This is a genomic window from Devosia sp. P1_H9 (genome assembly GCF_056405135.1).
This window is the reverse complement of record NZ_JBFUCQ010000006.1, coordinates 387,863-445,533: the sequence shown is the minus strand read 5'-3', so window position 1 is coordinate 445,533 and position 57,671 is coordinate 387,863. Positions and strand designations below refer to the sequence as shown.

Below are 57,671 nucleotides of genomic sequence, written 5' to 3'. Positions count from 1 at the left end.
AAGTTCAAGATCGACAACTACACGCAGGAAGCCGGCGAGGCCGCGCTGAACCCGGCCTGGGACATCCTCAAGGACCTCTCCGGCTCGCTGTTCGACAACGGCGCCTACACCTCGGGCAACACCCAGTCGATCCAGTTGCTCGGCCAGTCGGCGGTCACCATGATCCCGGCCTGGTCGGACCAGGCGATCCAGGCGATCAACACCGGCGTGCTGCCCGAGACCACCGGCCTCGTTCAGTTGCAGGACCTGGCGCTGCCGGGCGGCTTCTCGCGCTCGGTCGTCCTCTCGAACGGCATCAACAAGGATGCCGCGCTGAAGCTCGCCGACTTCATCCTCACCGAGGAAGTGCAGTCGGCCGTGCTCAGCGAGCTCGGCGGCTTCCCGGGCGTGGCGTGGGACTACGTCAGCCAGGACCTGCGCGAGAAGTACAAGGACGTCATCCCGACCACCATCCCGACCTTCCCGGGTGGTGACTGGGAAAAGGCGATCAACGACGGCTGGTACCGCAACGTTGCCCCGAACGTGGATCGCAGCGCGTGACGATCACGCCGGCGAACGACATCGTCGGAACGAAAAAGAGCGGGAGGCCAGTTGGCCTCCTGCTCGTCGCTGCTCCGGTGTTGCTGGTGTGCTGGATGGTGATCTGGCCGATCATTTCGGCGATTACCCGCACCGTGTGGCTGCCCAATGAGGGCAGCGGGCGGAGCTTCTCGCTCGACACCTACAAGTTCTTCTTTTCCGATCAGTACAGCCTGAACAACCTGAATGTGACGCTGTGGACGACAACGGTCACGGCGCTGCTGCTGCTGCTCGTCTGCCTGCCCATCGCGCTGTACCTGCGCTTTGCCAAAGGGCGGCTTGCCGCCTATGTGCAGGGGCTGGCGATCTTTCCGATGTTCGTGCCGTCGATCATCCTGAGCTACGCGATCATCCGTGTGCTGGGCCCGAACGGCACGGTGGACCTGCTGTTCAATGCCGTCGGGCTGCCGCATATCCGCTCACCCTACCTGACCCCCTGGGGGCCCGTGATCGGGCTGGTGTGGGACAACATTCCGCTGACCGTGCTGATCCTGCTCTCGGGCCTAGGGAACGTTTCCAACCAGTCGATCGAGGCGGCGCGCGATGTCGGCGCGGGACGGTTCGCGCTCTTGTGGCACATCATTCTGCCGCGCATTTCGAATTCCATTCTCGTGGCGGTGAGCTTCACCGTTCTCGGAATATTTTCAGCCTTCACCCTGCCTTATGTGCTGGGACCGGCCGCGCCGGAGATGATGGGGCCGTTCATGCAGCGGACGTTCCGCGACCTGAACGATCCGACCAACGCCATCACCCAGGCAGTGATCGCCTTCTGCTTCTGCCTCGTATTCGGGCTGTTCTACGTCCGATCCGTCGCCAAGAACCGGGCCCCCTGAGATGGCGCGCGCACTCGTTGAACGGCGGACCGACTGGACCGGCATCTTCTTTGCGGTGGTGCTGACTGTGGTCATCGTGTTTCCGTTGCTGGTGGTGGGCACCTGGGCGTTCACCAATGTGTGGCGCTACCCCTCGGTGATCCCGCAGGAGTTCGGGCTGAAGTTCTGGCAACAGACGCTGGCCCGCGCCGACGTGTGGAGCGCCATCACCACGAGCCTCAGCCTCGCGACGATGGTGACGCTGCTCTCGGCGATCATCTGCCTGCCGGCGGCCTATGCCTTCGCGCGGCTCGATTTTCCTGGACGGAACATTCTTTTCTTCTCGTTCCTCGCCGGGCACGCGTTTCCGAAGTTCGGGCTGCTGGTGGCGATCGCCGGTATCTTCCTCAGTCTCAACCTGATCGGGACGTTCTGGGGCGTGGTGCTGATCCAACTGGTGGGCACGCTGCTGTTCATGATCTGGATACCCGTGGCTGCCTTCCAGTCGGTGGACCGGCGGATGGAAGAGGCGGCGCGCGACGTGGGCGCGGGACCCTTTCGGGTGTTCTGGTCGATCACCTTGCCGCAGGCCGGGCCGACGATCGCAGCAGCGGTGCTGCTGAGCTTTGTCGGCACATTCTACGAGACCGAGGGCGCCTGGCTGATCGGCGCCCCGCAGATCCGCACCCTGCCGGTGCTAATGATCAGCTTCATCAACAACCAGCCGGTGATCCAGTATGGCGCGGTGCTATCCGTGCTGCTCTGGGTGCCGAGCTTCATCGCGCTGCTGTTTGCGCGCCGCGTCATCAGCTCGGGCAGCTTTGCCCGCGGCTTTGGCGCCTAGGGATACCGCCGCATGTCCGTGCTCGAGATCAAGAACGTCACCAAGAGCTTCTCGACCACCAAGGCGGTGGACGATTTCACGCTGACCGTGGGCGATGGCGAACTGGTCTGCCTGCTCGGCCCTTCCGGCTCGGGCAAGTCGACGCTGCTGCGGATGATCGGCGGGTTCGAAACGCCGACCACTGGGCTGATCACCATCGACGGCGAAGACGTGACGCGCGTGCCGCCCGAGAAGCGGCCGACCGGCATGGTGTTCCAGAGCCATGCGCTGTGGACGCATATGAACGTGTTCAAGAACCTGGCGTTCGGGCTGAAGCTGCGGCGGCTGCCGGAGGCCGAGATCAAGCGCAAGGTCGATGCCGTTCTGGAGTTGGTGGGCCTTGGTGGTTATGGCCACCGGGCGACGACGCAGCTTTCGGGCGGGCAGCAGCAGCGCGTGGCCTTAGCGCGCTCGCTGGTGCTGGAGCCGAAGATCCTGCTGCTCGACGAGCCTTTTGCGAGTCTCGACCAGCACCTACGGGAGCGTCTTCGCGAAGAGGTTCGGGACATCCAGCAGCGGCTGAAGATCACTACGCTGTTCGTGACGCACGGGCAGGACGAGGCACTGGCGCTGGCCGACCGGATCGTGGTGATGCGTGATGGGCGCACTGAGCAGGCCGCGGCGCCTGACGTGGTCTACCGCGAACCGGCGACGCCGTTCGTCGCGGGGTTTATCGGGACGATGAACCTGGTGGAGGGGACGGTATCCAACGGCACGTTCACCCATTCGGGCTTCACGGTGCCGCTGCCGGTGGGCGATGGGGCGGCGACGCTGGCGGTGCGGCCGGAGGCGCTTGAGATCGTGCCGGCGAATGGTGCCGGGATGGCGAAGATCCACCGCGTTACCGACTATGGCACGCACGCCATCGTCGACATCGAGCTGCCGGACGGGGCGCGGCTGAAGTCGATGACCAGCGAGGCGCGGGACTGGTCGCATGGCCAATCGATCGACCTGAAGCCCAAGGCCTTTGCGGCCTATCGCGACAACGCGGCGATCCACCGGAGCAACTAAGACTATGGCCGACGCGATTTCGGTGACCCGCGAGGGTCATCGCACGTTCTTCAAGTGGCACCGCGGACGGCGGATGGCGACCGATCCGGTGTTCACCGGGCGACGGATCATCGAGGGGATGAAGCTGGGCGCCAGCGTCGAGGTGGACCTGGTGATCCACGCCGATGACGGCATGGCGGTGCTGCACAACCTGTCGCTGGAGCGCGAGACGACTGGGACCGGGCTGGTGCGGAAGACTTCGGCCGAGGTACTGCGCGGGCTGCACCTGCGCGACAATGCCGGGCAGCCGATCGGCGACAAGGTGATGCTGCTGGAGGACCTCGCGGCGCTGATCGCGCGGGACGGGGCGCACCCGGAGGGGCTGCTGCAGCTCGACTACAAGGAGGATGCGGCAGCGCTCAATCCGCGGGTGATCGAGAATTTCGCCGAGGCATTGGGGCCGGTGGCACGGCACTTCATCCTGTCGTCGGGGGACGCGGAGTCGGTGCGGCTGCTAAGTGAGAAGGTGCCGGGGCTGCGGATCGGGTACGATCCCTGCCACAAGGGGGCGATGGAGCGGCTGATGGAGACGCGCGACTACGCCGCGTTCGTCGACGATGCGGTGGCCGCCTCACCGACGTCGGAACTGGATTATCTCGAGTATCGGCTGGTGCTCGAGGCGGACCGGGATGAGTTCGACATCATCGCAGCGTTCCATGCGCATGGGCGGCGGATCGATGCGTATACGGTGAGGCGGGCGGACGATGACGGCATGGCCGTGATCGAGCGACTGCTGGAACTGCGGGTGGACCAGATTACGACGGATGATCCGGAGGGCGTGGCGGCGGCGCTGGGGTGAGCCCTGATCTCTCCGTCATCTCTCCCTTGCGGGGGAGAAAGCGACTTCTTGGGCTTAGCCCTTCGCCAAGAGAGGGGATATTGGTGGGCACAATGGCTCCGCACCCCCTCTCTTGCGAAAACTAAGGACTTAGCTGCGCTAAGCCCAAGTTTTCGCTTTCTCCCCCGCCAAGGGAGAGATGCCGCTGTGGCGGCACTGTGCCCTCTCACGCACCCTTGGGGTGCTTGGTCTCCTTCTTCGGCACGTCCTTCAGCTTCTCGATCAGGTACGCATGGGTGGCCTTGTTGGCGACGATCATGGCGCCGGTCTGCTCGTAGTATTCTGGGCCCCTGCCCCACCAGTCGGTGACGATGCCGCCAGCTTCCTGGACGAAGAGGATGCCCGCGGCGGTGTCGACGAAGCCGGTTTCCTCGAAATAGCCAGTGAGGCGACCCATCGCGACATAGGCGCAGGAATTGGCGGCGCTGCCGACGATGCGAACAGCCCCGACGGGCGCGCGGATGGCGTCGAGGCGTTCGTAGGCGCCGGGGTAGAGGGAGAGGCCGGGTGTGGGGAGGCCGGTGCCGATGTTCATGAGGCCGATATCGGTCTGCTCGGAGACCTGCAACTGCTCGCCGTTCATGAAGCTGCCCTGCCCGGCGATGGCGGTGAACATCTCATCGGCCGGCGGGTTGTAGAGCACACCCACGACCGTCTCGTTGCCGCGGCGGAGCGCGATCGAGATGGTGTAGTGCATGCCGTTGATGAAATTGGTGGTGCCGTCGATCGGATCGACCAGCCAGCGGTATTCCTGATCAGCCTTGTCGACGGGCGGGAATTCCTCGCCGGTGAAGCTCCAGTCCGGATAGCGCTCGAACAAGAACTTGCGGATCAGGAGTTCGGACTCCTTGTCGGCGTCGGAGACGAAATCGGCCGGTCCCTTGATGCCGATCTCGATGTCGCGGAATCGCTTGAAATAGCCTTGGGTCAGGGCGCCGGCCTGCCGCGCCACGCTGACCATGTCGGCAAGAACGGCGTCGTAGGAAATGCTCATCTGAATCACTCGCTTATGGATATGGAACCATAGCGCGGCACGCCCGCGGATGCAGGTGCAATCGGCTCTCCTCGGGCACCCGATGCAGCCTTTGCGAGGCGTGGAAGTTAAGCCTGGCAATCAAAACAATTTGCTTGTGATGCGCCTAAGTGCCTAATCAACAGACGTAGTTCCGACATCGACTGGCAGTGACGCATGGCTGGTGGTTCTGGTACAAGAAAAACCATACTAGTTCTCTCGCTTGCACTGCTCGCCGCGGGAGGATGGGTGGGACTGCGAGAGGCCTCGCCGTACTTTACTGGCGGCATCGAAGATGCAGAGCGCTTCGCGTCGCTCGCGGCGAAAAACCCCTCGCCCGGCCCTTCGATTGCATCGGAGCGGCTGGTGCTCGACAATTGCGTACGCACCATTTCGTCGCTGTACGGACGCTTGCAGCCGACTGACCGGAAGGCGCAGGTCAGCGAGAACTGCCTCGAGGCCGCCGACGCCATCGTGCGGCAGAACCCGAGTTCCTCCTATGCCTGGTATGTTGGGGCGCTGACGTCGGAACTGACCGGCGACACGGCCGGCATGAACGAGCGGCTGCTGAAATCGCAGCAGACGGGGGCCGCCGAACAATGGATCGCAGAGCTGCGGGTCCCGCTGGCCGAGGATCATCTCGCCGAGCTCGCGCCGGAAGTGCGCGCCAACCACGATCGCGATCTCAAGATGCTGGTCGCCAGCATTCGGGGGATTTCCAGCATCGCCAAACGATATGTCCAACAGGCCGATTTCCGCGAGCGGATAACGGCCATTGTCGAGACGATGCCGGAGGCAGACCAGCGCCGTTTCGTGTCGAACGTCGGCTCGGCGGCACGACAGGCAGTCGGGAGTTAGCATGTCGCAGATCGAGATCACCACGACCCGGCCCGAACATGGGCGCCGCATGGCGCGGCCGGCGCTGTGGAGCCGACAGTCGCAGCTGAACGATACGGTGGCGCGGTTGCTGATGCTCGTCGTGGCGCTCGCTCCTGTGCCGCTCGGCAGCAACCGGGGGTTCTTCTGGGCGGTCACAGCGGTAGTGGTGGGCCTTATCGGCACGTTCTACACAATTCGGCTGGGCCGGCTGAACGAGGCTGCCCGCTACGGCTTTCAGTACATGCGGCTGTCGGTTTTCCTGGCCTTGTTGCTGGGCCTTTTCCTGATCTTGCAGACGGTGCCGTTTAGCCTGTTGGGGCCGTGGGCAGACCAGGTGAGGCAGTACCTGTCGATCGTCACGCCTGATGGCGCAGTGCTGACCCCGAACACCATCAGCCTCGCGCCGCAGTCGACGTGGCTGATGCTGATGCGAATGGTGACCTACGCGGTGTTCTACCTGCTGATGCTGCAGGTCACGACCAATCACCGGCGCAAGTCGTTCGTGTTGAATGCGGCGCTGATCATCGTCACGCTCTACGCGATCTACGGCTTCGTCTCGCTGGTGCAGCTCGGCGACACGATACTCGGCCTGCCGAAATGGGCTTATGCCGGCTCCGCGACAGCGACCTTCGTCAATCGCAACTCCTTTGCGACTTTCCTGGCGTTCGGCGGCGTCGTGGCGATGGCGCTGGCGGCCGGCAAGCTGGTGCATGGCGAGGACGAGGATGGCGTGCCCATAGTGCGGCGGTTCGATCCGATGATCCTGCTCTATCTGCTCGCCTATGCGATCATCGTCGCGGCGCTGTTTGCAACGCAATCGCGCATGGGCTTCGCCGCCGCCATTGCGGGAAGCCTGGTGATCATCGTCGTTAGCGTTGCGCACTCCGGCCGGCAGGGAAGGCTGTTCGCGCTGCTGCCGATCTTCGCACTGGCGATCGTCCTCGGCTTCTTCACCTACGGACAGGGGCTGCTGGAGCGCCTTGGTTCGGTCGAGAGCGCATCGGATGTCCGCCTCGACCTCTACGCGCAGGTGGTGCAGATGATTCTCGCCCGGCCTTTCGTGGGCTATGGGGGCGGAGCCTTCGAGCTGGCTTACCCGCTGTTCCACCAGGCACCAGTGAGTGCCGACATGGTCTGGGACAGGACCCACAACAGCTACCTGGCGCTGTGGGTCGAGCTTGGACTGGTCGCCGGTTCGATCCCGATCGTGCTGCTGCTGGCCGCGGGAGTGCGCATCATTGGAGGGCTCAGCAAGGTGAGGGCGGACTGGACTGCGAAGCTTGCCGGGCTCGGCGTGCTGGTGGTGGGGGCGACGCACTCGCTGGTCGATTTCAGCCTCGAGATTCAGGCCAACACGCTGTTCTTTCTCGCCATCGTCGCGACGGGGGTTGCCGGAGTGGCGCGCAGCGGTCACCATCCATCGCGCTGATGCTCGATACTCTTCGCTCGCTGTTCGGCCGGAGACGGCCCGTTTCCTCCCCCGTCGAGGCTCGGGCAAGGCTGACTGCGAGCGAGTGGCCGGCGGTCATTTACGCGATCGGCGACATTCACGGCTGCCTCGACGAGCTGCTGCAGCTCGAGCGGATGATCGTCGAGGATGCGGCCGACGTCGGCGAGGGCGAGCGCTGGCTGGTGACCCTGGGCGACTACGTCGATCGTGGCCCCCACTCGGCGCAAGTCATCGGACACCTGATGTCGGCGCCCCCGGCGGGCTTCCGGCGCATTGCGCTGGTGGGCAACCACGAACAATTGCTGCTCGACTTCCTGGCCGATCCGGTTGCCAATGCGCAATGGATGGATTTCGGCGGGCTCGAAACTGCTCGATCGTATGGAATGCGGGACCGACCGGTCGCAGCGGGGGGGCGCGGCGCTCGCGCCATTGCCGCCGACCTCAACAGCCTGATCCCCGAGTCCCATCTCGACTTCCTGCGATCGCTGCCGATCGGCCTTGCCGTGCCCGGGCACCAATTCGTGCATGCCGGCATTCGCCCGGGGGTGCCGATCGACCAGCAGACCGACGAGGACCTGATCTGGATTCGCGACCCATTCCTCGAGGAGGCCGGCGACGGCGATGTGATTGTGGTTCACGGCCACACGCCGGCCAGCGAGCCCGAAATCAGGGGGTGGCGTATCGGCATCGATACTGGAGCATTCGCCAACGGCAGGCTGACCGCGGTGCGCCTCGAGAAAGGCCGGGCGCCGACGTTTCTGAGGACGGGACGTTGACCATGGCCGGCCGCGCCCGCCTTAAGCGTATTCGAAGAAGTGTATTGCCGCCCAAGACTATGTTGGGCATTTGTTGTGGGAAGGCGGCGCCGGCCGTTTGTCCGTTCTGCTATGCGCGGTACTATGGAAGACGCTGACTTCGAACTGCGAAATCTAGTCGGGCTCCTGCGCCGCCAACTGCGGTTGATTGTGATCGTCCTGGTCGTGGCAGTGGGGCTCGCCGCGCTTGTCGTTTTCTCGCTGACGCCCAGATACTCCGCATCGGTGCTACTGCTCGTCGACACCAGCCAGAAAAACCTGCTCGACCCAGGCTACCAGGGCGGCAACGCCGAGATCGACAATGCACGGGTCGACAGCGAAGTCGAAATCCTGCAGTCGACCAGCATCCTGATGAACGTCATCAAGGATATGAACCTGGTCCGCGATGCGGAATTCGGGGTGAAGCTGGGACTGGTCGACCGGGTGATGGCGTTCCTCCAGCTGGGTCGCCCTACCCTGCCGACCGGCGACGCGGCGCTGGGGCGCGTGCTGTTGACGCTGAGGAACTCCATCGAGGTCAGCCGCCGCAACAAGACCAATCTCGTCGACATCACAGCAACGGCCGAGGACCCGAAGCTCGCCGCCGACATCGCCAATGTCTGGGCCGCTGCGTACATCCAGGACCAGGTGTCTGCCAAGGTGAACAGCAGCCTAATGTCGCGCGACGCGCTGCAGGCCCGCATGACGCAGGCGCGCGAAGCCATCGTCACCTCGGAAGGGGCGTTCGACAACTTCATCAACACGAGCCTGTCGCAGATCGTAACGGAGACCGGGCGCTCGGACATCGCAGGCATGCGCGACAAACTGGCGGGCCTGACCTCGACTCGCGCCGCCGACAGCGAGCGGGCGGAGCTGGCGCAACTCAGCCTGAACCAGCGCAATTGGTCGACATTGGCCAAGACGTTGCAGTCGGAGGCGCTGGACGAACTCGACCGGCAGCAACGGGAACTGAGCGCACGAATCCAGGTCGCCTCGGCAGACCAGACCATCGACCTGCGCGCCGAACTGGCCAAGGTCGAACAGCGCTTGGTCGATGCCGCGGCAGGAGAGCTCACCAGCTTGCGGCGGAGCGTCTCCGAGGCGCAGTCGCAGGAAGGCGAGGTTCGCCAGCAGCTTCGTACGGCAGTGCTGAGCAGCTCGCTGTCGCCCGACATTCTCGCCAAGATCTATGAGCTGCAGCAGAATTCCGAGCTGGCACGGGCTCAGTACCAGACGCTGCTCACGCGCATACGGGACATGGAAGCCCAAGCTTCGCTGCAGGTGGCGGACAGCCGCGTGGTTTCGGCGGCGCTGGTTCCGGGCCGACCCTCGTTCCCCAATATCAACCTCACTCTTGCACTGGCCGGGCTCGCCGGGCTGGGTCTCGGGGTGGTGCTGGCGTTCCTGCGGGAGAACATCCTGGGTGGGATCCTGACAGAGGAGCAAGCCGCGGCGGTGCTGCGGATACCGATTGCGGCGGCGTTGCCGCGCGAGAAGGGCGCGTCGCGTGATGCCGGCAATATGGGCGGGCTGGCCGACCTGATGGTGACGGCGGCAATGTCCTCGTTCCCCGAGGGTATCCGGCGCGTCAAAGTCGCGATCGATCAGGCGACGCACAGGAAGGCATTGAAGGGCGGGACGGCGCGGGAGAGCGGCAAGGCCGTGGTCATCATGATCACGTCGTCCACCGCCAACGAGGGCAAGAGCACGGTGGCGCTGTCGCTTGCCCGAGCCTATGCGCTGGCGCGCCGTAGCGTGGTTATCGTCGACTGTGACCTGCGCAAGCCAACGGTTCACAAGATGGTCGGGCTCAACCCATCGACGTCGCTGATCGACTACCTCAGGGACGATCACGCCGAGTTGGACCTGTCAGCGATCACCGAGAAGGACAACGCCAGCGAGGCGCGGGTCATCGTGGGCGCGCGCCCAAGCGATGTGCCCACCGATCAGTTGATCACCGGCCGCGCGTTCGCAAGGATGCTGGAAACGATCCGGGATACATACGACGTCGTCATCCTCGATACCCCGCCCGTGGGGCCCGTGGTCGATGGCCTGTACCTGGCGCAAAGCGCGGACTTCATCCTCTTCGTGCTTCGGTCGGGCACGACCTCGCAGGCTGAAGCCAAGATGGCGCTCGCGAGCCTAAAGGATGCCAAGGCACCGGAGGCCGAGCTGCAGGGGGTGCTGAACCAGCAGGATCGCGCCAGCGCTTCGTACAAAGGCAAGTACGAGAGCTACTACTACAGCGATACGACCTGATCAGCCGCTGATCCACTCGCCGAAGCTCGGGCCGGCCGCTTCCGGTTTCCGGGCTGGGCCGAGCACCCGCTTGGCGACACGCCTTGCCCCCCGCATGACGACGTGACCCGCAGCGAAGAGCGGCACGAGGATCGCCTCCAGCGGCCCGCGCACCTGGTGCTTCAGTTCGGCCAGAGCCGGACGGACGCCCTCGTCGTAGAACAGCCAGGTGACGAGCAGGCCGCAGCCATCGAAGAGTGCGCGATGGTAGGCGAGCCTGCCGGTGACGCCGGGGAGCTCGGCCATCGCCCTGATCACCCGCACGCGGGAGCGCAGCATGCGGGCTTCGTTCGCCGACATGTTGTCCGGGGTCCGGCGATAGCCGGTAAGAACTTGCGGCACGCTAACGAAGTCGAACCCGTGGGCGAGCCGGAGCTGCAGGAACAGATCCTCGCAGCCCTGCAGCCCCTCATCGCGCAGGAATACGGGATAGCCACCCATCGCCAGCGCTGCAGACCGGCGCATGGTCATGCTGCTGCCGTTCCCGACGAGATTTGAGCGCAGGTGAAAATCGAAGACGCGGCCACTCTGGTGGTAGACCGGCGAACGGCGGAAGACCCTGTCGTCGGCATCGATGAGGACGAACGGGGAATATGCGACGGCGGCCCCCTCCCCCGCCGCCTCCAGTGCCTTCACATGCTCGGCGACATGGGCGGGGTGCCAGAGGTCATCGGCGTCGAGCGGCGCAACGTACTCTCCGCGGCCTTCGGCCATCCCCCTGTTACGCGCAGCAGCCACGCCCGCATTTGCGGTCGTGATGCAGCGGATGTTGTGGTGAGTTTCGGCGTATTCGGCGACGAGTTGGGCTGTCGCATCGGTCGAGCCGTCGTTGACCACGAGTATCTCGATGGGCTGGTAGGTTTGAGCAAGTGCAGACTCCAGTGTGGCGCGCAGCGTGGCCTCGGCGTTGAAGGCCGGGATGACCACCGATACGAGCGGCGCGGCTGCCGGCTTCGTCATGGCTGGCTCTTGCCCGTGGCGGCCTGGACAATGGCCCGGTCGACGGCCGCGAGGCAGACCTCGAGGGAGAAATCCGCGAGTGCGTGGGCTCGCCCCGCCGCCGCAAGACGGCTCCGCAACGCGGGATCGGCCGCGAGCGCGCCGAGCGCATCGGCAAGAGCGCCGGCGTCGCCGGGTGGCACGAGGATACCGTGCACACCGCTCTCGATGATCTCCGAGACACCGCCGGCCTCCGTCGCTATGACCGGCCGCTCGGCCAGCATGCCTTCGACGACCACTCGTCCGAACGGCTCCGGCGCAACGGAGCAATGGACGATGATGTCGACGCCCTTCATCAGCGAAGCGACATCCGAGCGAAAGCCGAGAAAGTGGACCCGGTCGGCAACACCGCAAGCCTGGGCCTGTCGCCGCAGTTCCTGCTCGTAGGCCTCTTCGCCGAATAGCGGGGCGCCGACCAGCAAGAGGTCGACTTCCGGCAGGCCCTTCAGTGCTTCGATGGCGACGTGCTGCCCCTTCCAGTGCACGAGGCGGCCGAAGACCCCGACGAGCATGTTTCGGCCGGTGGCAAGCTCCCGGCGCAAGGTGCTGGATGCAGTTTCGGCGTCGATCACGTCGAACCGTTCCGACGCAACGCCCTGGTGAATGACCGTTGTCGCGACCTTGCCACCGGACGCGCGGAAGGACTCGGCCGTCGCTCGGGAGTTGGTGAGCACTATGCTGGCCCGAAAATTGGCCACGCGGACGGCCACCTTGCGCAGGGTCGAACTGAAATGCTCGGAGCTAAGAATGTCGCGGAGGTGCCAGATCAGCGGTCGGCGCGCCAGGAGCGAGGCAAGTGCGCCGACCACGAGGGCCTTCTGCGAATTGGCATAGATCACTGCATAGGGCCTGGCCTGCCTCGCGACAGCGACAGCGGTTCGGACCACCGAGACGGCGCTGCCAAGCGCGGTCCATAGCCCGCTGTCACGGCGGACCTGGATGCCGCCATCGACTACCCTTACGTCGACATCCGCTGCCTCGAGCAGCTCGCGGTATGGACCGTCGGCCAGGAGAATCATGCGGGCCGAGCCGGATCGCGATTTCAGTGTGTCGAGCAGCGACAGTTCGGCGCCGCCCAAGGCACCGGTCTGGCCGATGAAGAGCACAGGCAATTCGGTTGCGGGATTAGAGGAGCCGGGCATAGGCATCCCTCACGTCTGCCGCCACCTTTGGCCACCCGAAATGCGATGCCGCATAGGTGCTGCAGGCCTCGGCGTCCGGCAGCCGGATCCGGCCGGAAAGGGCCGCATCCAGTCCCGCCGCAATCTGCTCGGGGCTGCCGCCCTCGAGCACGAGTTCGGGCTCCAGTGCGGTCACCACCTCGGGCAATCCGCCAACCGGGGTGACAAGGACCGGTGTGCCGGCAGCGAGCGACTCCGCGGCGATCAGGCCAAAGCCCTCGAGGCTGGCGGTCGGCACGAGGCTGAGGTCCGCCGCCCGATAGGCCAGCGGCAAATCGGCTTCTGCGACGAAGCCGATGAGCCTCGCATGTTCCCCCAATTGGCCGTCCTCGATCGCCTTGGCCAGTTCGGCCTGCAGCGGGCCTCGCCCGCCGATGATCAGCAGTACATCCGGGTGCGTGGTTTTGATCCGCGCGATCGCGGCAATCGCCGACTCCAGCCCCATGCGCCGCACCAGCCGCCGTACAGCGAAGACAATTCGGCGATCGGCGGGCCAGCCGAGCCGCTGCCGGGCCTCGGCGCGGCTGACCGGCTGACGGAAGCGCTCGGCGTCGAGGCCGCCGGGGATCACCTGGATACGGTCTGGTGCGACGCCGTATGACTCGCTCAGCACCCGACCGAATGCGGCCGATAGGACAACACACAAGTCGGCCCGGCGATAAGTGCTCGCCTCTATCCACTGACGCATGACCGACGGCCGCTCCCGGCGCTCCGTCGCCACCTCCAGCGCCCACGGCCCGTGAAAATGGGCAACCAGCGGGCGGTCGATCCGATCGAGGGCCGCTCGGGTGTAAAGCGCGAAATGCGAGCCAACGACCTGCGGGTCGAAGCTGGAAAGAGCCCCGCCGATGGCCGCGCGAGCGGCCAGCAACCGCTGAGGCATGGGAGCAGTACTCGCGGCAAAAGCGGTGACCTTGCCGTCGGTGGAGGCGGCGATATTGGCAGAGCCGGTCACGAGGCCGCGGACATCAAGACCGACGGAAGGGGCCGCCGCGACCAGTTCGTAGAAGTAGCGCGACAAACCGCCGGCGCGCTCGGGGAACCAATCCAGACCAATCTGGAGGGTCCTCAATTGCGCGATCCGACACGGGTCTGTCGCCGGGTCAACAGCCTCGCATAGAGGGCCACATATTGATCGGCCATCCTCCCCCACGACATGGGCTGCACGATCTCGCGCGCCCGCAGGCCTGCCGCCGCGCGTAACGCGGCGTCGGACGCGACCTGACGGATGACCGCTGCCAGCACATGCACGTCGTCTGGATCATCGAGAACGAAGCCCGCGTCCTCAGCGACGATTTCGCTAGCTCCGGTCGACCGCGTGGTGATCACCGGCAAACCGGCAGCCATGGCCTCGGGCACGACCATGCCCCACGGTTCATATCGCGACGGGAAGACGAGGAAATCCACCGAGCGCAACAGCAGTGGCATATCCTTGACCATGCCGACGAAATGAACCCGGTCGGCGATGCCGAGCCGCTTGGCCAGGGCGGGAAAGCGGCTGCCATCAGAAGTTCCGGCGACCACCAGATGGAGATCGGGCACACCCGCTACCGCGCTCAACACGGTGTCGAGGTTCTTGCGCTCGGTCATCAAGTCACCAACGAAGACCGCCATGACACCTGCGGCAGGCAGGCCAAACCGGGCCCGATCGCCCACCCCTGGTGAAAACTCGGCTGCGTCGATGCCGTTCTGCACAACCTCTATGCGACCAGGCTCGATGCTGAGATCGGCAATTTCCCTGGCCAGATGGGGCGACACTGCGACGATCTGCGTGGCATCGAGAAAGGAACGTCGCTCGGCGAGAGCATTGAACCAGCCGAACAGGCCTTGGTAGGTGCCCCGCCAGCCCGGCGAGTTGGAGAAGTGGTCGGATTGGCGCCAGCCACTGTGAACGAAGTGAACGGAGTTCAGATCACCGCGAGCCCAGGTGATTGCGCCGTTCACGTGCACGATGTCCAGCCAGGAGCGGTTGGCGCGAAGCCAAAGCCAGCTTCGAAAGGCAAAGACCTGATAGCGGATCAGGCTGCTCGGCATGACACCGTACGAGATCTTCACCCAGCGCACATGGGGGTATTTGAGCAGTTCGGGCGCCACATATGCGGAGACAAGGTAGAGTTCGTGACCTAGCTCGGCGGAGCGCAAAGCGGTTTCGTAGTTGACGCGGCCCTGGCCGTCGTTTCGCGCGAACCGGTGTGTAACGATCGCGATCTTCACCGCATCAGCTCCTCCGGTGGACGTTCGCGCGTCTGTTCCGAGTTGCTTTCACCCAGCACGATGGCAAGGGCGAAGAAGGGTAGGATGAGCATGCCCGGGCCCTGAAGCAACATATTCGTGAAGGGCAGCAGCGACAGCGTCGCGATGGCGACAGAGGCTGCCGCACTGCCCTCGATGCTGCGCCTGCCGTTGCGAACAGCGCGATTGAAAATCATCACCAGCGCCGCGATCACGACGAAACTACCCCAGCCAAAAGTGAAGAAGATATCCAGCACGCCGCTGTCGAAGATGCCGTATTCCCCCAGGTTGCCGGACTGGTTGGTCAGCCGCGTGCCGGCACCTGTCGCGCCCATCCCACGGCCGATCGGGTTCGTGAAGGTGGCGTTCAGCAGGCCATCGATGAAGTCCGCACGGACTCTCAAGCTCGTGTCGTCTTCAAGGCTGGCGAAAGTCTCAAAACGCCCCGCTACTGTGTCGGAAAACGGCAGGATGGCCAGCACCGGGACAACAACGACACCGGCCAACAGGATGGAAAGCAGCCAACGCGCTTTCAAACGAGGCGGCCCCATCAGCAGCATGGCGACCAGCCCGACCACCAGGCCGCCCCACCCAGCGCGGACCAGCGAAAGCACCAGCGTGCCTGCTGCAGGCACAGCCGCCACCCAGCGCAGCACGCCGCTGTTCGCCGCCAGGACGATGAGCGATGCCGCCATGAAGATGGCCAGAGGGCCGGGGGAATTCAGGGTGGCAAAAACGCGTATCTCGCCCGGTTTCGGATAGCCGACCGACAACATGTCGGCGTTGATCATCCAGAATGTGTCCCATTCGGGAGCGAAGTAATATTGGTAGAGCCCGTAGGCGCCCACAAACAACCCGGCAAACGCGAGGGATCCGAACATGGCCCTGCCGAAATCCGCGGCGCGGGCAGGCTGCGACAGGATATAAAAGGCGACCGAAAGGGGCGCCAGCCAGGCCATGAAGCTGTATCCCGCAGCGAATGGTCCCGATGCCATGATGCCGACGAGCAAGGCGAATATCATCATCAGCAGGAAGAGGCTGAAGGGGTAGTAGCGATTCTCGTGCAGGTGGCGGGAAATCCGGATCACCGTCAGGAATGACATGCTGCTCACCAGCAGCGGGGCGAGCAATACCGGATTGAGGGTGCTGTACTCCGTCTGCCAGTCCACCAGGCGTCGAACGAAGGGCGCCAGCATCCAAAGCCACATCGTGAAATGGACGTAGTGCGCCGGATAGCGCTGGAACAGGACGAAGCCGGCCATCAGGCACATTGGCGTGAAAGCATAGTAGAGGAGCCGCGCCTGCCCTGTTAGCAGTGCGGCGAGGCAGATCAGCAGAACCCCAATCTGCAGTAGCGTCGGCGGGGTGATGACGTCCCCGAGGCTGCGTCGCTGTGAGGGGATATCGGTCATCGCCGCAACCATGTTCGGATGCCGGCCAGCGTGCCGCGCAGCGAGGCCCAATAGATGCTGCCGACGCGGTGTTCGCCGTTGAGCTTGAGACGGATCACCTGCGCAATGCCGGGGACCTCCCGGGAGCCAATCGCCACGGTCCAGGCTAGGTAGACAGGCACCTGCCAGAGCGAAAGGTAGTCCAGCAGCGCAAGCGCCTGATTGTGGGAGGCGTTGGTCTGGGCGGCGGGAGTCCGGTATGTGCGCTTGTCGTCGTCGTGCCGCACCGCCAGATAGTGGTCGACCGCAACGTTGGGGTCGTAGACGAGCGTCCAACCCTGCTTTCTCACCTCGAGCGCAAGCTTGAGGTCGTTGGCGACCTGGGCCCCATCGCCGCGAAGCCGCCGATCGAAGCCGTTTGAGATGGCGCCGCGGCGGAAGCTCATGTTGGCTCCCTTGAGAATCTCGACGTTTCTCGGCTCACCGACACCCTCGTGGTGGAATCCAATGCACCGGCCGAACCACTGCACCCGGCCAACGACGGGGTGGCTACCCTTGCGATGAACGCCGTCCCAATAGTCGCGCCCCCCTACCCCACCCAATCGGCCGTCGGCCTTGAAATGCTGCTCGATCCGCAAGAGCCAGTCGAGAAAGGGCGCCGCGTCGTCGTCGGTAAAGGCGACGATGTCGCCGGCGGCGGCCTGCAGGCCGACGTTCAGGGCCGCCACCTGGCCGGGCTCATCTACGCAGACGCCGCGGATCCGGGTTCCGCCTCCGGTCCTCTCTGCGAGAAGCCGCTCAGTCTCCTCATCGCCGGCGCGCCAGACGACGATGACTTCGTCGGGCGCCCGCAACTGGTTGTCGAGGGCGGCGATGCATCGGCGCAGGTCGTCGACGCGCATATAGCTGGGCACTACGACCGAGATCGTCATGCGCTCCGGTGCGGTCAGAGCCTGTGTGCGTCGTTTCCTCGTCGACGACACCTGACGGGCTACATTCATGGCCGCCTCCGGCTCGGAAAGAACCAGCTGAGCTGGGCACGCAATGTGAAAAAGAAGCTGATCGCCATGGCGGCCTCAGCCAGATTGATGGTCACCGCAGCGCCCAGCGCCCCGTAAAGGAGGCAGAGCGGCGGGGCAGCTATCGTAGCCGTCGCGGCGCCGGCGAAGATGCAGAGCGTGAATTGCCGGTTCAGCCCGAACGGCAGCATGATCAGCTTGCCCATGGCTGAGTTAAGGGCACTGAGGACGATGACACCGGAGAGGATCCGAAGCACCGGCACCGCGTCGCCGAAGGCATCGCCGAGCAGGATCGCGACGACGAGCGGCGCGAAGATGAACAGGCCGACCGCGATGCTGGCGCCGACCGCGGCGTGCAGCTTCAGCAGCGATATCGCCGTGCGCCGGGCATCTTCCGCGGCTTCACCGACCAGTGCGTTCATCTTGGGATAGGCAACCATGATGATCGGGTTGAGGAGGCTGATAAACGGCCACTTCGTCCGATCCGCTCCCGAATACAACCCGGCCTGGTGGGTGCCCGACGTGAGCACGAGGATTAGCGACAATCCGCTGGAGTAAACGTTGGTGAGGATCGCCGAGATGAACATGAAGCTGCCCTCGGCCAACTGCGAGACGGTAGCCTCGAGGGACAGTTGGGGACGTTGCAGCAGTCCCCGGCGCAGCGCCCCGTTTATCGTCAGGGCAGCAACGATGAACGAACCGAGGCTGGTCAACCCGGCCGCGATCCAGACATCGGATTGCTGGTGCACCAAGAGGTAGACCAGCGGGACAATAGCGAGCCTCCCGAGGACGGAAGCCGACATGAACTCGCGAAAGGACTCGCTGCCGCGCAGCGCCCACTCCAACGACAGGACCGACCCGACGACGCCCAGGCTCGACGCGATAATCGTCAGCCGGAGCACCGGGTCGGCGACCAGAAACGTGGTTCCCGCAATGACCGCGGCCATGGTCGGCAGGGCGAGCCCCACCTTCGCGGCGGTTGTCGCCCAGATTATCCTGTTGGCCGCGCCTGCGACCTGTCGCTGCTGGGCAATGGCGCGGGAGGCGGTGTACGCAAAGCCCCAGTCGACGATCACCCCGGCGAAGGCCGCCACGGCGAGTGCCACCCCCAGATAGCCAAAGCCCTGCACCCCCAGGACGCGCGCCAGATAGGGGAAGGTCAGCAGCGGCAGCAGGTAGTTTGCAGCCTGCCAGATCGACACCGAAGCCAGCCCCGCCCAGGTGCGCGGACTGAGCATCCCAGTCAGCCTCCTGATGTGCGACTGCACCTCGGTCACCGCTGTGCCGTCTTCGACGAGGGGTGCCGCGCCGCCGTCCTGTGTCGCCTGTTGAGCGCGTATTGAACCTCGTCCATGAAAGCCTCGCGGAAGCGATCCGACGAGAAGCGAAGCGCATTCTCCCGGCACGCGGCGGGCGAGATGGTTGGGGAGAGGCCCTCGAACTCAGCCACTGCGGCCGCGATCGCCGCTGCCGATTGCTCGTGGAAGAACACCCCCGTCCGATTTTGCGGCTTGACGACGATAGTTTCGAGCGAGCCACCGCGGCCATAGGCGATCACCGGGGTGCCGGCCGCCTGAGCCTCGAGGGGGGTAATCCCGAAATCCTCCTCCGCCGCGAACACGAAGGCCCTGGCGCGGCGCATGTAGTCGATGACGGTGTCGCGATCCTGATAGCCGAGAACAGTGACGTTCGGCGCCGCCGCGGCACGGACTCTCGGCATTTCGGGGCCGTCGCCGATCACGACCAGGCGGCGCTCCGGCATTGCTGCGAATGCCTCGACGACCAGGGGCACACGTTTGTAGGGCACCAGTCGCGAGGTGGTGAGATAGAAATCCTCGTGTGCGTCGCCGAGGGTAAAGGCCGTCACGTCGACCGGCGGATGCACCACCACGGCTTCGCGCCCGTAGAACTTGCGCGCGCGGCCGGCGACGAAGCGCGAATTGGTGACGAAGTGATCGACCCCGCTGGCCGTACGGACATCCCAGATGCGGAACTTGTGGAGCAGCCAGCGGGCGAACCAGCTCAACGGACCATGCTCGAGCTTGGCCTCATGCAGGTAGGTGGCCTGCAGGTCCCAGGCGTAGCGTGCAGCACTATGCAGGTAGCAGACGTGAATCTGCGCCGGCCCGGTGATGGCGCCTTTGGCTACCGCGTAGGAAGAACTGATGATCAGGTCGTAGGGTGAAAGATCGAGCTGTTCGATCGCCAGCGGCATCAGCCCCAGATACTTGCGATAGTGGCGGCGCACGAACGGCAGCTTCTGGGCGAAGGTGGTACGCGGGGTCCGTCCGCCCAGGAATGCGCGATTTTCTTTGGGAAGGAAGTCGACGACGGAGAACAGATCCGCCTCGGGAAACAGGGCGAGTATCTCGGCTAGGACGCGTTCGGCGCCGCCTTCCACTACGAGCCAATCGTGAACGATGGCTACCTTCAAGTCCCATGCTCCAGCGACGGTGGCCGTGAGCAAACCGAGTCAATGTGTCGTCTCTACTGCCGGCGCGCTATGCCACCCCCTTGCCTGCGCGCTGACTGTTCACAATGTCCCAAGGCCCGTCATGTTGAACAATACGCCAAAATTCACTTCGTTGCATTGATGTAGATGATAACCTTAACGCTGCAGCGGTCGTCATTCGACAAGGTGCCGCCGAGGGTTCTGGATACACTGGGGACCGATCAATCTTCCTGCAGGAGTAACAGCGTTGACGTGGCTACGAAGCAGACTGCAGACAATGGCGACAGACATGGCGAACGCAGCAGCCCGGCAATTGTCGCGAGTCGCCCCCTACCGGCCTATGTCTGGCGGCAAGGCGCACCTGGACGAGCAGTACGCCGGGGGGACTTGGGAATATCTCAGAGGCATCGGCGAACTGTCACGCTTCAGCGTGGTCGTCGGCTACTGTCACTTTCTGAAACCCGGCGGCAGCATCGCCGAGGTCGGCGCGGGGGACGGTATCCTGCACGACCGGCTCGATCACACCAAGGTCGGCAGCTACCTGGGCATCGACATTTCGGAAGAGGCGATCGCCCGCATGGCGCCGCGGCAGGACGAGCGGAACAGTTTCGTCGCAGCCGACGCCGCGACATTCGAACCTCCCGGGACTTACGATCTGATCGTCTTCAACGAGGTGCTCGAGTATTTCGATGATCCGCTGGCTGTGGTGCGCCACTGGTCCCGCTGGCTGGCGGAGGACGGGGCGATCATCGTCTCGATGTTCTCCGGCCTCACAACGGCGCGATCCGAGACCATCTGGCGGGGTCTGGCGGCCGAGTACCGACAGGAAGCGCTGACCCAGGTACAGAATGAGGCTCGTTATCGTTGGGTGATCAAGGTTCTCAAGCCCATCGGGTCCAAGTAGACGGGATGGCAGCGCCGGAGTTCAGCGTCGTTGTGCCGACGTTTCAGCGGCGCGACCTGGTGGTCGCCCTCGTGCAGTCGCTGGCCGCGCAAGAGGGCGGCATCAGCTTCGAATGCATCGTAGTTGCGGATGGTTCGACCGATGGCAGCGCCGCGGCGCTGAAGGCACTCAGCGTGCCCTTTCCGTTCAGCGTGGTGGAGCAGGCGAATGCCGGCGCCAGCAGTGCGCGCAACCACGGCGCGCGGCTGGCACGCGGTCGGTATCTGCTGTTCATCGATGACGACATGGAGGCGCATCCGCAATTGCTGGCGGAGCATCAGCGCTCGCACCAGGCTGGAGCCGACGTGGTGCTCGGGCACATGCCGCTGCATCCCCGGGCTCCCGACACCCTGATCGCGCGCGGCGTCGCCGAGTGGACGGAGGAGCGGAAGGCGCGGTTGGAGGCGGGGGGCCAGCTGACGCTTCACGACATGCTCACCGGGCAGATCTCCCTGCCCCGTGCCTTGTTCGAAGAGTTGCACGGCTTCGATGGAAAGTTCACCGAGGGGGGCAGTTTCGGCAACGAGGATATCGACCTCGGCTATCGCCTGCTGCAGCGGCAGGCAAGGGTCGTCTTCAATGCCTCGGCGATCACCTGGCAGAACTATGTTGTCGGGCCCAGGCAATACATGAAGCAATGGCGGGACGCAGGCGAGGCCGACGTCATTTTCTCGCGCAAGCACCCCGATCGCGGAATGGAGCTCTTCAAGCTGAACGGCGCCGACAGCCGCCGGGCGCGCCGATACTGGCAGCCGATGGCACGGTTCCCGCGACTGACGGCACCGATCGCGGCGGCCCTCACGCAGCTTGCCTATTACGGCTTTTCGAGAGGTGGCAGGGACAGCAGGTGGGCGAAGCTGTTCTACAATGTTCGCGACATGCAGTACTGGCGGGGCGTCGCCCGCGCCGGCGGGATGCCGAAGCCGCAGCCGGTCGTCGTGATGTGCTTTCACGCCATCGCCGACCTCTCGGATGCGGGCTTCCTCGCCCCGTATGGCTTGCCTCCCGAGCTAATGGCCGCGCAACTCGATGCACTTTTGGCCTCGGGGCACAGCTTCATCAGTGGGGAGCAGTTGCTCCGGTACATGACCGACAACAGCCCCCTGCCCACGAAGCCCGTGCTGGTTACGTTCGATGATTGCTACACCGACCTGCTCGACGTGGCGCTGCCGATCCTGCGCGCGCGCTCCATACCGGCAGTTGCCTTTGTCGTCTCGGGAGAGATCGGTGGCGGTAACTCCTGGGACGTTGCAAAGGGCGGGCGACCGATGCCGCTGCTCGATCTCGAAGGGCTCAAGCGAATTCGCGACGGCGGGATCGAGATCGGTGGCCACAGCCGTACGCACCCGGAGCTGCCGCGCCTCACCGACGCCGGTTTGGACGACGAAATCGCCGGCAGCCGGCGTGACCTGGAGGCCCTTGGGCTCGGCCCGATCCGGTTCTTCGGCTACACGTTTGGAGAGCACGACCAGCGCGTTCGGGCGGCTACAGCCGCTGCGGGATACGAGCTGGCCTTTGCCCTCCACGACGGATTGGCGCGATCGGGCGAGGATCGCTTCGCCCTTCCACGATTCGAGATCAAGCGGAATGATACGCCCGCCAGCTTGCGGCGGCGGATCGCCCGGTCCCGGGTTGCCAGGTGGCTTCGACGCTCACAACCGGTCGACTGACGCTTCCGCCTCGCTGAGGGCCGCGCCGATCTCCTCGATCGCCTCGCGAACCAGTTTTGGTGAGATCTCGTCTGTCGGCCTCGCCTCGAGGACCGCGCCTGCCTCGAGCACAATGCAATCCTCGCAGTAGGCGACGGTCGACTCGCGGTGGCTGATGACAATCAGTGTCTGTCCCGGGCGCCTGTTGCTGACGAGGTCCATGATCGCCCGCTCCGAAACCACATCCACAGCACTCGTCGCTTCGTCGAGGATCAGAACGTCGGGATCTCGCAGGAGCGCGCGGGCCAGACCGATGCGCTGCCGCTGCCCACCCGAGAGGCCAAAACCGGGGCCTTGCAGTTCGGTAGCGTAGCCCAGCGGCAAGGCGGAGATGAAGCCGTGCGCATCGGCACGCATGGCAGCGTCGACGATCTCAGCCTCACTTGCTTCCGGAGTGCCGTAGCGGATGTTCTCAGCGATCGTGCCGTTGAAGAGTTCGGCATCCTGCCCGGCGATCGCCACGCGAGCGCGCATGGCGGTCGGTTCGATCGTCGACAGCGGGACGCCGTCGATGCTTATGCGCCCGCCGGTCGGTTCGATGAGCCTCGCCAGCAAGTTGACGATCGTCGACTTGCCGGAGCCGGAGCGCCCCACCAGGGCTGTACTTCGGTTGGCTCGGATGGCGAAACTCACCTCACGCAGCGCGGCGTCGCGATCGCTGGAGACATCATAGCCGAAGCTGACCTGTTCGAAGCTGATGCGATCGCGAAGCCCAGGATATGGCGCGGTGCCACCAGGCAGCGGCTCGGCACGCGACGCATCCAGCAGCCACTCGACCTCGGCGATGGAACTGCGCCGGGTGGCGATCTCGACGCCAGCCGTGCTGAGGTCGCGGATGTGCGGCTGCATGCGATACATCAGCAGCAGGAAGACGATCAGCGTGCTCAGTGCTACGCCAAGCCAGTGGGCGACGATGAAGATACCCAGGAACAGCAGCGCATAGAGCACCTCGAAGGCAGGGCCTACCATCGATGTCGCGATGGATGCGTCCAGCATGGTGCGCCGCACGTCGTTGGACGCGGCATCGAAGCGCTCCTGCTCCTCGCGCTCGCGGCCGAACAGGCGAACGAGCCGCGGTATGCCAAGGCATAGCGCGATCATGCGGTCGCCGAGACCGAGATTCGCGGCGCTCACCTTGGCGCCGATGACATTCACGTTCCTTGTCGCCAGCGTCTGCAACAGGCGGATGAGCAAAACGCCAACCAGCGCCACGACGAACAACTGCCACTGCACCAGCCCGACGAACAACAGGAACACCGCGATGGTGACGGCGCTGGAAATGGCCCGGAACATCAGCTGGATCGCGTCGGAGGCACGCCACGACTCCGTTGAGATGATGTTCAACAGGCGAATGGAGTCGGCCCGCAGCAGAAACGGGTACCCGACATTGACGAGTCGCTCGGCCAGTTGGGTGCGGATAGCGTGGCTCGCCTGGCCGTCGACCCAGTGGACGAATACGGCGCAGGCTATGCCCAACACGCCCTTGAGAACGATGCCGACAAGGATGAGCAGGGACAGGCCGACGAGCCGATACTCGGCGGGAAACCAGTCGCCGACGCCGGCCAGGAAGCCGAGCCCACTGGCCGATCCGCTGCCGCCCAGCGTTTCGAGCAATGGCATCAGCAGGCCGATGCTCAGGCCTTCGAGCGCACCCGCCAGCGAAACGAGGATCGCCACTACCGGGATGGTCCAGGCGAAGCGAGCGGCCAGGGGGAAGAGCGGGCTTTCCGGCGAAACGAGCACGGCAGATATTAACTTGCGCAGCAAGAGTATCCCCAGTCGAGCTTTCAACACTCGCGGCAAGCCGCTACCCTGACCTGCGTGCCGACTAAGAATGGACCAAATGGCAGACCAGTCAACATCAGCACCTGTGCAATGGCCAATCGTGCATGTCGATCTGGAAACGTCCTTAACCCGGCAGGATGTGCAGCACGTCGCTGGCGCCGGCGCGTTTATCGTCTATTGGCGAGACAATCGTCCGGTCGGCCAGTGGATCGTCGCCCCGGTGCCGACGATGCCGGATCAGCGGGCGATCATCGCGCGCGGATTGGGCATCGCGGTACCCGCTGCCGGCGTGTCGAAGGGCGCCGGGGAACCGCTCAGCCTGTCCGTCCTGATCCCGACCCGTGATCGCCCGGATGATCTGGCGAGGTGCCTCGCATCGTTCCGCGGCCAGTCTCGAGCGGCGGACGAGATCATCGTCATCGACAACAGTTCTACCGGCTCCGCCCGAGCTGTCGTCGAGACCAATCCCGGGGTGCGGTATGTGCACGAACCGCGCAAGGGGCTCGACTATGCGCGCAACGCCGGGTTGCGCGCCGCCACCTCGGACCTCGTTGCCTTCTGTGATGACGACGTAGCCCTGCATGCCGCCTGGACGGAGCGGATGGCCCTGGCCTTCGACGCACCGGAGATCGAGGCGGTGACCGGCCTGGTGTTGCCGATCGAACTCAGAACCGAGGCGCAGCGGCTGTTCGAGTTCAAGTGGCCGTTCGGGCGAGGCTTTGCGCGTATCGACTACGGTCCGGAGTTCATGACTCGCAACAGCATGCTCGGCTGCCCGGCTTCCGACATCGGGGCGGGCGCGAGCATGGCGTTCCGACGGTCGGTGTTTGCCCGGCTCGGGATGTTCGACCTGCGTCTCGGCGCTGGAGCATCGGGATGCAGTGACGATTCCGAAATGTGGTATCGCATCATCGCCGCCGGCGGGACCTGCCGATACGAACCCGGCATCGTTTCCTACCATCGCCATCGCAGCGAGATGTCGGCGCTGCGCGGGCAGATCCACGACTATGTGCAGGGCTACGTCGTTTCGCTGCTCATCCAGTTCCAGCGCTTCGGTCATTGGGGCAACCTGCGGCGGCTATTCCTGCGGATGCCCTATTTGTACGCCCGCCGCGCAACCCGCATCGTCCTGCGCATCCCAAGGCCTGACGATGTCGTGTTTAAGGATGAACTGCGTGGTTACTTTGATGGTCTGAGGTATTTCTATAAACATGCGGACAGTCCCGACGGAGTGACGCAAGCCGATGGACTCGCATACCGATCGGAGTGATGTCGCGGCACGGCCCGGTTCGGCCGGGGTAACCGTCGTTATCAACACCTACAACCATGCGCACTTTCTCGGCGATGCCATCCAGAGCGTGATCGACCAGACAGCTGCTGCATCGGCCATCATCGTGGTGGACGATGGTTCCGACGATCACCCGGAACAGGTGGTGGCCGGCTACCCGCAAGCGCGGATTATCCGGCAGGCCAACCAGGGTCTGGCGTCAGCCCGCAACACGGGTCTCGCAGCGGCCGATACCGAGTTCATCTGCTTTCTCGATGCCGACGATCGGCTGCTGCCGCAGGCGCTCGAGGCCGGCTCACGGGCGCTGGCGCAGAATGCCGACGCCGTGTTCGCCTATGGTGGATTTCGCCGGATCGACGCGACCGGCGCGCCCATCTCGGATGACCTTTACTCACCGCCGGGCGAGCATCCCCACCAAACTCTTTTGCGCGGCAACCCCATCGCTATGCACGCAACGGTGCTGTACCGGACCCGGATGCTGCAAGCGGCAGGCGGCTATGACGCGGGCCTGCGGCTCTGCGAGGATTACGACGTCTATCTCAAGCTCACCGGCCTCCACCCGATCGTGAGCTATTCACAGCCGGTCGCCGAGTATCGCTGGCACGGCGGCAACATGTCCGGCGATCCCCGGCGTATGCTTGCCACCACATTGAGGGTGCTCGACCGATATTCCGGTGACGCCGGAGCCGCTGAGGGCAAGGCAGCCTGGAAGCGCTACTATGCCGGCGTCGCGCTGAAGCAGGCGGCGGAACCTGGGCGGAGTTTTGGCGAACGACTTTCGAAGCTCGGGGACAGCCTTGCCATCGCGCCTAAGCAAGTGGTGCGACGCGGGCTCAAGGCCCTCTTGCCGGCATCGGCGCTCAATCGGGCGCGGCGTATCGTTCGCGGCGGAAGGCCGGTTGGCACCGTCCGGCTGGGCGACCTCGACCAGACCATGCCGGTACACGGCGACTTCGGCTGGGGGCGCGGGACGCCGGTCGACCGGTACTATATCGAGGGCTTTCTGGAGCGCAGCCGACAGGATGTACGCGGCCGCGTGCTGGAGATTGGCGAAGACACGTATTCAAGGCGGTATGGCGGTGCCAATGTCGTTCGGCAGGACATTCTGCACGTCCATGCCGGCAACCCCCGCGCGACCATCGTGGGGGACATCAGCGTCGCCGGCACGCTACCCGCTGACAGCTTCGACTGCATCGTCCTTACCCAGACGCTGCAGCTGATCTTCGATCTCGATACGACCGTGCGCAACCTGTATGCCGCGCTCGCGCCCGGCGGCGTGCTGCTCGCCACCGTGCCCGGCATCAGCCAGGTCGATCGGGGCGAATGGGGAGTTCGGGGCTGGTTCTGGATGATCACCCCCGCCGCCATGCACCGGCTGTTCGGGCCGGTCTTCGGCGAGGACCAGATCGCGATCGAGGCGCACGGCAATGTCTATGCGGCAACCACCTACCTGCAGGGGCTGGTGGTGGAGGAGCTGGATACCGCAAAGCTCGACGCCGACGATGCCCGCGCCTACCCAGTGATCGTGACGCTGCGGGCGCGGAAGGCATGAAGCGATCATGCTGAGCATTCTCGATCGATTTCGCCGGCGATCCGAACCGGTCATCCTCATGTACCACCGGGTGGCCACGCCGGCCGTCGATCCGTGGGAGATAGCAGTTTCCGCCGACAACTTCGCAAGCCAGATCGAAGCACTTGCCGACCGGCGCACGCTGCTGCCGATGGCCGACTTTGCCGCGCGACAGCTGGCCGGCGCCCTGCCCCGCGACGCCATCGGCATAACCTTCGACGACGGCTATGCCGACAATGTCGCCACCGCGGCACCCATCCTCGCAGCGCACGAGGCGCCGGCCACGTGGTTCATTGCCACCTCATATGTGGGACGCGAGCGCGAGTTCTGGTGGGACGAACTGGCCCGGCTTGTGCTGCTGCATCCCGGGCCTGGGCAATGGGACCTGCCGATGCTGGATCGCAATGTCGGCTTCGGCGGCGACGACGAGCTGGCAGATGCAACGCAGTGGCGCGGCTGGGATCCCCCGGTGACGAGCCGGCAGCGCGTGTTCCGCGAACTCTGGGAGTCGCTGAGGCTGCTTGCGCTGCCGCAGATCGAGGCGGCACTCGATGCCATGGGGGAGCAAAGTGCCGCGGCCCCAGCGCCGCCGGAGGACCTTCCCGCAACTGCCGCGGCGCTTCGGCGCTGCGCGGAAAGCGGCTTGGTCAAGCTCGGGGCGCACACGTCCACGCACCGGCCGCTCGCCAGCATCGGGCTCGACGAGGCGCGGGCGGAGATCGCTGAAGGCAAGAGAGCCGTGGAGGCGATCGCCGAAGCGGAGGTCGTGGGCCTCTCCTACCCGTATGGCGATTGCAACGCCGCGGTCGCCGGCCTGGCGCGCGGTGCCGGGTTCGCATGGGCGTGTACGACCCGGAGGGCGGCGATACGACGCCGGGACGACCAGATGCTGTTGCCACGTGTCGCGGTGCCCAACCAGTCAGGCGAGGATTTGCTGCGGTTCATCGATAGCCTTGAGGTAAGGCCATGAGCGGTCCGATCGTCAGCGTCGTCATCTGTTTTCTCAATGGCGCCGAGTTCCTGCCGGCCGCAATCGACAGCGTGCTGGCCCAGACGATGAAGGATTTCGAGCTGTTTCTGGTCGATGACGGTTCGACCGACGGTAGTTCAAAGATCGCGAAGGACTATGCAGCGGTTGATCCCCGGCTAAGCTACCTAGAACACGCCGGACACGTGAACCTGGGTCTCAGTGCGTCACGGAATGTCGGGATCCGTGCCTCAACCGGAGACTTCATAGCCCTGCTCGACGCCGATGATGTCTGGGCACCGGATAAGCTGGACGAGCAGCTGGCGATATTCGTCCTGCATCCGGAACTGGGAATGGTCTGCGGGGCCACCCGGTACTGGAGTTCGTGGGCCGACGGCGATGATCGGATCGTCCCGTCCGGTCCGTGGCAGGACGTGCCAGTGCAGCCCCCTGACGCTTCGCTCCTCACCTATCCGCTCGGGGGGGCCGATGCCCCCTGCCCGTCCGATCTGCTGCTCCGGCGTTCGCTGGTGCTGGAACTGGGCGGCTTCGAAGAACACTTCCGCCGCCCCTATCACCTCTATGAGGACCAGGCCTTCCTCGCCAAGCTCTACCTTGCTGCACCGGTCTACTTCGCCGGTGAGGTATGGCTCGATTATCGGCAGCATCCGAATTCGATCATCGCGACGCTTGGCACGGGGCCGACCTACCATCAGGTCCGCCGCTATTTCCTTGAGTGGCTCGAGGGCTATCTCGCCGATCGTCCGGCGGTCGATCCTCGTGTTGCGGCCGCGGTGCAGCGGGCCCTGTTCCAATACCGGGCTCCACGGCGATACGCCGCTCTCCGCTGGCTCACTCGCCAGCGGGCGCGACTGGTTCGGCTGATTGACGCCTAACCTGGTCGAGGCCTAGTTGCCGCTGCCCGAAATGAACTCGTCTCGGGCGGTGAGGAAGATGATCCGGAAATCCAGCAGGAGGGAGGCATTCTGGATGTAGGCCATGTCGTGCTCGACGCGTTCGCGCGCCTTGGTCGGATCGTCGGTCGGCCCTCGCAGCCCATTCGCCTGCGCCCAGCCGGTCAACCCGGGTCGAACGCTGCGCCGCATGTCGTAGTAGGCGACGAGCGCCCGGTACGGCCTGCCGCCAGCCAGCTGCCCGGCAACGTGCGGACGCGGGCCGACGAACGACATGTCGCCCCGCAGGATGTTGAAGAGTTGAGGAAGCTCGTCAAGGCTCGAGCAGCGCAGCCACCGGCCTATCGGGGTGACGCGTTCATCGCCGAGCACTGTTTGCGCAACACCTGAGTGATCGCACACGTCCACGCGCATGGTTCTGAATTTGTAGAGCTGGAACAGCGTGTCGTTCCGCCCCGCGCGCATTTGCCGAAACAGCACGGGCCCCGGGCTGGTCAGCCTTATCGCAAGCGCCACGCCCAGCAGCAACGGGGCGAGAACTACTATCGCTGCGATAGCCATTACAATATCAACGGCGCGCTTCAGCACCGCATAACAATGGCCAGCAAACGTCGAGGACGCCACGATCGGCATCCCGTCGCGCCACCGCAGCGGCAGTCCGCTGTGATTTGTGACAATGGGCGGCCTTGCTGGGTGTACCGAAGCGATCTGGAAGGTTGCATCCCGACGCAGCGGCTGTCGGGGATTTTGGCCAAATGATATCTCTGCCATGGGCGGCACCTCGCACCCCGGACGTCAGAAGAACCGTCCGCACTCACAGTACTTAAGGCTCCGCAACCCATATGAACTTAACGATATATTAACCAGAAGCGCAAGGACGTAATCACATCAGTGCCTTGTAACGGCCACTAAAAAGCCGACCGGCCAGCCGCCGCAGGCGCATCAAGCATCCAGGTTTTGCCAAGGGTTGGCGTGATCACGAACGATTTACGTCGCCCCGACCGGACAGGCGGAGGCGCGCGCGGGGGCGACTGGGATAATCAGACAAAACAGTTCAGCTTTTCCCGACGACAGTTGTCGTGAGGTCCCGAACCGTCCCCGGCGTGTCGTCGAGCCCGCGGTCCGGGCAGAAATACTCCGTGGCCTGGCTCAGTTTGCTCTATAGTCGGGAAGGCACAACTTGGCCTGGTCGCGGCCGGGACCGTAATTGGTCGTCGCCAGGGCCCCGCGATTAACCCTTTCCCGAACTGATTGCCTGGCGCGCCCAGATTTGTTGACTTTCCGCCGTGCAAGGCGCTTACTTAACGAGGTATTAATGTACCGTGTAAGGAAAGCGCTATGAGATGGCTTATTACAGCTGCGGCGGCGCTGGTGTTGTCTCTCCCGGTGGCCGTGCCGCTTCCGGCCCTCGCCCAGAGCAGCACCATAGATGAAGTGATGACGGTCTGCACTGACGTCATCAATCTCCAGTATGAGGACGACCACAGCCGGGATGGCCAGTGCATCAAGGCCGTGGCCGACTTTCTAGGCGTAATCGGGGCCCCCTCGGCGGAGGCTGACCCGCAGATCACTGAACTGATCCTAAAGCTGGTGGAACTGTACCGCGACGATCCGGACTGCAAGATTGCCGAGACTGAATTGCCCGAGGCAATCTCGACAGCGGCCGGCAAGGTGCTCGATGCAGACGTCAAGGCCGAATACATCCTGATCGGCCAGCAGATCGACAGCTGCGATTTCTCACCGACGTCGGCGATCAACCCCATACCCGAGCCGGCCAGCAATAGCTAAGCTGCCGACCAACGAGGTTCGCGAAAAAGGCAAAGGGCCCCTCGGGGCCCTTTCTCATTGCGGCAGAGCCGATGGATCAGGCGCCGGTCCACGACTTCGGGTTAGCGCCCGACATGGAAATGATCCGCAGGCCGGCCTGGGCCTTGAGCTTGACCGCGTTGGTGCGGTTGTCGAGCACGAAGTCGCCCTGGCTGGTCTTGACGACGAGGATCGCGTGCCCCTCGCCCGAGCGGGTCTTGGCAAAGGCGATGCGGAGCGCGCCAGGCGGCAGCCCCAGCTTGATCAGCCGGGAACGCTTGGTGACGACATAGTCTTCGCAGTCGCCGCTGCTGGCGTTCAGCGTCCAGACGTCCTTGCCCCGATTGTCGTTCTTGGGGCGGATGGCATTGTTCACCGACAGATTGACGCGCTTGAGCGTCTGCATGGTGGCGTCGGTCATCGGTACCGAGGACTTGCCACCAGGCTGGCACTCACCGGGGTTCTTGATACAGAAAATCTTGAAACCGAGCGGTGACTGGGCGCCCGCTGCCTGAACTTCCACCGTGCCCGCCAGCACGGCGATCACGAGCGCTATTGCAACCATCAATCTCGATTTCATTCCGCCATCCCCTCATTGGGCACGGCGGCACAATGACACTCCCGGATTTCCGGGCATTTTCAGGTATCCGGCGCATTTTAGCTAATTTGCGCCGGTCGAACTTTCCTATCAGACGTCATTTCAACGTGCTGACCACGACCTCAACAGCAGCAGGACCGAGCGGGCCTGCGTCGCAGGCGTTCGCCTTGCCCTTGCTGACGCACAGTTCGCGAATGCCACGGATGGTTGCCCCCGTTAGCATGCCATCAGGCGTGCCCTCGAAAAGACCCTGCTGCCGCAGCAGCTCCTGCACGACGAAAACGTACGCGTTCTCACTTAGGCCGCGCAATCGCGGCAATAGCATGGCGCGTCTTTGCAGATCGAGTTTCATGAACCGTTCGGCAGCCTCAGCGTACGCGGCGGGCGACTTGCGACTGGCCGCATCGAGCAGCATCTGCTCGAACAGATGATCCTGCGGATCGAGCTTGGTCTCCACCTTGGCCAACATGACGCGCGCCGTCGACGGATCGCGGGCGACGCCGTCGGAGCCCTCGAGCAACAGCGCGATCAAGCGGCGCGCTGCCGCGACGTCACCGGCGTCGACCGCGGCCTTCAGCACCGAGACAGCAGCAGCGGGATCGGGGGCTATGCCATGTCCGGCGAGCAAAGCATCAGCTAGGCGCATCGAGGCGTCAGGCACGCCGGCCTCTGCGGCGCGGCGCAGCAACGCGATACCGGCGTCGGGCGGCTGCCCTTCCATGGCGCCATCGAGATAGCCCATGGCAAGCGAGAACAGCGGGGTCGCATCGCCATCGATCGCCGCCTGAATGAAGTGACTCTCGGCTTTGGGCAAATCGGGCACCAGTCCTGGTGCGCCGAGGTAGAGGGTGCCAAGTTTCGCGAGAACGTCGTGATTGCCTGCCGCTGCGGCTTTCTCGAAATAGCCGGCCGCCCTGGCGCTGTCCGCCGAGGCGCTGCCGGGGCTGAACGCATCGCCCAGCGCCGCGTAGGTATCCGGTCCCAGATCGCCATCGAACTGGTCGTAGTAGGAAGCGGCCACACCGAGATCGCGAGGGACCGGCCCGCCCTCGAAATAGAGATCGCCGAGGCGACGGGCCGCCTCTGCATCGCCCTTGGCCAGCGCTTGCTCGTAGTAGGACACGATGCGGGTGGCGTCGGCACCTTGCTCGGCGAAACCGTCGCCGAGGCGCAGCAGGACATCGGCTCCGAGCTGACCGGTGGCGGTGGCGTAATAGCCGCCGGCCTTGACGATGTCGGCGGCCACCAGCTTGCCGTCGAAATAGATGTCACCCAAGCGCAGGGCCGCCGCAGTTTCTCCTCCGGCACTGGAGGCCTGGTAGTAGGCAATGGCCTTGTCGATATCAGCGGGCACCCCGTTGCCATCGCGATAGCGATCGCCAAACGCCAGCGCGGCGTTGGCCGGCACACCGTCAGGCGATTTCAGGTAGAAGGCTTCCGCCTTCGCCATGTCGGCAGGGACGAGCTTGCCTTCGAAGTAGAGATCACCAAGACGCCCCAAGGCTGCGTTCTCGCCGGCCGCAAGGGCGGCCTCGTAGTATTTGATTGCCGCCGCACCGTCCGGGGCGCCCAGCTTGCCGTCGCGCAACTGATCGCCAACGGAAAGCAGCGCCTTGGTCGGCACGCCTCCAGGAGCGTCGAGGAAATGCCTCGCCGCCTTGGTCTCGTCTTTGGCCACCAACTCGCCGTCGAAATAGAGATTGCCGAGGCGGTCGGCCGCGGCTCTCACTCCGCCCTCCAGTGCGGCCTGGTAGTAAGCCACGGCGCGGTTGCCGCCGCTTTCACGCCCCTCGCCGGTGAGCAGTGCATCACCGAGTTCGAGCAGGCGCTGCGGCGGCACCAAAGCTGGCGCCCGATCATAGTGGTCGGCGGCGCCGACTGCATTTCCGGCCGCGAAATCGAGATCACCCAGCCGTACGGCTGCGGCCAACTGCCCATCAGCCACGGCACGCTCGAGGAGATCGGTCACCATCGGCACATCGGGGGTACCCATCAGGCCCGACAGGTTGGCTTCGGCGGTCGCGATCAGCGCCTTGGCCGGGATGCCCGTCTCGGTCTGCTGGTAGTATCCCGCAGCCTTCGCGATATCCCGAGGTAGCAGAACGCCGTCGAAGTACACGTCGCCCAGGCGGGTGGCCGCGTCGGGTGATCCCGATGCGAGCGCGCGCTGGTAAAGCTCGATGCTTCGCTCGGCGCTGACTGCTACTCCATCGCCATCGCGATAGAGATCGCCGAGGGCGAGCAGCGATGCCGGGTCGGCGAGATCTCCGGCGGCGGCGAACTCGTCATATGCCCGAGCGATGTCGCGTGCCGTGCCGTTGCCCTTTAAGTGGACGTCGCCCAAGCGAGCGGCAGCGAGTTTGTCGCCGGCCTGCAGTGCGGCATCGTAATAGGCAATAGCCTCTGCCGGCGCCTCGGCCAGGCGCATGTCGGCTACGGCAATCAGTGCCTTGGCCGGAACGCCGCCGGCCGACTGCTTGTAGAAGTCCGCCGCCTTGGCGACGTCCTGCGGCACCAGTCCGCTATCGAAGTAGAGGTCGCCGAGCCGAGCGGCCGCGGTAGCGTCGCCGCGCGCCAGAGCCTCCTCGTAGAGCGCGGAGGCCTTCTCCGCATCGACCTGCCCCGTCTTTCCGTCCCGGTAGATGTCGGCCAGCTTCAGGTAAGCGTCGCGCTCGCCCGCATCGGCCGCGAGCTGATAGTTGTCGGCCGCCGCTACCGGGTCAGTGGTGGCCAGCAGGTCGCCCAGCCGCATGCCGGCCCGGCCCGCCTCAACCTTGCGCGCTGCCCTGTAGTATTTGGCTGCCTTGTCGACATCGACGGCAACACCGGCACCGTCGCGATACATGTCGCCGAACACCAGCAGGGCGTCGTCCGGCACACCATCGGGCGATTGCAGGTAGTAGGACTCCGCCTTGGCGAGGTCCTGCGGCAACAGCGCTCCTTGGAAGTAGATCTCGGCGATCTCCAGGGCAGCGCCCTTCTGGCCGGCGTCCAGGGCTCGATCATAGAGGAAGACCGCGCGCACCGGGCTCGGTTCGACCAGCACGCCGTCGCGGAAAATGCTCGCAAGGCGCATCAGCACCTTGTCCGGCACGCGGTCCAACGCGTTGTCGTAGTAGGCTGCCGCCCGCGCCGGATCGGCGCCGACGATGTTGCCCTCGAGGAACAGATTGCCTAGCCGGATAGCGGCGTCGGAATCGCCGGCGGCCAGCCCTTTCTCATAGCTGGCGACGGCCTGCTTGGCGTCGAGCGCGACCAGGGTGCCGCTGCTGTAAAGGTCGCCCAGGCGCGTCCAGCCGGCGCCGATGCCGGCCTCGGTCGCCTTCTCATAGAAACCGATGGCCCGCTTGGCACTGCCCTTAACGAGCCGGCCGTCGCGATAGAGATCACCAAGCCGAAGCGCCGCGTTGCCGTCCCCAGCGGCCAGGCCGGCCTCATATTCGGCTACGGCCTTGTCCGTGTTCTGCTTAACACCAGCGCCTTCGCGGTAGATGTCGCCGATCTTGGCGTGACCGCCAATCACGCCGTGTTCGATGGCCGCCGTGAAACTAGCTATCGCGCGCTCCGTGTCGTGGCCTGCGAGATAGACCTCGCCGAGCCGCATCGCGGCATCGGCTGTCCCTTGGTCGAAGGCTGCCTGGTAGTATTCGACCGCCTTGGCATCGTCGCGCGGCACCAGCTTGCCGTTGCGGTAGAAATCCCCCAGCCGGAGGAGCGCGCCGCGATCGCCGCCGTCTCGCGCCACATTCAGGTATTTGAGCGCATCTTCGGCGTTACCGGCGGTGCCCGCCATGTCGGCCAGCCGCATGGCACCGGCGAAATTCTTGAGTTCGAGAGCCTTGAGATAGTAGCCGCGCGCCCGCTCGGGGTCGGCCACCACGCTTTTGCCGGACGCGTACAGGTCGCCAAGCCGCAATGCGCCGGCGGCATCGCCCTGCGCCAGGGCCTCGTCAAAGTAGCGCGTCGCTTTGTCGATATCGGCGGGCACCAGTTTGCCGTCATTGAAAATGTCGCCGAGCCGGACCAGGGCGTCGCGCTGGCCGGCGGCCTTCGCGCGATCGTAGTAGCCAAGGGCTCCGGCCGCATCACCTGCGGCGGCCTTGATGTCGCCAAGCCGAACGAGCGCGGCATTGTTGCCCGCGGCCAGTGCCGCTTCGAAATACTCCGCCGCTCGCGGGTCGTCCTTGGCCACGTATTTGCCGTTGCGGTAGATTTCGCCGAGCGCGAGGAATCCCGCTGGTTGGCCCTTGGCGGCGGCTCCTTCGTAGTAAGCCAGTGCCTTTGCGACATCCGCGGGTATGGCATCGCGACCGGCGATGTACACGTTGCCGAGCCGCAGCCCCGCGCCGGCGTCTCCCGCGTTGAACGCGGTCTCGAAGTACTGGACGGCCCTGGCGGCATCGGCGGCGACGCCCGTGCCATCGAGATAGAGCTGACCGAGCTTTACGAGCGCCTCGTTCTTGCCGGCCGCGGCGGCCTGTTCGTAGTACGCGACTGCCTTGGCAGGGTTCGCGGCAATTGCTCCGTTGCCGGCGATGTAGAGGTCCGCGAGGCGAATGGCGCCGGTGGTGTCGCCGCTATCGAGCAGCCGCTCGTAGTAGGTGATCGCACGGTCGAGATCGACCGGCATACCGACGCCTTGCCGATAGAGATCACCCAGTCTCTGTAGCGCTGGCTGCTCACCAAGCCGGAGCGCTTCCTCGTAGTAGGCAGTGGCACGCGGGCCATCGACGTCGATGATCTTGTTCTGGGCGAAGATATCGCCGAGCAGGAGGATGGCGCTCGCGTTGCCGGTGTCCCCGATGACGTCGAGCTCGGCGATCGCCTGGCAGTATTGAGCGCCCTGAGCCGGATCGCGGAGCATCTGCCGCAACTCGTTCAGTGGACGCACCGTGCGCGGGGCCGGCGGGATCTGGCTGGCCTCACATCGTTCCTGGGCGCTGGCGCTCGATAGGAAGAGGCCGGGAACCACAATCATTGTGGCCAAAACAACAAATCTGCCAAGAGTCACGGCCATCGCACGCCCCTCCATTTTAAGACGACGCTAGCGCTCTATTGCACCACCGTTCCAGTCAATTTTGCCTCCGAAGCACGACCGACCCTATCAACTTCAGGTGCCCGACCGAATTCCGGCCCGGAGGAAGGCATCATCTACAAGCTCGTCGCGACCAGCGAAGTGATCGAGGTCGCCTTCAACCCTGTGCACCCCCTCGGTGAGGAAGTAGAGTTCGTCGACCTGTTGCATGATCGGCAGCACGTCCTCCCCCGCATCGACGGCATCGAACAGGCGGTCCAGTAAGGTATCCACGGTGACCGTCGCGTCGCTGCTGTACATCGCCTCGGCCCGGTCCCCGGGCCAGTTGGCGCCGCCGCTCTCGGCAAGGTACCGCAGCGAGATCAGGAAATAGCTGCCCTCGGCGATGAGGTCGCGGCGGAGCTCAGCGGTGTCGCGCGCGGTCGGCCCAGCCGTGCCGACCGCGCGTACGTCGGCGGCGAGCAGCGCGGGAACGTCGGTGGACGAAATGACGCCGTAGGTGGCGCGGATCATGAAGAGAACCGCTCGCTGCGACACGTAATGGCGGGCCGCCTCTTGCGCGAGCTCGGGACTAGCCTGCACCGGCCGCGCCGGGACGTCGGCGGCGACGGCGGGGGTAGCAGTCCCGAGAAATGCCAGAAGCGCGGCGATCGCGTAGTATCGCATACCAATACTCCATAGATGCCGCAGCGAGGTTCCTAACACGGGCTTGCCAGATGCGGCGCGCGGCATGGCACAATATTGGCCGGTAAGGTTAGCGCCGGAGCCGCGTCTCCCAGGCCCAGGCGCTAGCGACCATCGCGTCGAGCCCGGGATATGCCGGAGTCCAGCCGAGCAATGAGCCAGCCAACGCACTGTCGGCCCACAGTTCGGGCGGATCCCCTGCCCGTCTCGGCGCCAGTTCGTGCGGAACCGGGCGACCGACCACGCTCTCCACGGTGCGGATGACATCCAACACGCTGTGCGGTCGGCCGGTGCCCAGATTTACTGCGCGGGATTGGCCGCCCCTCACCAGATGCTCGAGCGCGAGGACGTGTGCAGCCGCGAGATCGGAGACGTGCACGTAGTCGCGCAAGGCGGTCCCGTCTGGCGTCGGATAGTCTGTGCCCATGACCTTGAGCGGTAAGCCGGTGCCCGCGGCGGCCTTGAGGGCCAGGGGGATCAGGTGCGGCTCGGGCTCGTGCATCTCGCCGATCTCTCCCTCCGGATCGGCTCCGGCGGCATTGAAGTAGCGCAGCGCCATCCAGTTGAGGCCATGCGCCGCTCCGGTCCAGTGCAGCAGGCGCTCACAGGCGAGCTTGGTTTCGCCATAAGGATTGGTCGGATGCTGCGACGTCGCTTCGGTGATGGGCAGCAGTTGCGGCACACCATAAGTGGCGCAGGACGACGAGAAGACGAAGGCTACGCAATCCGCGCGCTGCGCTGCTTCGACGAGGCAGAGCGTGCCCAATACGTTGTTATCGTAGTAGGCGAGCGGCGCCCGCATCGAGTCCCCGACATAGGCGGAGGCAGCAAAGTGCATCACCGCCTCGGGCCGGAGTTCAGCGAAGAGCCCCCGCAGGCGCTCGCGGTCGCGGATGTCGGCCTCGTGGAGCGGGCCCCATCGAACGGCCTCGCGGTGACCGGTCGAGAGATTGTCGATCACGACGGGCTCGTGCCCGGCAATAGCCAGCGCCTTGGCGGCGTGGCTGCCGATGTACCCTGCTCCACCAACCACGGCGACGCGCATCAGGCCGCCAATAGTTCACGGAAGTACGCGATGGTGCGGCTCATTCCGGCCGCCAGCTCGACCGTCGGAGCCCAGCCGAGTTTCTCGCGGGCCAGGGCGATATCGGGACGGCGCTGGCGCGGGTCATCTGGAGGGATGGGCAAGAAGACCAGTTCCGAACGGCTGCCGGTCTGCTGGATGACGATCTCGGCCAGTTCGCGCATCGTGAACTCACCGGGATTGCCGATATTGACCGGCCCGGGGACATCGCGCCCCGTCTCCATCAGCCTGACCATGCCTTCGATGAGGTCGTCGACGTAGCAGAAGCTGCGCGTCTGGCTGCCGTCGCCGTAGATGGTCAGCGGCTCGCCACGCAGCGCCTGGACAATGAAGTTGGACACTACGCGGCCATCGTCGGGCTGCATGCGCGGCCCGTAGGTATTGAAGATGCGCATCACCTTGATATCGAGCTGGTGCTGGCGGTGATAATCGAAGAACAGCGTCTCGGCGCAGCGCTTGCCCTCGTCGTAGCAGGCGCGCGGGCCGATCGGGTTGACGCGACCCCAGTACTGTTCGGTCTGCGGGTGAACCTCGGGATCACCGTAGACCTCGCTGGTCGAGGCCTGAAGGATGCGTGCGTTCAGCCGCTTGGCGAGGCCCAGCATGTTGATGGCGCCATGAACGCTGGTCTTGGTGGTCTGCACCGGATCGCGCTGGTAATGCACCGGCGAGGCGGGACAGGCCAGATTGTAGATCCGGTCAACTTCTACATAGAGCGGGAAGGTCACGTCGTGCCGGAGCAGCTCGAAGCGCGGGTGACCGAGCAGGTGGCTGATATTGGCCTTTGTGCCCGTGTAGAAATTATCGGCGCAAATGACCTCGTGCCCATCCGCGATGAGCCGGTCGCAGAGGTGGCTGCCGAGAAAGCCGGCGCCGCCGGTCACCAGTATCCGTTGCACCGCACCGTTTCTCATGGCGCGCCTCCCCCGTATGCAGCGCGCCGCCCGTGGGCGCTGGAACCAAACCTAACGCAGCGTAGCCGCAGACGCTGTGAAAAGCTTGCAATATCTGTAACTTCCGGGCGGCGTGGCGCCGGCCAGCGCCACGAGGAACGAGATTTTCTATTCGCGGGTCGGCAGCGAAGGGCGTTCCGCTACGGGCGTCGCGAACAGTTGGATTAGACTAGTAAAAGCATAGGGTTTTCAGCGGCAACGGGGTATCTAGATACCAATGTGAGACCGCTTTCATGCATCGGTCCACGCCGAACAAGGAGTTCCCCGAATGAACCAGATTTCCATCCGCCGCGCGCTGGTCGCCGCAACGCTGCTTGGCAGCGTTGCGCTGGCGCCGCTCGCCATGGCGCAGGAGTTCGATGCCAACGCTACGATCCGTATCGGCTCGCTGTACGAGCCGCAGAACCTCGACAACACCGCCGGCGCCGGCCAGGGCATCAACGAGGCGTTCAACGGCAACGTCTACGAGGCGCTATTCCAGTTGACCGATGCGGGCGCGGTAGAACCGAAGCTCGTCGACAGCTACACCGCCAGCGAAGACGGCCTCACCTATACCTTCAAGCTGAAGCCCGGCGTGACCTTCCATTCGGGCGATCCGCTGACCGCCGCCGACGTGAAGTACTCGATCGAGCGCGTCACCGCCGAGGCCTCGAAGAGCTCGCGCAAGAAGAGCCTGTCGACCATTACCGCCATCGAGACGCCGGATGACCAGACCGTCGTGATCACGCTGTCGGCCCGCTCGATCTCGCTGCCCTACAATTTGAGCTACGTGTGGATCGTCAACGACAAGGCGACCGATATCACTGCGACGGAAGACGGCACCGGCCCCTATACGCTCGGTGAATGGCGCCGCGGTTCGGCGCTGGCACTGGCCCGCAACGACAAGTACTGGGGCACCGCGCCGAGCAACGGCGAAGTGATCTACACTTACTTCACCGACGCGACGGCGCTGAACAACGCGCTGCTGACCAACGCGGTGGATGTGATCACCTCGGTGCAGAGCCCGGACTCGCTGGCGCAGTTCGCCGGCAACGCGGCCTACACGGTGACCGAGGGCGCTTCGACCACCAAGGAACTGCTGGCCTGGAACGACCGTGTTGCACCGTTCGACAACGTCAAGGTGCGCAAGGCTCTGGCCAAGGCCACCGACAAGGCGAAGCTGCTCAACTCGATCTGGGGCGACTACGGCACGCTGATCGGCTCGTTCGTGCCGCCGACCGACCCGTGGTACGTCGACCTGACCGGCGTCGATGCCTATGACGTCGATGCGGCCAAGGCGCTGCTGGCGGAAGCCGGCTACCCGGATGGCTTCGAGTTCACGCTCGATACCCCCGACTACGACCCGCATCCGATCGTCGCGCAGTTCCTGCAGGCCGAGTACGCCAAGGTCGGCGTGAAGGTGAACATCAACGTCATCACCGCCAACGAGTGGTACGAGAAGATCTACAAGGCGCACGACTTCCAGGCGACGCTGCAGGAGCACGTCAACCACCGCGACATCGTGTTCTACGGCAACCCAGACTTCTACTGGGGCTACAACAACCCCGAGGTGGTGAAGCTGATTGCCGACAGCGAGGCGGCCGCGACCATCGACGAGCAGAACGCCAAACTGCTGGAAGCCAACAAGCTCATCGCGGAAGACGCAGCCAGCAACTGGCTCTACCTCTACCCGCAGATCGTGGTTTCGGCCGCCAATGTCACCGGCTATCCGGTGAACGGGCTGAACTCGCAGTTCTTCGCCTATGGGATCCAGAAGGCGAAGTAAGCTCTGGGTCGCAAGACCCCGGTCCATGACGACGAGAGCGCCGCACGCTAGAGTGCGGCGCTCTCATTTTTGCGAAGGCCACACTCCATTCTCACCTATCTCCTCCGCCGTCTCGGCATCCTGATCCTGTCGCTGCTGATCGCGGCAGTGGTGCTGTTCGTGCTGCTCAGATTGCTACCCGGCGATCCGGCCAATGCGCTCTTGGGCGTCGGCGCCACCGAGGCGCAGATAGAGGCGGCGCGGAGCCAGGTCGGCTCCGACCAGCCGTTGACGACGCAGTTCGTGACGTTCGTCGGCAACCTCGCGCGGTTCGACCTGGGTACGTCGTTCGTCAGCAAGGCCAGCGTCCTGGGTGAGATCGGCAACCGGCTGAGCGTGACGCTGCCGCTGACGATTCTGGGGTTCGTGCTCGCCATCGTCATCGCGCTGCCGCTCGGGATCATCGCGGCGGTGAAGGGGGACCGGTGGTACGGGGCGGCGATTTCGATCGTCAGCCAGCTGGGGATCGCCATTCCGGTGTTCTGGCTGGGGATTCTGATCGTCACGATCTTTGCCATCAACCTCAGGCTGTTTCCGTCCGGCGGCTTTCCGCTGAAGGGGTGGGCCAATTTCGGCGAGGCGGCGGTGGCGCTCGCCCTGCCCGTGTTGACGGTGGCGCTGGTGATCGCGGCGTCGCTGCTGCGCTACGTGCGCTCGGCGACGCAGGATGTGGTTGGCAGCGACTACATCCGGACGGCCCGAGCGCTCGGCTCTGGCTTTGTCGAGGCGCTGGTACGGCACGGCATCCGCAACGGGGCGGTGCCGGTGATTTCGATCCTCGGCATTGAGCTCGCGACGACGTTCCTCGGCGCGGTGGTGGTGGAGAAGGTGTTCGCGCTGCCAGGGCTCGGCTCGATGCTGCTGCTCGCCATCCAGCAGCGCGACTATCCCAATGTGCAGGGCGTGCTGTTCATCTCGACGCTGCTGGTGCTGCTGATCGGCTTTGCGGCGGACCTGCTGCAGCGCTTCATCGATCCACGGCTGCGCGGCCGGGCGGGTGCGCCATGAGCGCGGTCGTGGCAACTGCGCCGCGGTGGCGCGGGTCGTGGATGCTGTGGCTCGGCTTCGCGCTGGTTGCCATCCACGTGGCTGTGGCGCTGCTGACGCTGGTATGGACGCCATACGATCCGACGGCGCTGACCGGCGGACGGCTGGCGCCGCCATCGTGGGAGCATTGGGCTGGGACCGACCGGCTGGGCCGCGATTTCTTCACGCAGATCATGATCGGCTCGCGCATCGCGCTGATCGTCGGCGTCGGCGCGGTGGCGATCGGCGGGCTGATCGGGGTGACGCTCGGCATGCTGGCGGCGTTCGCGACGCGGCTGCTCGACGATGCGCTGGCGGCGACGCTCGATATTCTCATCGCCTTCCCTACCCTGCTGATCGCCATGCTGGTGGTCGCGGCAAGCGATACGGCGAGCCTCGGCACGGCGATCCTGGCGCTGGGGATTGCGCTCTCCGCCATCGTGGCGCGGCTGACGCGTATCCTCGCCAAGCGGGTGCTGCTGATGGACTACATCACGGCGGCGCGGACGTCTGGCACTTCGTGGCTGGGCATCGTGTTCCAGCATGTGCTGCCCAACATCTGGCCGACGCTGTCGGTGAACTTTGCGCTGCAGTTCGGTCTCGCGGCGATCGCCGAGGCGTCGCTCAGTTATCTCGGGCTGGGGGCGCCGCCGCCGAACGCCAGCTGGGGCCGGCTGCTGCAGGAAGCGCAGGGGACGGTGTACACCGCGCCGATCGGGGCGATCGCGCCGGGCATCGCACTGGTGTCGCTGGTGATCGGGATCAACCTGCTGGCCGATGGGCTGCGCGATATCGGCGACCCGACGCGGAGGGGTTCGCGATGAGCCTGCTCACGATCGACAAGCTCAACCTCAGCGTCGACGGCAAGCCGCTGGTTTCCAATCTCTCCTTCTCGATCGCGCCCGGCGAGCGGCTGGGGCTGATCGGGGAGTCCGGGTCGGGGAAGTCGCTGACGGCGATGGCAGCGACCGGGTTGCTGCCGCGGGCCGTTGCTGCCAGGGGCTCGGTCCTGCTGGGCGGGCAGCAGGTGATCGGGGCGCCGGACCGGGTGCTCGACGGGCTGCGCGGGACGGTGGCGGCGTTCGTGTTTCAGGAGCCGCTGACGGCGCTCGATCCGCTGCTGCGGGTGAGCAGGCAGGTGGCGGAGCCGCTGCGGCGGCGGGCGCGGCGCGATGGGCGTGAGCTGTCGGGCGCCGCGCTCGACCGTGAGGTGCTGGCGCTGCTCGAGCATGTGGCCCTGCCCCAGCCCGAGCGCATCGCGCGGTCGTATCCGCACGAGATTTCCGGTGGGCAGCGGCAGCGGGTGGCGATTGCCATGGCGCTGGCGTGCCGGCCGCAACTTCTGATTGCCGACGAGCCGACCACGGCGCTGGATGTGACGACGCAGGCGGAAATCCTGAAGCTGCTGGACGGGCTGGTGCGGGACCGCGGCATGGCGCTGCTGTTCATCAGCCACGACCTGCCGGTGGTGGCCGAGATCGTCGACCGGGTGGTGGTGATGAAGGCGGGCGTGGCAGTAGAGGCCGGGCCGGTGGGCGAGGTGTTCGGCGCACCGCAGGACGACTACACTCGCTCGCTGGTGGCAGCTGCCAAGGCGTTCGACGACGCGCTGGAGGGCACGCCATGAGCCTCGTCAGCGTCGAGAATGTCAGCTTCGGCTATAGCCGCGAGCGGCTGGTGCTGAATGACGTCTCGCTCAGCATCCGCGCTGGCGCCAGCGTCGGGCTGGTGGGCGAGTCCGGATCGGGCAAGACCACCCTGCTCCGGCTGCTGCTCGGATTGACCAAGCCGAGCGCGGGGCAGATCCGGTTCGATGGCAAGAGGCTCGAGACCGGCAATGGCGGCTTCATGCGGGGCTATCGCCGGCAGGTGCAGGCGGTGTTCCAGGACCCCTATTCCTCGCTCGACCCACGACAGAATGTGCTCGGCATCGTCGCGGAGCCACTGCGCTCGCTCGGTATTCCGGGTGACCGGCGGGCGCTGGTCGAGGCGGCGCTGGTTTCGGTGGGGCTGGAGCCGGGGATTCTCGGCCGCTATCCGCACGAATTCTCGGGCGGGCAGCGGCAGCGTATCGCCATCGCCCGGGCCATCGTCGCGAAGCCAAAACTGCTGCTGGCGGACGAGGCAGTGAGCGCGCTCGATCTCTCGACCCGCGTCCGTATCGTCGAGCTGCTGAAGCGGCTGGCGGCCGACATGACGCTGGTGTTCGTGTCGCACGATCTCGGCGTGGTGGCGGCGCTCTGCGACGAGATGGTGATCCTCGAAAAGGGCCGCATCGTCGAGGCCGGGGCCACTCGCAAAATCCTCGCCGACCCCCAACATCAATACACCCGGAAGCTGCTCGGCAGCGTTCCGCGTATGCCCGCCTGAGCCACCCAAGGACGACTCCCATGACTAACTCTGATTACTTCGCCGCGCTCGACGCCTGGAAGACCAGGCGCCTCAACAACCTCAAGGCGCCGAACGGCTGGCTCAACATTATCGGCCGCTTCGTGCTCGACCCCGGCTCGGCAAGCGTCGGCACGGCCGAAGACAACGACATCGTCATCTCGGCCGGCCCGGCGCACCTGGGAACGGTGACGCAGGAAGCGGACGGGACGGTGACGTTCAAGCCGACCGACGGCGAGGCCATCCACATCACGCCGAACAAGAAGAACCCGCCAAAATTCCAGCTCGGCACCCTGCTCTGCGAGATCACCACGGTGAACGGCGACAACGCCCTGCGCATCCGCGACACCGCCTCGGCGGCGCCGGGTGCCTTCCCGGGGATCGAGTACTTTCCGGCGCAGCAGGACTGGCGGATCGTCGCCGAGTGGGTGCCGTTCGAGGCGCCGGTGGAGATGGATGTCGACACCACGGGCAACATCCGCACGGGCGTCGCGGTGACGCACAAGGCGGTGTTCACGCATGAGGGCAAGGCCTACGAGCTGATCGCCACGCACGGTACGCCGCAATCGCCGCAGTTCGTGATCCGTGACCCGACCTCGCGGGATTCGACCTACCCCGCCTCGCGCTTCCTGTTTGGCGAGGAGGTAACGGAGACCAGTATCGTGCTGGACTTCAACAAGGCCATCAACCCGCCCTGCGCTTTCACCGAATTCGCGGTGTGCCCGCTGCCGCCGCCGGAGAACGTGCTGCCGTTCCGCATCGAGGCGGGCGAGAAGCGCGTGCCCTATCCGGCCTAAGGCGGACCGTCAGGCGGTCTGAAGCTCGATCGGCAGGACGTCGCCTTCGGCGTCCCGCATCTGCGCCAACGTGGTGCGATCGAGCACTTCGGCGATGGCGTTGCGGACGTTCAGCATGGTGTGGCGGACCTGGCAGGTCGCCACATCGCAATCGTCGCAGGCTTCGTAGCGGGTGTGGCTGGCGCAGGGGATGGGCGCCAACGGGCCATCGAGCACGCGGACAATCGAGCCGACCTTGATCTCCTCGGGGGGCCGCGCCAGGCGATAGCCCCCGCCCTTGCCCTTGCGGCTCTGGACGATACCGGCGTTGCGCAGGTCGCCCAGGATGGCGTCGAGGAACTTCTTGGGAATGTTGTTGGAAGAGGCGATGTCGGCCACCAGTGCCAGCTCGCCGGGCGGAAACTGCGCGAGATGCACCAGCGCCTTCAGGCCATATTTTCCTTTGGCAGTGAGCATCCGTCGACAATCATCCCGGGCAATGAGCTTGCGCGAGGTATAAATTCTACCGACTAGCTATACAAGTGCCCCGTGTCGGGAGGATCAGGAGACCTGCCGGCGGCCGATCGGGAAGTAGGCGAGGCCGGCGTCCTCGACTGCCGTGGGCTCGTACATGTTGCGGCCATCGAAGATCGCCTTGCGGGTCAGCCGGGCGGCGAGCGACTGGAAATCGGGGGCGCGAAACGCCTTCCACTCGGTGACGATCACCAGGGCGTCGGCGCCCTCAATGGCGTCGTTGGCAGAGCCGGCGAAGCTGATCCGGTCGATATTGCCGTCAAGGTCCAGCGCCAGCACACGCTTTGCCTCGTCCATCGCCACAGGATCATAAGCGCGGACGGTGGCGCCGCGGCGCACCAGGTCGGCGATCAGTACCCGGCTCGGGGCATCGCGCATATCGTCGGTATTGGGCTTGAACGAGAGGCCCCAGATTGCGAAGGTCAGGTTGCTGAGGTCGTCGCCGAAGCGGGAGCGGATCTTGGTGCCGAGCACGTCTTTCTGAGCCGTGTTCACCTCCTCCACTGCGGCAAGGATGCGCATGGGGCGGCCCTGCTCTGCCGCGCTGCGCTGCAATGCGCTCACGTCCTTGGGGAAACAGCTCCCGCCATAGCCGGTGCCGGCATAAAGGAAGCTGTAGCCAATGCGTGGATCCGATCCCATGCCGCGGCGCACCAGCTCGATATCTGCACCCAGATCCTCGGCGAGGTTGGCGAGTTCGTTCATGAATGAGATGCGCGTGGCGAGCATGGCGTTGGCGGCATACTTGGTGAGTTCGGCCGACCGAACATCCATGACCATGGTGCGATCGTGGTTGAGGGTGAATGGGGCGTAGAGATAGCGCATGAGCTCGAGGCCGCGGCGGCCGCTGGTGCTAGCGTCGGCGCCGATGACGATGCGGTCCGGGCGGTTGAAGTCGGTTACCGCAGCGCCCTCCTTGAGGAACTCGGGGTTGGAGATGACGGTGAAATCGGGCTGGCCGAGACGAATACGCTCGTCGGCATTGGCGGCGAAACCGCGCTTCACCAGTTCCTCTGTGATCGCGGCGGCGACCATGTCTCCGGTTCCGACGGGCACGGTGGACTTGTCGGCCACAACCTTAAAGCCGGTGAGGTGCTCGCCGATGCTGTGGGCGACGGCGAGAACGTAGCGCAAGTCCGCCGAGCCGGTTTCATCGGGGGGCGTGCCTACCGCGATGAAGAGGGCCTCGCCGTGCTCCACGCCCTCCGCGATGTCGGTGGTAAAGAACAGCCTCCCGGCGGCGCGACTGCTGGCGACGATCGCCTCGAGGCCCGGCTCGTAGATCGGCACGCGCCCGTCGTTGAGCATGGCCACCTTGTTGGCGTCGATATCGACGCAGACGACATGGTTGCCCGCGTCGGCCAGGCAGGCTCCGGTAACGAGGCCTACATAGCCCGACCCGAAAATCGTTACTTTCATTCATCGCTCCGAAGAGAACGCTCGCAGCATACATGCACGGTTCCGGCGTGCGGCGTCCATCGGCACAGCGCGCTCGGGACGGAACGAGACCCGCGCGACGCGGGGTTGGTTACCGTAGCGTGACTGCACTCTACTCGAGACTGCCAAATCAACGGTTATAGATGTGTCATACGCGCATGTCGGGAATGCGAACCGGCCGTCGCCGGCATGTACTCTGCATGAGACGCACCTCGATTTTTCAGCGACTCAGTAGTCGCCCGGCGCACTCATCAATCGCTTTGCAATCCAGTTTTCATTTTTTGCTTGTGCAAAATGGTAAATTTATCATTAATCCGCGGATTGAGAGCGGCGCCCGCAGATAATGCGCGACGTCGTGTAGTCATCGACAATCTGGGGGCGGATTGATGAGTGACGCGTGGGGCGATGCCGAAGCACATTCTCGGCTCGGGCACGGGCAACATCTTACGGGCATCACGCGAACTTTCGGGCGTCGTGGTCACCCCGACTACTGCGATCCGCCACCACTGAATTTCTGATGCTCCTTCGCTAATTTATTGACACGGCGTCGGTGCGGTTGCCGTGGCATGGATCGGCCTGTACGACCCATATTCCGACACCTCGCACCTGGTTTTGAGTAACGATTTTGAGCAAGCGTGTTGCACTGATTACCGGCGTTACCGGTCAGGATGGCGCCTATCTGGCCCGGTTGCTGCTAAGCAAGGGCTATGTGGTGCATGGCATCAAGCGGCGATCGTCGTCGTTCAATACCGGGCGGATCGAGGACATCTACCAGGACCCGCACGAGGATGATCCGCGGCTGATCCTCCACTACGGCGACCTGACCGATGCGACCAACCTCATCCGCATCGTGCAGCAGACGCAGCCGGACGAAATCTACAACCTCGCGGCGCAGAGCCATGTGGCGGTCAGCTTCGAGACGCCGGAATATACCGCCAACGCCGATGCGCTCGGCACGTTGCGGTTGCTGGAAGCGATCCGCATCCTCGGACTCGAGAAGAAGACGCGGTTCTACCAGGCTTCGACGTCGGAGCTTTATGGAGCGGTACATCAAACTCCGCAGAACGAGATGACGCCGTTTCGGCCGCGTTCGCCCTACGCGGTGGCGAAGCTCTACGCTTACTGGACCGTGGTGAACTATCGCGAGGCCTACGGCATCCACGCCAACAACGGCATCCTGTTCAACCACGAGAGCCCTTTGCGCGGCGAGACCTTCGTGACCCGCAAGATCACGCGCGCTGCCGCGGCCATCAGGCTGGGCATGCAGGAGAAGCTCTACCTGGGCAATCTCAATGCGCTGCGCGATTGGGGCCATGCCGAGGAGTATGTGCGCGGCATGTGGATGATGCTGCAGCAGGAGGTTGCCGACGACTATGTGCTGGCGACAGGGGTAGCGACGTCGGTGCGCCAGTTCGTCGAATGGGCGTTCGCAGACGCCGGCATCGCTGTCGAGTGGCGCGGCGAGGGGATCGAAGAGCGAGGCTATGACACGAACGGCCGATGCCTGATCGAGATCGATCCGCGCTACTTCCGGCCGACCGAGGTGGATGCGCTGATGGGGGACCCGACCAAGGCGCGTACCAGGCTTGGTTGGCAGCACGAGAGATCGGCGCGGGATCTGGCCCGGGAGATGGTGCTCGAAGACCTCAAGCTCATGCAGAGCGCCGCAACTGCGAGTAACACCTGATGTACGAGCTGACCGGGAAGCGCATCTGGGTCGCCGGGCACAACGGCATGGTGGGATCCGCACTGGTGCGGCGACTGGCAAGCGAGAGCTGCGAGATTGTCACCGCGAGCAAGGCCGACGTGGACCTGAGGCGGCAGTCAGAAGTAGAGCGCTTCGTCGCCGAGGCGAAACCGGACGCAGTGGTGATAGCTGCCGCGAAGGTGGGCGGCATCCTGGCCAATGACACCTACCCAGCCGATTTCCTCTACGAAAACCTGCTCATCGAAACCAATGTGATCGGCGCCGCCGATGCCACGGGGGTTGAGCGGCTATTGTTCCTCGGATCGAGCTGCATCTACCCGAGGCTGGCACCCCAGCCGATCGCCGAGGACGCTCTCCTGACAGGCCCGCTCGAGGAAACCAACGAGTGGTACGCGATCGCCAAGATCGCCGGAATCAAGCTGGCGCAAGCGTTCCGCAAGCAGCGCGGACGCGACTACATCTCGGCGATGCCGACCAACCTCTACGGGCCGGGCGACAATTTCGATCTTATGTCGAGCCACCTGCTGCCCGCACTGATCCGCAAGGCGCATGAGGCAAAGCTGAATGGCGCCCCGGAGATCATCCTCTGGGGGACGGGCACGCCGCGGCGCGAGTTCCTCCATGTCGACGATTGCGCCGATGCCCTGGTGTTCCTGCTGAAGCACTACTCCGCCGCAGAACACATCAATGTCGGCTCGGGGGTCGATCTCAGCATTCTGGAACTGGCGCGACAGGTCTGCCGGGTAGTCGGATTCGAGGGCAACATCGTCCACGATCTCAGCAAGCCCGACGGCACACCGCGCAAACTGCTGAACGGTGAGAAACTGCGGGCCATGGGCTGGGCGCCGCGCATCGCGCTCGAGACGGGGATCGCCGAGACCTATCGGTGGTTTCTCGCACACCGCTAGAGGGGTAAGGCGGCATGAGACTGCTCATCCTGGGGCTGAACTACGCGCCCGAAAAGATCGGCATCGCGGTCTACACGACCGGCATGGCCGAGGCACTGGCCGCCGAGGGGCACGATGTGCGTGTGATCGCTGGCCAGCCCTACTACCCAGCCTGGACGATCGGCAAAGGTCACAATCCATGGGCGTACATGCAGTCCGAGGAGAATGGCGTGTCGGTCATGCGGGCACCGCACTACATCCCGGTCAACCCGACGGGGAAGCGACGCCTGCTGCATCACGCGAGCTTTGCTGCCACGGCCCTGCTGCCGGCAATCTGGAGCGGACTGACCTGGCGCCCGGACGTTGTGCTTGCCGTGGCGCCCTCAATGGTTGCGGCGCCGGTGGCGCGCCTCGCGGCGGCGCTGGCAGGGGCGCATAGCTGGCTGCATATCCAGGATTTCGAGGTCGAGGCGGCGTTCGCCACGGGCCTCATCGAAGGGGGCGGTCGGCTTGCCGGGCTGGCGCGGTGGTTCGAGGGCCGTGTGCTGAAGAGCTTCGAGCGGGTCAGCGCCATCTCGCCTGAAATGTGCCGGCGACTGGCGGACAAGGGTGTCGCGGCCGGGCGGATCGTCGAGCTCCGCAACTGGGCAGAGACCGGTTCGGTGCGGCCGATGTCGGTGCCTTCGCCTTACCGCCAGGAATGGAACATCGAGACCGAGCATGTTGCGCTCTATGCCGGCAACATCGCCAACAAGCAGGGTATCGACATCGTGCTCGATGCCGCCCGGCAGCTGCAGCATCGGCAGGATCTGACGTTCGTGATCTGCGGCGAAGGCCCGAACCGGGACCAGCTCAAGGCACGAGCGCGTGGCTTGGGGAACGTCCGGTTCCGCGACCTGCAACCGAAGGAGCGGCTCAGCGAGCTCATGGGGCTCGCCACCGTGCATCTCTTACCTCAGCTTGCCGGGGCTGCCGATCTGGTGCTGCCGAGCAAACTCACCAACATGCTCGCCTCCGGCCGACCCGTGGTGGCGACGGCAGCGGCAGGGACGGGGTTGGCGCGCGAGGTCGAGGGCTGCGGCATCGTTGTGCCACCTGGCGACGCGCTGGCCTTCGCCCACGCCATCGATCGGCTGATGGATGACAGTGCCTTGCGGGCGGCAACAGGAGCGGCCGCGCGGGCGCGGGCTGACGAACGCTGGTCCAAGGCGGCGATCCTCCGGTCGCTCACGTTCGACCTGGCGCGGCTCACCACCAGCGCTTCGGCGCCCCCGGCCCCCGTGGCGTGATATGGATACCCGGCTGGCCATAAGAACTGCCGGCCGATCGGCTGATTTGGGCAGCGAGACGCGACGTAAGCGGCTGAATGTAGCGTTGCTCATCAGCAGCTATGCAGCAGGGCAAGGCGCGATCTTTGCGGTGCAGACGCTGCTGGTGGCACAGGAAAAGCTACCGTTGCTTGCCGCCTTTGGCTCCGCTTTTTCCTTCGCCATGCTCGCCAGCCTGCTCATCGATTTCGGCGCACTGACGGTGCTGGCGCGAGAGACCGCTCACGCCGAGGGCATCGAGGAGCACATCTGGTCCAGCTACTGGAGCGTCACGGGGTTCCGGCTGGCGATTGCAGTTGGAGTCGCCGCGCTGGCGCTAGCGCATGCCGGGCTCGGGGCCGATGAGTTCTCGCTGAACTACACGCTATGGGCACTGCCTTCGGTGCTGCTGTGGTCGTTCAATGCCAGCGGGGTGCTCGATGGTCTGCGGCTCGGCGGCATCAGCGGCCTGACCGCGTCCCTGCCCTATCTGTGCTCGGCGCTCGCGCTTTCGGCAACGATCGAGGCTTCGCCTGCGGTGGCCGGTGCGGTGCTGGGTGGTGCGCTGACCGCCGGCTATGTCCTCACACTGGTCGGGCAATACACGGCGTTGCGTATCGCGAGCCATGCGCCGCAGTTCGTCCGGCCGGCTGCGGGGCAAATGCTGACATTGGGTCGCGACGCCGGCACCGTGTTGCTGACCACACTGCCCGGCCAGCTGTACTTTCGATACCAGTTGCTCCTCGCGAACTTCGCCCTTGGGCCCGCTGGCGCAGCGCTGTTCATCTACGCCAAGCAGATCGCGACAGCGTTCGCGCAGGTGGTCGGCTTCGTCCAGCGCGTGGAGTTTCCCGACCTTGTGGCCCGCCTGACCAACATCCGGGGCGATTCAGCGGCGCTGGTTCTCAATGTCCGGTCTGCGGGAACGCTGGTCGGCGGCGTGGGCACCGCCGTGATGACTGCCGGTGGGCTCACGGGGTATCTGCTCCTGCCTGCCCCGCTCAGCGCGGCGGCCCTCGCGGTGGCCATGTTCGGGCCGGTGGTCGTGGCCGGAGCGATTGTTACCGCATTGGTGCAGCACCTGCAGGCTGGGCGCCAGTATGCGGCGGCAGCAACTGCCATGGCGGTGGCGGTTGGCGTCGGAGCGAGCGTCAGTGCCGCCGTTTTGGCTTTGCCGGCGATTGTGATCTTCGCAGTTGCCGACCTCGTTCTCTATGGTTCGGCGATCCTAGGTACACGAGCTGCGCTGCTCGCCCAAGCAAGGCACGCAGCATGAGGGTGGCGTACGTTTCGAGTTCGCTTTCGCGCTCCGCCGGCGGGCTCTATCACTCGGTTTCGGGGCTCGCGCGTGCGATCGCCGAGCGGGGCGTGGACGTAACTGTGTTCGGCGGCGCCGACCGCCACTTCGAGGACGATCGGCATGAGTGGGCCGAACTTCCACTTCGCACCCACCCGCTTTCGGACGTTTATGGCTTTCATTGGCGGGTTTTCGGCCGGCTGCTGTCACACCGGCCCGACCTGCTGCATCTGCATGGCATCTGGACCGCCACTTCGATTTACGGTCGCTTCGCGCAACTCGCTGGGATCCCCCTGGTGGTGTCGCCGCATGGCATGCTGGAAGGGTGGATCCTTCGCCGTCGCAGGCTGGCCAAGGCGATGCACGGGGCGCTGTTCGAGCGGCCGCTGGTTGGCGGTGGACATGTCCATGCGCTCTGCAAGGCGGAGTACGGCGCGATCAGCAGCTACATGCCCGACTCGGCGCGTCGGACGTTCATCTTGCCGAATGGAACAACGGAGGTCTCACCCATACCGGCGGCCGCGGAGCGAAGTGGGGTTCTCTATCTCGGCCGGCTGCATCCGAAGAAGCAGGTCCTCGAACTGGCTAGAGCATGGGTCCGGTCCCCGGCGCTGCGCGAAGTGACCCTCACCATCGCCGGGTGGGGCGACCCGGACTATGAGGCCGCGGTGAAGGCGGTGGCGCACGGATCGGCCAATGTGAGGGTCGTCGGCCCGCTCTACGGCCCTGCCAAAGCCGAAGCATTCGAAACCGCACGAGCGTTCATCCTCCCTTCGCTCAGCGAGGGGTTGCCGATGAGCGCGCTGGAGGCACTGCAGTATGGCTGCCTGCCTATCATCACCGATCAATGCAACCTGCCTGAGCTGTTCGCGGACGGCGCTGCGCTGCGCATCGCGACGAATCTCTCCGACTTCGAGCGCGTCGTGGCCGATGCCGTCGTGGCCTCGGAAGACGAGGTGCGCGCGCGAGCGCATTACCTGACATCCTACGCACGCCGCTACCGGTGGAGCGAAATCGGGGAGGCGATGATCGGACACTATCGGGCGATCATCGATGTGCATACCTCGAGGCGGCGCGGAAAGGCTCGCGGCTAATGCCGACAGATCCCGACAGCGGACGGTGGAGACTGGCGCGGGTGGTGTCACAGGCCGCACTGCTGGTGCTCGCAGCCCTTACCGCCAAGGAGTGGACCTCGGTGCTTCTAGTGCTGCCGGTCGCACTCTGCGGGCTCATTGCCGCGGCGCGAAACGACAATGCGGAGGTGGACGCGATCGACGTTTACTGGCTGCTGTCGACGCTCTTCTTCGTCGTCCGGCCGGCGCAGACGTTGGCTCAGGGCTCGGTGACGATGTACGCCGCCAGGGCGCCGGTGCACTACGAGCCGGAAATCATCCTCCTGACGTTCGCGTCATTGTACGTCTTCTCGATCATCATGCTCGTGTTGCTGCCGCCCACCGGTCGCGCGGTCAGGACCCTGGCGGTCACACCGAGTTCGGGGCTGCTGCTGTTGGCGGCGCTTGCCGGCTTTTCCCTGATGCTGGTCTTCGGTGGCGATGTCGGCAACCTTCTCGCTCCGAGATATGAGAAGCTGGCCGATCAGATCTCACCGCTGATAGCCGTCGGCCAAGGCCTACTGATTGCAAGTGCGGCGATGATGACCGCTGCGTTGGTGTCCAGCCGCAAGCCGCGCACGCCCGATATATTCAGCTTGCTGTGCTGCCTCTCATTGTTGGCCATCGCCTTCAACCCGTTGAACACTTCGCGGTTCGGCTTGATCGCTGCCTGGCTGCCGGTTGGGCTGATCCTCATGCCGGCCGTGCGGAAACCCTTGGTGTTCGCTGCCGTGGCCGTTGGGGCGATCGTCGTGGTGATGCCGATCCTCAGCGTGACCACGCGCTTTGGCTGGGACCTGAACCGGGTGCTGAACTCCACCGAACGCGGTTCCATCGGAGAGATTCCGTATGTCGATACCTTCGACGCGTTGCTGCATGGGGTCTACTACGCCCACCATTACGGCCTTCAGGTCGGGGCGAAGATTCTCTCGATCCTGCTGTGTTTCGTGCCGCGTGGCTTGTGGCCGGAAAAGCCGGTCGTCAGCGGCCTCGATATCGGCAACGACCTGTTCGTGCAGGGGCTGGTGGGGACACCGAACCTCTCGATGCCGATCGCCGGTGACTTCTACATGGACTTCGGGCTCATCGGTGTGGGGCTCGGGGCAATCGTTGCGGCGGTGGGGTGCCGCGGGCTGCTGCGTACGCAGCCGGCTATCGGGGGATACCCGATCTACGGTTACCTGATCATCGGCGCGTTGCCGATCGTGGAGCGCGGTGCGGTCGGCGCCGTGATCCTGCTGCCGGCCTCTACATTGATCGCCTGCAGCCTGCTTACGGCACTGTCACGGCGCCACGTCGTTGCAGCTACGGCATGACGAACGACCCGCAAATCCTTCGCGGAGCCGATGTCGGCGTTGCCGCCGGTCGCCCCAGCTTCTCGCTCCGGCATCGACTGTTCCGGGCCGTCTGGGTGGTAAGCTGGACGTTACTGGCAGCCTGGACGCCGCCTCCGCTGCACCACTGGCGGCGGCTGGTACTCTTGGCCTTCGGAGCGAAGGTGCACCCGACGGCCAGGGTCTATGGCAGCGCCAAGGTGTGGTTTCCTCCACACCTGCGCGTGGGAGCCGGCGCGGTGCTGGGTCCTCGCTCGACCTGCTATTGCGTGGCGCCGGTAGTGCTCGGGGACGGAGCGATCGTCTCACAGGGTGCACATCTGTGCGGCGCGACCCACGCCATCGACGAGGTGAGTTTCCAGCTGATCGCCAAACCGATCGCCATCGGCAAGGGCGCATGGATTGCCGCCGAGGCCTTCGTTGGCCCGGGTGTCACGGCTGGGGAAGGTGCAGTGCTGGGCGCGCGCGGGGTGGCGTTCAGCGATCTTGCTGCCAACACCGTCTATATCGGCAACCCGGCACGCCCACTCCGCGCGCGACGCCGGACGGATTGAAGCCGCCGGCGGGCACTTTCACCACCCCATGGCGTCATTGGCCGCTTTGAACGCGCCGGCGACGATGGCGTAGCCGGCGTCGTTGGGGTGGATCGTATCGGCCCTCAGCGAGCGCGGCACCCAGCCGTTTCCGACATCGCTCAAATCGCCCGGCGACCCATCATGGGCATCCTTGAGCGCCTGCAGCACGTCGACGAAACATGCGCCACAGGTCGCGGCGAGCGCAGCATTGGTCACCGCGATGCCGGCAACGGTGGAGGGGGCGTCGGACGCGGCAGTGAGGATCGAGCCGACGAGGTAGCGCGGATGATTGAGGTAGGCGACCGCGGCGGCAATGTCGCCCGCCACAGTGAAGCCCGACTGCGCACCGTTCCGGCCCGTCCACAACCAGGCCGTGCGATGTCGCAGGCTAAGCCCCACGTCGGTGACAAAGGGTGTGCCCGGCGGGCAGGCAACAGCGCTGCCGGCCACAGTCCGGGTGAAACTCCAGTTGCCCGATGCGTCCGTCGACATCGTGCCGTGCACGCCGGCAAGACTGCCGGCGAGCGCGCCAGCAAAGCTCCCAGCATCCCGAAGCACGTTGATGTTCTTGGCGGTGATCACGACGCTGCCGGAGGCGGGCAGTTGATCTGTTGCTGCGGTGACCAGGATAGGGCGTGCATTCATGCGGGCAGCGATCTGCGTCGATGTCTGCCCTCCGATGCCGCGGTTGCTCACCGCCCGGTCCGGGGCAAACAGGGTCGCGGCAACCGCCGGATAGGTCGTCGCCGCACCCGAGGCCCCGGCGCCGGCGGTGAGGCTGTCGCCCCAGGCTGCGACGAGGTTACCGACCAAGGCGGACGACAGGTTCTCCACCTCCTCCACGGTCTTCGTGGCGGCGAAAAGCGTTACCCGAGAGATCGTCCCATCCCAGTTGTTGGACGTGGCTTGTCCACGCCCGATCCGCATCTGGGCGGCGCCCGGGAAGGCGCCGGACGCGTCGGACAGGGCGGGTTGCCCGTCGCGCGCCGCTATGAAGGCGTTCGGCGCCGCAGAAAAAGCGACGCGAAAACTGGTCGACACCTCGACCAGACCCAGGTCGAGATCGGCCTGCGTGGTGGTCGAGCCGGTGACGGCCTGCGCGCTCACCAGCAAGTGCAGGTGCTTGGCGGCGTCCCAGCAGAGGCGGATGTAATTGCGCTCGGTGGGCGCGCCGCTGGTGAAATCGATGGCCCCGTCGTCGGTCTGCCACAGGATCTTGGTGCCGCTCGCGGCTGCGGGCGTGGTGGCCTCGACGACGCCCGACAGCGCCATCGGGACGAACCCGGCGAACGGCACGCACTCGCGGCAGGAGTAATTATCGAGACCGAAGCTGCCGCTGGCGGGGTTGAAGATAGCGCGGGCTCCCACATACATCGTGGTCGCCGCTCCGACGGTCGCAAAGGTGCAGACCGTCTCGACAAGGTCGGTCGTCGCGTTGATGTGCCCGACCGAGCCCATGAAGCCGGTGCCATTGGCATTGGGCGTGATCCAGAGATTCGGGCCAAAGCCCGCTCCGGCTCCCCTGACCGACCCTCGCGCCTGATAGGCCCGGCCGGGCGCAACAGCGACGCCCTGCCCGGCGAACGGACTGTTCGCACCGTTGCTGCTGACCACCAGTTCGCCGGCCACCACGGCGTTGGTGGCTGGACCGAGTCCAGCCTGCGTCGTCGTCCAACCAACGGCACCCGCTGCGAAACTGCCATTGCTGATCAGTTCCGGGGCGCCGGGAGCGATGTGGGGACCGATGGAGATGGCGCCGGATGCCTCGCTGCCGCCGATGGCGGCGAGGAACGCGGGCCTATCGGCGTAGTTTCGTCCCCTGAACGCGAAGCGTCCGGCGGCAAAGTCGGCGTCGAGGATCGAACCCGATCGTGACCATCCACGGCTCGAGCCCACCGATGCCAGGCCGAGCCGCGGGCCGATCGCAATGGCTGCCGCTCCCATCAATAGAGCCCCACCAGATAACCGGCACTGGTCCCCGTTGCCTTGACCCGGCGGGCACGCACCGGCAGCACCGTGCCGCCACCGAGGCCGACGAAGCTCACCTCGTCGCCCGAGGCCAGCACCGCCGCGAGATCGCCGGCGCTGCCGATGTAGATGGCGCGGGTCTCGGCCAAAAGATCGGCAGAGTCGCTGGTGGTGATCGCAAATCCGCCGCGGGCGGGTGCTGCGATGTCGTCGGCACGGCCCTGGTATTTCTCGCTCATGTTCTGCTCCATCAATGGAGCCACGAGGTTAGGGCCGCGCCCAAACGCGGGGATAAGTGGGCGGTCGTGGGCTA

General features: G+C 65.0%; 50 protein-coding genes (2 of these 50 running past the window's edge). 29 read left to right on the top strand and 21 right to left on the bottom strand.

All coding sequences use genetic code 11. From position 1 onward, the window contains the following. The 5 genes in view from AC1DYL_RS14655 to AC1DYL_RS14635 are tightly spaced (at most 12 nt apart) and all read left to right on the top strand, a layout consistent with a single transcriptional unit that may run on beyond the window. Positions 1–540: the final stretch of an extracellular solute-binding protein gene (locus tag AC1DYL_RS14655; protein ID WP_477173708.1), read on the top strand. 612 nt of this gene lie to the left of the window's left edge; the window shows 540 of its 1,152 coding nt (coding positions 613–1,152); its start codon lies off the left edge, out of view; it ends in the stop codon at positions 538–540. Beyond that, positions 537–1,412, top strand: coding sequence for an ABC transporter permease (locus tag AC1DYL_RS14650; protein ID WP_477173707.1), 876 nt, complete (start codon positions 537–539; stop codon positions 1,410–1,412). Before AC1DYL_RS14655 ends, AC1DYL_RS14650 begins: the two co-directional genes overlap by 4 nt. A 1-nt stretch (position 1,413) precedes the next feature. Then, entirely contained in the window at positions 1,414–2,235 is an 822-nt protein-coding gene (locus AC1DYL_RS14645; protein ID WP_477173706.1) for an ABC transporter permease, read from the top strand. Between the two features lie 12 nt (positions 2,236–2,247). Next, positions 2,248–3,285, top strand: coding sequence for an ABC transporter ATP-binding protein (locus AC1DYL_RS14640; RefSeq protein WP_477173705.1), 1,038 nt, complete (start codon positions 2,248–2,250; stop codon positions 3,283–3,285). 4 nt (positions 3,286–3,289) lie between these two features. Continuing rightward, complete coding sequence (locus AC1DYL_RS14635; protein ID WP_477173704.1) at positions 3,290–4,123, top strand: glycerophosphodiester phosphodiesterase; 834 nt, start codon at positions 3,290–3,292, stop codon at positions 4,121–4,123. Positions 4,124–4,328: 205 nt separating this feature from the next. Here the strand turns inward: AC1DYL_RS14635 and AC1DYL_RS14630 are convergent, their stop codons facing one another. Beyond that, positions 4,329–5,156, bottom strand: coding sequence for an inositol monophosphatase family protein (locus tag AC1DYL_RS14630; protein WP_477173703.1), 828 nt, complete (start codon positions 5,154–5,156; stop codon positions 4,329–4,331). Positions 5,157–5,351: 195 nt separating this feature from the next. Here AC1DYL_RS14630 and AC1DYL_RS14625 point away from each other — a divergent pair, with 195 nt between their 5' ends. The 4 genes from AC1DYL_RS14625 (at position 5,352) to AC1DYL_RS14610 (ending at position 10,556) form a co-directional block, all read left to right on the top strand. Continuing rightward, the gene (locus tag AC1DYL_RS14625) at positions 5,352–6,032 is read left to right on the top strand and encodes a hypothetical protein (RefSeq protein ID WP_477173702.1); all 681 of its coding nucleotides are present in this window, start codon (positions 5,352–5,354) and stop codon (positions 6,030–6,032) included. Between the two features lies 1 nt (position 6,033). After that, the gene (locus AC1DYL_RS14620; RefSeq protein ID WP_477173701.1) at positions 6,034–7,482 is read left to right on the top strand and encodes an O-antigen ligase family protein; all 1,449 of its coding nucleotides are present in this window, start codon (positions 6,034–6,036) and stop codon (positions 7,480–7,482) included. Then, complete coding sequence (locus AC1DYL_RS14615; protein WP_477173700.1) at positions 7,482–8,279, top strand: metallophosphoesterase family protein; 798 nt, start codon at positions 7,482–7,484, stop codon at positions 8,277–8,279. The genes AC1DYL_RS14620 and AC1DYL_RS14615 overlap by 1 nt, the downstream gene beginning before the upstream one ends. Positions 8,280–8,402: 123 nt before the next feature. Further along, positions 8,403–10,556: a GumC family protein gene (locus tag AC1DYL_RS14610; RefSeq protein WP_477173699.1), complete on the top strand. Its 2,154-nt coding sequence runs from the start codon at positions 8,403–8,405 to the stop codon at positions 10,554–10,556. Here the strand turns inward: AC1DYL_RS14610 and AC1DYL_RS14605 are convergent, their stop codons facing one another. The 8 genes from AC1DYL_RS14605 to AC1DYL_RS14570 are packed head-to-tail and all read right to left on the bottom strand — an operon-like array spanning position 10,557 to position 19,851. Next, positions 10,557–11,555 carry a glycosyltransferase family 2 protein gene (locus AC1DYL_RS14605; RefSeq protein WP_477173698.1) on the bottom strand — a complete coding sequence of 333 codons (999 nt, stop codon included), beginning with the start codon at positions 11,553–11,555 and terminating at the stop codon, positions 10,557–10,559. Further along, positions 11,552–12,700 (bottom strand): glycosyltransferase, encoded by a 1,149-nt coding sequence (locus tag AC1DYL_RS14600; protein ID WP_477173697.1) that lies wholly within the window; start codon positions 12,698–12,700, stop codon positions 11,552–11,554. The genes AC1DYL_RS14605 and AC1DYL_RS14600 overlap by 4 nt, the downstream gene beginning before the upstream one ends. Before the next feature lie 19 nt (positions 12,701–12,719). Next, the gene (locus tag AC1DYL_RS14595; RefSeq protein ID WP_477173696.1) at positions 12,720–13,847 is read right to left on the bottom strand and encodes a glycosyltransferase family 4 protein; all 1,128 of its coding nucleotides are present in this window, start codon (positions 13,845–13,847) and stop codon (positions 12,720–12,722) included. Continuing rightward, positions 13,844–14,989, bottom strand: a complete 1,146-nt coding sequence (locus tag AC1DYL_RS14590; RefSeq protein WP_477173695.1) for a glycosyltransferase family 4 protein — start codon at positions 14,987–14,989, stop codon at positions 13,844–13,846. The genes AC1DYL_RS14595 and AC1DYL_RS14590 overlap by 4 nt, the downstream gene beginning before the upstream one ends. Then, positions 14,986–16,419, bottom strand: coding sequence for an O-antigen ligase family protein (locus AC1DYL_RS14585; protein WP_477173694.1), 1,434 nt, complete (start codon positions 16,417–16,419; stop codon positions 14,986–14,988). The genes AC1DYL_RS14590 and AC1DYL_RS14585 overlap by 4 nt, the downstream gene beginning before the upstream one ends. Beyond that, positions 16,416–17,399, bottom strand: coding sequence for a glycosyltransferase family 2 protein (locus AC1DYL_RS14580; protein ID WP_477173693.1), 984 nt, complete (start codon positions 17,397–17,399; stop codon positions 16,416–16,418). The genes AC1DYL_RS14585 and AC1DYL_RS14580 overlap by 4 nt, the downstream gene beginning before the upstream one ends. After that, positions 17,396–18,655, bottom strand: coding sequence for an oligosaccharide flippase family protein (locus AC1DYL_RS14575; protein WP_477173692.1), 1,260 nt, complete (start codon positions 18,653–18,655; stop codon positions 17,396–17,398). The genes AC1DYL_RS14580 and AC1DYL_RS14575 overlap by 4 nt, the downstream gene beginning before the upstream one ends. A gap of 35 nt (positions 18,656–18,690) precedes the next feature. Beyond that, positions 18,691–19,851, bottom strand: a complete 1,161-nt coding sequence (locus AC1DYL_RS14570) for a glycosyltransferase (RefSeq protein ID WP_477173691.1) — start codon at positions 19,849–19,851, stop codon at positions 18,691–18,693. 307 nt (positions 19,852–20,158) lie between these two features. Here AC1DYL_RS14570 and AC1DYL_RS14565 point away from each other — a divergent pair, with 307 nt between their 5' ends. Then, positions 20,159–20,773 (top strand): class I SAM-dependent methyltransferase, encoded by a 615-nt coding sequence (locus AC1DYL_RS14565; protein ID WP_477173690.1) that lies wholly within the window; start codon positions 20,159–20,161, stop codon positions 20,771–20,773. 5 nt (positions 20,774–20,778) lie between these two features. Continuing rightward, on the top strand, positions 20,779–22,482 hold the full coding sequence (locus tag AC1DYL_RS14560; RefSeq protein WP_477173689.1) for a glycosyltransferase: 1,704 nt from the start codon (positions 20,779–20,781) through the stop codon (positions 22,480–22,482). Here the strand turns inward: AC1DYL_RS14560 and AC1DYL_RS14555 are convergent. Continuing rightward, a complete protein-coding gene (locus tag AC1DYL_RS14555; protein ID WP_477173688.1) occupies positions 22,465–24,288 on the bottom strand; it encodes an ABC transporter ATP-binding protein in 1,824 nt (607 codons plus the stop codon). The genes AC1DYL_RS14560 and AC1DYL_RS14555 overlap by 18 nt on opposite strands. Positions 24,289–24,364: 76 nt before the next feature. On the opposite strand from AC1DYL_RS14555, the gene AC1DYL_RS14550 reads away from it, so the two are divergent. The 4 genes from AC1DYL_RS14550 to AC1DYL_RS14535 are packed head-to-tail and all read left to right on the top strand — an operon-like array spanning position 24,365 to position 29,027. Beyond that, complete coding sequence (locus AC1DYL_RS14550) at positions 24,365–25,576, top strand: glycosyltransferase family 2 protein (protein ID WP_477173687.1); 1,212 nt, start codon at positions 24,365–24,367, stop codon at positions 25,574–25,576. Further along, a complete protein-coding gene (locus AC1DYL_RS14545; RefSeq protein ID WP_477173686.1) occupies positions 25,551–27,146 on the top strand; it encodes a glycosyltransferase in 1,596 nt (531 codons plus the stop codon). Before AC1DYL_RS14550 ends, AC1DYL_RS14545 begins: the two co-directional genes overlap by 26 nt. Before the next feature lie 7 nt (positions 27,147–27,153). Continuing rightward, complete coding sequence (locus tag AC1DYL_RS14540; protein ID WP_477173685.1) at positions 27,154–28,134, top strand: polysaccharide deacetylase family protein; 981 nt, start codon at positions 27,154–27,156, stop codon at positions 28,132–28,134. Then, positions 28,131–29,027, top strand: a complete 897-nt coding sequence (locus AC1DYL_RS14535) for a glycosyltransferase family 2 protein (RefSeq protein WP_477173684.1) — start codon at positions 28,131–28,133, stop codon at positions 29,025–29,027. The genes AC1DYL_RS14540 and AC1DYL_RS14535 overlap by 4 nt, the downstream gene beginning before the upstream one ends. 12 nt (positions 29,028–29,039) lie before the next feature. Here AC1DYL_RS14535 and AC1DYL_RS14530 read toward each other — a convergent pair whose 3' ends face one another. Then, positions 29,040–29,678, bottom strand: coding sequence for a sugar transferase (locus AC1DYL_RS14530; protein WP_477173683.1), 639 nt, complete (start codon positions 29,676–29,678; stop codon positions 29,040–29,042). A gap of 705 nt (positions 29,679–30,383) precedes the next feature. Here AC1DYL_RS14530 and AC1DYL_RS14525 point away from each other — a divergent pair. Further along, positions 30,384–30,833 (top strand): hypothetical protein, encoded by a 450-nt coding sequence (locus tag AC1DYL_RS14525; protein WP_477151277.1) that lies wholly within the window; start codon positions 30,384–30,386, stop codon positions 30,831–30,833. Positions 30,834–30,909: 76 nt separating this feature from the next. Here AC1DYL_RS14525 and AC1DYL_RS14520 read toward each other — a convergent pair whose 3' ends face one another. The 5 genes from AC1DYL_RS14520 to AC1DYL_RS14500 all read right to left on the bottom strand — a co-directional run bounded on the left by AC1DYL_RS14520 (position 30,910) and on the right by AC1DYL_RS14500 (position 39,166). Then, complete coding sequence (locus AC1DYL_RS14520) at positions 30,910–31,431, bottom strand: transglutaminase-like cysteine peptidase (RefSeq protein WP_477173682.1); 522 nt, start codon at positions 31,429–31,431, stop codon at positions 30,910–30,912. 115 nt (positions 31,432–31,546) lie between these two features. Further along, positions 31,547–36,313, bottom strand: coding sequence for a tetratricopeptide repeat protein (locus AC1DYL_RS14515; protein ID WP_477173681.1), 4,767 nt, complete (start codon positions 36,311–36,313; stop codon positions 31,547–31,549). A gap of 246 nt (positions 36,314–36,559) precedes the next feature. Then, positions 36,560–37,150 carry a hypothetical protein gene (locus AC1DYL_RS14510; RefSeq protein ID WP_477173680.1) on the bottom strand — a complete coding sequence of 197 codons (591 nt, stop codon included), beginning with the start codon at positions 37,148–37,150 and terminating at the stop codon, positions 36,560–36,562. Positions 37,151–37,238: 88 nt separating this feature from the next. Then, positions 37,239–38,213 (bottom strand): UDP-glucose 4-epimerase GalE, encoded by a 975-nt coding sequence (galE, locus tag AC1DYL_RS14505; RefSeq protein ID WP_477173679.1) that lies wholly within the window; start codon positions 38,211–38,213, stop codon positions 37,239–37,241. Further along, positions 38,213–39,166, bottom strand: coding sequence for a UDP-glucuronic acid decarboxylase family protein (locus AC1DYL_RS14500; protein WP_477151282.1), 954 nt, complete (start codon positions 39,164–39,166; stop codon positions 38,213–38,215). The genes galE and AC1DYL_RS14500 overlap by 1 nt, the downstream gene beginning before the upstream one ends. 307 nt (positions 39,167–39,473) lie before the next feature. Here AC1DYL_RS14500 and AC1DYL_RS14495 point away from each other — a divergent pair, with 307 nt between their 5' ends. The 6 genes from AC1DYL_RS14495 (at position 39,474) to AC1DYL_RS14470 (ending at position 45,220) form a co-directional block, all read left to right on the top strand. Further along, positions 39,474–40,970: an ABC transporter substrate-binding protein gene (locus AC1DYL_RS14495; RefSeq protein WP_477173678.1), complete on the top strand. Its 1,497-nt coding sequence runs from the start codon at positions 39,474–39,476 to the stop codon at positions 40,968–40,970. Between the two features lie 69 nt (positions 40,971–41,039). Further along, complete coding sequence (locus AC1DYL_RS14490; protein WP_477173677.1) at positions 41,040–42,017, top strand: ABC transporter permease; 978 nt, start codon at positions 41,040–41,042, stop codon at positions 42,015–42,017. Then, a complete protein-coding gene (locus tag AC1DYL_RS14485; protein ID WP_477173676.1) occupies positions 42,014–42,859 on the top strand; it encodes an ABC transporter permease in 846 nt (281 codons plus the stop codon). Before AC1DYL_RS14490 ends, AC1DYL_RS14485 begins: the two co-directional genes overlap by 4 nt. Next, positions 42,856–43,662, top strand: a complete 807-nt coding sequence (locus tag AC1DYL_RS14480; protein WP_477173675.1) for an ATP-binding cassette domain-containing protein — start codon at positions 42,856–42,858, stop codon at positions 43,660–43,662. Before AC1DYL_RS14485 ends, AC1DYL_RS14480 begins: the two co-directional genes overlap by 4 nt. Further along, positions 43,659–44,405: an ABC transporter ATP-binding protein gene (locus AC1DYL_RS14475; RefSeq protein WP_477173674.1), complete on the top strand. Its 747-nt coding sequence runs from the start codon at positions 43,659–43,661 to the stop codon at positions 44,403–44,405. The genes AC1DYL_RS14480 and AC1DYL_RS14475 overlap by 4 nt, the downstream gene beginning before the upstream one ends. Before the next feature lie 20 nt (positions 44,406–44,425). Continuing rightward, a complete protein-coding gene (locus AC1DYL_RS14470; RefSeq protein ID WP_477173673.1) occupies positions 44,426–45,220 on the top strand; it encodes a DUF1684 domain-containing protein in 795 nt (264 codons plus the stop codon). Between the two features lie 9 nt (positions 45,221–45,229). Here AC1DYL_RS14470 and AC1DYL_RS14465 read toward each other — a convergent pair whose 3' ends face one another. Both AC1DYL_RS14465 and AC1DYL_RS14460 read right to left on the bottom strand, forming a co-directional pair. After that, positions 45,230–45,676 (bottom strand): RrF2 family transcriptional regulator, encoded by a 447-nt coding sequence (locus AC1DYL_RS14465; RefSeq protein WP_477151289.1) that lies wholly within the window; start codon positions 45,674–45,676, stop codon positions 45,230–45,232. A gap of 84 nt (positions 45,677–45,760) precedes the next feature. After that, the gene (locus AC1DYL_RS14460) at positions 45,761–47,152 is read right to left on the bottom strand and encodes a UDP-glucose dehydrogenase family protein (RefSeq protein WP_477173672.1); all 1,392 of its coding nucleotides are present in this window, start codon (positions 47,150–47,152) and stop codon (positions 45,761–45,763) included. A gap of 643 nt (positions 47,153–47,795) precedes the next feature. Here AC1DYL_RS14460 and gmd point away from each other — a divergent pair. From gmd to AC1DYL_RS14425, 7 genes are all read left to right on the top strand, one after another. Next, complete coding sequence (gmd, locus tag AC1DYL_RS14455; protein ID WP_477173671.1) at positions 47,796–48,857, top strand: GDP-mannose 4,6-dehydratase; 1,062 nt, start codon at positions 47,796–47,798, stop codon at positions 48,855–48,857. Next, positions 48,857–49,786 (top strand): GDP-L-fucose synthase, encoded by a 930-nt coding sequence (gene fcl / locus AC1DYL_RS14450; protein ID WP_477173670.1) that lies wholly within the window; start codon positions 48,857–48,859, stop codon positions 49,784–49,786. Before gmd ends, fcl begins: the two co-directional genes overlap by 1 nt. Before the next feature lie 14 nt (positions 49,787–49,800). Beyond that, complete coding sequence (locus AC1DYL_RS14445) at positions 49,801–51,054, top strand: WcaI family glycosyltransferase (protein WP_477173669.1); 1,254 nt, start codon at positions 49,801–49,803, stop codon at positions 51,052–51,054. 85 nt (positions 51,055–51,139) lie between these two features. Next, positions 51,140–52,348 carry a hypothetical protein gene (locus AC1DYL_RS14440; protein ID WP_477173668.1) on the top strand — a complete coding sequence of 403 codons (1,209 nt, stop codon included), beginning with the start codon at positions 51,140–51,142 and terminating at the stop codon, positions 52,346–52,348. Between the two features lie 2 nt (positions 52,349–52,350). Continuing rightward, the gene (locus AC1DYL_RS14435) at positions 52,351–53,463 is read left to right on the top strand and encodes a glycosyltransferase (protein ID WP_477173667.1); all 1,113 of its coding nucleotides are present in this window, start codon (positions 52,351–52,353) and stop codon (positions 53,461–53,463) included. 41 nt (positions 53,464–53,504) lie between these two features. Then, the gene (locus AC1DYL_RS14430; RefSeq protein WP_477173666.1) at positions 53,505–54,797 is read left to right on the top strand and encodes a hypothetical protein; all 1,293 of its coding nucleotides are present in this window, start codon (positions 53,505–53,507) and stop codon (positions 54,795–54,797) included. Continuing rightward, positions 54,794–55,369, top strand: a complete 576-nt coding sequence (locus tag AC1DYL_RS14425) for an LbetaH domain-containing protein (RefSeq protein WP_477173665.1) — start codon at positions 54,794–54,796, stop codon at positions 55,367–55,369. Before AC1DYL_RS14430 ends, AC1DYL_RS14425 begins: the two co-directional genes overlap by 4 nt. A gap of 18 nt (positions 55,370–55,387) precedes the next feature. On the opposite strand, the gene AC1DYL_RS14420 is transcribed toward AC1DYL_RS14425, so the two are convergent. The 3 genes from AC1DYL_RS14420 to AC1DYL_RS14410 form a co-directional block, all read right to left on the bottom strand. Then, entirely contained in the window at positions 55,388–57,334 is a 1,947-nt protein-coding gene (locus AC1DYL_RS14420) for a GDSL-type esterase/lipase family protein (RefSeq protein WP_477173664.1), read from the bottom strand. Further along, positions 57,334–57,597, bottom strand: coding sequence for a spike base protein, RCAP_Rcc01079 family (locus AC1DYL_RS14415; protein WP_477173663.1), 264 nt, complete (start codon positions 57,595–57,597; stop codon positions 57,334–57,336). Before AC1DYL_RS14415 ends, AC1DYL_RS14420 begins: the two co-directional genes overlap by 1 nt. A 71-nt stretch (positions 57,598–57,668) precedes the next feature. Further along, positions 57,669–57,671, bottom strand: partial view of a mannose-1-phosphate guanylyltransferase/mannose-6-phosphate isomerase gene (locus tag AC1DYL_RS14410; RefSeq protein WP_477173662.1) — the 3' portion only. It continues 1,434 nt past the right edge of the window; 3 of the gene's 1,437 nt are visible here — the last part of the coding sequence; its start codon lies beyond the right edge, outside the window; the stop codon is at positions 57,669–57,671.

What these genes read in the sequence shown, in the direction of transcription:
- AC1DYL_RS14615 (WP_477173700.1), top strand. Translation starts at nt 7,482, where the DNA reads ATGCTCGATACTCTTCGCTCGCTGTTCGGCCGGAGACGGCCCGTTTCC.
- AC1DYL_RS14620 (WP_477173701.1), top strand. Translation starts at nt 6,034, where the DNA reads ATGTCGCAGATCGAGATCACCACGACCCGGCCCGAACATGGGCGCCGC.
- AC1DYL_RS14640 (WP_477173705.1), top strand. Translation starts at nt 2,248, where the DNA reads ATGTCCGTGCTCGAGATCAAGAACGTCACCAAGAGCTTCTCGACCACC.
- AC1DYL_RS14630 (WP_477173703.1), bottom strand. Translation starts at nt 5,156, where the DNA reads ATGAGCATTTCCTACGACGCCGTTCTTGCCGACATGGTCAGCGTGGCG.
- AC1DYL_RS14495 (WP_477173678.1), top strand. Translation starts at nt 39,474, where the DNA reads ATGAACCAGATTTCCATCCGCCGCGCGCTGGTCGCCGCAACGCTGCTT.
- AC1DYL_RS14510 (WP_477173680.1), bottom strand. Translation starts at nt 37,150, where the DNA reads ATGCGATACTACGCGATCGCCGCGCTTCTGGCATTTCTCGGGACTGCT.
- fcl (WP_477173670.1), top strand. Translation starts at nt 48,857, where the DNA reads ATGTACGAGCTGACCGGGAAGCGCATCTGGGTCGCCGGGCACAACGGC.
- AC1DYL_RS14610 (WP_477173699.1), top strand. Translation starts at nt 8,403, where the DNA reads ATGGAAGACGCTGACTTCGAACTGCGAAATCTAGTCGGGCTCCTGCGC.
- AC1DYL_RS14545 (WP_477173686.1), top strand. Translation starts at nt 25,551, where the DNA reads ATGGACTCGCATACCGATCGGAGTGATGTCGCGGCACGGCCCGGTTCG.
- AC1DYL_RS14565 (WP_477173690.1), top strand. Translation starts at nt 20,159, where the DNA reads ATGGCGAACGCAGCAGCCCGGCAATTGTCGCGAGTCGCCCCCTACCGG.
- AC1DYL_RS14480 (WP_477173675.1), top strand. Translation starts at nt 42,856, where the DNA reads ATGAGCCTGCTCACGATCGACAAGCTCAACCTCAGCGTCGACGGCAAG.
- galE (WP_477173679.1), bottom strand. Translation starts at nt 38,213, where the DNA reads ATGCGCGTCGCCGTGGTTGGTGGAGCAGGGTACATCGGCAGCCACGCC.
- AC1DYL_RS14635 (WP_477173704.1), top strand. Translation starts at nt 3,290, where the DNA reads ATGGCCGACGCGATTTCGGTGACCCGCGAGGGTCATCGCACGTTCTTC.
- AC1DYL_RS14560 (WP_477173689.1), top strand. Translation starts at nt 20,779, where the DNA reads ATGGCAGCGCCGGAGTTCAGCGTCGTTGTGCCGACGTTTCAGCGGCGC.
- AC1DYL_RS14625 (WP_477173702.1), top strand. Translation starts at nt 5,352, where the DNA reads ATGGCTGGTGGTTCTGGTACAAGAAAAACCATACTAGTTCTCTCGCTT.
- AC1DYL_RS14520 (WP_477173682.1), bottom strand. Translation starts at nt 31,431, where the DNA reads ATGAAATCGAGATTGATGGTTGCAATAGCGCTCGTGATCGCCGTGCTG.
- AC1DYL_RS14530 (WP_477173683.1), bottom strand. Translation starts at nt 29,678, where the DNA reads ATGCCGATCGTGGCGTCCTCGACGTTTGCTGGCCATTGTTATGCGGTG.
- AC1DYL_RS14645 (WP_477173706.1), top strand. Translation starts at nt 1,414, where the DNA reads ATGGCGCGCGCACTCGTTGAACGGCGGACCGACTGGACCGGCATCTTC.
- AC1DYL_RS14445 (WP_477173669.1), top strand. Translation starts at nt 49,801, where the DNA reads ATGAGACTGCTCATCCTGGGGCTGAACTACGCGCCCGAAAAGATCGGC.
- AC1DYL_RS14475 (WP_477173674.1), top strand. Translation starts at nt 43,659, where the DNA reads ATGAGCCTCGTCAGCGTCGAGAATGTCAGCTTCGGCTATAGCCGCGAG.
- AC1DYL_RS14515 (WP_477173681.1), bottom strand. Translation starts at nt 36,313, where the DNA reads ATGCTCCGCGATCCGGCTCAGGGCGCTCAATACTGCCAGGCGATCGCC.
- AC1DYL_RS14605 (WP_477173698.1), bottom strand. Translation starts at nt 11,555, where the DNA reads ATGACGAAGCCGGCAGCCGCGCCGCTCGTATCGGTGGTCATCCCGGCC.
- AC1DYL_RS14425 (WP_477173665.1), top strand. Translation starts at nt 54,794, where the DNA reads ATGACGAACGACCCGCAAATCCTTCGCGGAGCCGATGTCGGCGTTGCC.
- AC1DYL_RS14575 (WP_477173692.1), bottom strand. Translation starts at nt 18,655, where the DNA reads ATGCTCAGTCCGCGCACCTGGGCGGGGCTGGCTTCGGTGTCGATCTGG.
- AC1DYL_RS14540 (WP_477173685.1), top strand. Translation starts at nt 27,154, where the DNA reads ATGCTGAGCATTCTCGATCGATTTCGCCGGCGATCCGAACCGGTCATC.
- AC1DYL_RS14580 (WP_477173693.1), bottom strand. Translation starts at nt 17,399, where the DNA reads ATGAATGTAGCCCGTCAGGTGTCGTCGACGAGGAAACGACGCACACAG.
- AC1DYL_RS14465 (WP_477151289.1), bottom strand. Translation starts at nt 45,676, where the DNA reads ATGCTCACTGCCAAAGGAAAATATGGCCTGAAGGCGCTGGTGCATCTC.
- AC1DYL_RS14470 (WP_477173673.1), top strand. Translation starts at nt 44,426, where the DNA reads ATGACTAACTCTGATTACTTCGCCGCGCTCGACGCCTGGAAGACCAGG.
- AC1DYL_RS14420 (WP_477173664.1), bottom strand. Translation starts at nt 57,334, where the DNA reads ATGGGAGCGGCAGCCATTGCGATCGGCCCGCGGCTCGGCCTGGCATCG.
- AC1DYL_RS14550 (WP_477173687.1), top strand. Translation starts at nt 24,365, where the DNA reads ATGGCAGACCAGTCAACATCAGCACCTGTGCAATGGCCAATCGTGCAT.
- AC1DYL_RS14485 (WP_477173676.1), top strand. Translation starts at nt 42,014, where the DNA reads ATGAGCGCGGTCGTGGCAACTGCGCCGCGGTGGCGCGGGTCGTGGATG.
- AC1DYL_RS14585 (WP_477173694.1), bottom strand. Translation starts at nt 16,419, where the DNA reads ATGACCGATATCCCCTCACAGCGACGCAGCCTCGGGGACGTCATCACC.
- AC1DYL_RS14525 (WP_477151277.1), top strand. Translation starts at nt 30,384, where the DNA reads ATGAGATGGCTTATTACAGCTGCGGCGGCGCTGGTGTTGTCTCTCCCG.
- AC1DYL_RS14460 (WP_477173672.1), bottom strand. Translation starts at nt 47,152, where the DNA reads ATGAAAGTAACGATTTTCGGGTCGGGCTATGTAGGCCTCGTTACCGGA.
- AC1DYL_RS14415 (WP_477173663.1), bottom strand. Translation starts at nt 57,597, where the DNA reads ATGAGCGAGAAATACCAGGGCCGTGCCGACGACATCGCAGCACCCGCC.
- AC1DYL_RS14535 (WP_477173684.1), top strand. Translation starts at nt 28,131, where the DNA reads ATGAGCGGTCCGATCGTCAGCGTCGTCATCTGTTTTCTCAATGGCGCC.
- AC1DYL_RS14500 (WP_477151282.1), bottom strand. Translation starts at nt 39,166, where the DNA reads ATGAGAAACGGTGCGGTGCAACGGATACTGGTGACCGGCGGCGCCGGC.